Origin of the sequence: Nonomuraea coxensis DSM 45129, from assembly GCF_019397265.1 — a bacterium.
Classification (GTDB): Bacteria; Actinomycetota; Actinomycetes; order Streptosporangiales; family Streptosporangiaceae; genus Nonomuraea; species Nonomuraea coxensis.
This window is the reverse complement of the sequence record NZ_CP068985.1, coordinates 7,531,773-7,589,443: the sequence shown is the minus strand read 5'-3', so window position 1 is coordinate 7,589,443 and position 57,671 is coordinate 7,531,773. Positions and strand designations below refer to the sequence as shown.

Below are 57,671 nucleotides of genomic sequence, written 5' to 3'. Positions count from 1 at the left end.
CGTTGGCCCGCATGCGGGGGTCCTTGGCGTACTCGGAGTACATGTAGTCGCGTTCCTCGTCCGTGACCATCTCGAGCGTCAGCTCGTCGTGGTTGCGGAGGAAGATGCCCCACTGGCAGTGCTCGGGGATCTTCGGCGTCTGGGCCAGGATCTCCGAGATGGGGTAGCGGCTCTCCCTGCGTACGGCCATGAAGATGCGCGGCATCAGCGGGAAGTGGAAGGCCATGTGGCACTCGTCGCCGCCGCCCACCGGGTCGCCGAAGTACTCGACCACGTCCGACGGCCACTGGTTGGCCTCGGCCAGCAGGACCCGGTCGGGGTAGAGCCGGTCCACCTCGGTCCTGATCCGCTTGAGGTATTCGTGCGTCCGCGGCAGGTTCTCGCAGTTGGTGCCCTCCTCCTCGAACAGGTAGGGCACCGCGTCCAGCCGGAAGCCGTCGATGCCGAGGTCCAGCCAGAAGCGCAGCACCTCCAGCATCGCGTCCTGCACGTCCGGGTTCTCGTAGTTGAGGTCCGGCTGGTGGTGGAAGAAGCGGTGCCAGTAGTACTGGCCGCGGACCGGGTCGTAGGTCCAGTTGGAGGTCTCGGTGTCGATGAAGATGATCCGGGCGTCCTGGTACGTCTCGTCGGTGTCGGACCACACGTAGAAGTCGCCGAACGGCCCCTCGGGGTCGTGCCGGGACGCCTGGAACCAGGGATGGGCGTCGCTGGTGTGGTTCATGACGAGGTCGGCGATGACGCGCATGCCGCGCCGGTGCGCCTCCTCGACGAGTTTCACGAAGTCGCCCAGATCCCCGAACTCGGGGAGGATCTTCATGAAGTCGGCGATGTCATAGCCGCCGTCACGCAGCGGCGACTCGTACAGCGGGAGCAGCCACAGACAGTCGACGCCCAGCCACTGGAGGTAGTCGAGCTTGCTGATCAGTCCCTTGATGTCGCCGGTGCCGTCGCCGTTGGAGTCGGCGAAGCCCCGGATGAGGACCTCGTAGAAGACGGCGCGCTTGTACCAGTAGGGATCGCGCGGCTTTTCCTCGTCGAAGGTGTTGGGAATGGGTGTGGAGCTCATGAGCGCCCTCGCCGGGGGCTCATGAGGGAGGCGCTGACACACACGTTGAAGACTCCCCGCTGAATTCAGTTCTACCGTGGCGCGGCTCGTACGGTGAGAATGTGGGCAGGCTGGATGTGAGGGTCGAGGCGCACGTAGTTGCTCTGACGCCAGCGGTAGGACTCGCCGGAGAGTTCGTCGTCCACGACGAACTCGGCGTTCCAGTCGAGCCCGAGCGCGGGCAGGTCAAGATCAACGGTTGCCTCATGGGTGTGGTGCGGATCCAGGTTGACGACCGCGATGACGACGTCGCCCAGCCCGTGCCGTCTGGTGGCCGGGTCATGGCCGCCCGGCAGACGCTTCGAGAAGCAGACGATGTCCGGCTGGTCGACCCGGTGAAATCGTAGGTTACGCAATTCCTGCAGCGCCGGATGCGCTCTTCGAAACAAATTCAGATGAGTGATGAAGGGGGCCAGGCTGAGCCCTTCGCGTTCGGCGGTCATCCAATCGCGGGGCTTGTACTGATATTTCTCGCTGTCGAGATATTCTTCACTTCCTGGACGGACCGGGACATTTTCCCCGAGTTCATATCCGGAATACACGCCCCACGTCGGCGAGGCGAGCGCGGCCAGCACCGCCCGGATCTTGAACGCCGGCATCCCGCCGTGCTGCAGGTACTCGTGCAGGATGTCCGGCGTGTTGACGAACAGGTTGGGCCGCAGGTAGGCCGAGGTCTCCCTGGCCAGCTCCGACAGGTAGCTCTCCACGTCGTACTTGGAGTTCTTCCAGGTGTAGTACGTGTACGACTGGTGGAAGCCGACCTTGGCCAGCGCCCGCATCATGGCCGGCCGGGTGAACGCCTCCGACAGGAACAGCACGTCCGGGTCGGTGGTGTGGATGTCGGCCAGCAGCCGCTCCCAGAAGTTCACCGGCTTGGTGTGCGGGTTGTCCACCCGGAAGATGCGCACCCCGTGGTCCATCCAGTGCCGCACCACCCGGCGGACCTCGGCGTAGATGCCCTCCGGGTCCCGGTCGAAGTTGAGCGGGTAGATGTCCTGGTATTTCTTCGGCGGGTTCTCGGCGTAGGCGATCGAGCCGTCGGCCCTGATCGTGAACCACTCGGGGTGCTCCTTGACCCACGGGTGGTCCGGCGAGCACTGGAGCGCGAGGTCGATCGCGACCTCCATGCCCAGCTCGCGGGCGCGCGCCACGAACTCGTCGAAGTCGTCGATCGTGCCGAGGTCGGGGTGGATCGCGTCGTGGCCGCCGTCCTCGGAGCCGATCGCCCACGGCGAGCCGGGATCGTCGGGCTCGGGGCTCAGCGTGTTGTTGCGGCCCTTGCGGAAGGTCGTGCCGATGGGGTGGACCGGCGGCAGGTAGACGACGTCGAAGCCCATCTTGGCGATCGCGGGCAGCCGCTTGGCGGCGGTCTGGAAGGTGCCGGACCGCGACGTCCCGCCGGTGCCGACGACCGCGCCCTCGGAGCGGGGGAAGAACTCGTACCAGGAGCCGTAGAGCGCCCGGCGCCGGTCCACCCGGACCTTGAACGACTTCGACCTGGTCACCAGCTCGCGGAACGGATGGGCCTCCAGCAGCGCGGCGGTGTCGGGGAGCTGGGCTATCGACAGCCGGGCCCGCGGGTCGAGGTTGTCGTCACGCAGCGTGGCCGCGACCGACAGCAGCGCCGCCCGGTGCCCGCACGAGGGCTCGCCGTTGCCGCCGGTCCTGGCGGGAGCCCCGGGCGTGACGGGCGCCGAGGGGCACTCGGCCGGGCGCACGGCCTTGGCCGCCCGCTCGAACAGCCGGGCCCCCTCCTCGCACATGAGATCGACGTCCATGCCACGCGGGATCTTGATCTCGGCGTCGTGCAGCCACGTGCTGATCGGGTCGCTCCACGCCTCCACGCGGTAGAGCCAGTCGCCCTCGGCGGGCAGGCAGACCTCGGCGGCCCAGCGGTCGGTGCCGGGAGCGAGCTCGCGCATCGGTCTCAACCGGCCACGCTGCCCATCGGGCGCGGTGAACACCACGCCCGCGGCCACGGCGTCATGGCCCTCTCGGAAGACGGTCGCCGAGACCTCGAAGGTCTCACCGGCGACCGCCTTGGCGGGCCGTTGCCCGCAGTCGACGACGGGGGAGATGTCCGTGATGGGAATTCGTCCGATCATCGCAATCAAGGGTTTGCGACGGCACACTCGGTGCCGCCGGAGGTTTTCCGTGGCAGGAACGATCCTCGCACGTTATTTCTGGACAGCAGCGGATAGACCTCCCGCAGAAGTTCGCGGGAGAGCTCAACATTAGGGAAAGTTGCCCCAATGCGCCCTCTTCATGCTTGTCTCCGCGAGTGGTTTGAAGGGCGCTCATGGGGGTGAAGGAACGAGAGGTCCCTCCTAGCCCGTAGGGTGCACAACGTGAGAGCTATCCGTCGGTTTACCGTCCGCACCGTCCTGCCCACGGAGCTGGCCGCCCTCGGCGAGCTCGTCCACAATCTCCGCTGGTCCTGGCACCCGGAGACGCTGGACCTCTTCGCCGAGGTCGACGCCGGTCTCTGGGAGCAGGTCGGGCACGATCCCGTGGCCCTGCTGGGGGCCGTCACGCCCGCCCGGCTCGCCGAGCTGGCCGCCGACCGCCGCTTCCTGCGGCGGCTCGCCGACGCCGCCGACGACCTGCGCGAGTACATGACCTCGCCGCGCTGGTACCAGACGCTGCCCGACGGCGCCCGGGCCGTCGCCTACTTCTCGCCCGAGTTCGGCATCGCCGCCGCCCTGCCGCAGTACTCCGGCGGGCTCGGCATCCTGGCCGGCGACCACCTGAAGGCGGCCAGCGACCTCGGCGTGCCGATCCTCGCCGTCGGCCTCCTCTACCGGCACGGCTACTTCACGCAGTCGCTGTCGCCCGAGGGCTGGCAGCTTGAGCACTACCCCTCCCTCGATCCCGGCGGCCTGCCGCTGTCCCTGCTGAAGGAGGCCGACGGCACCCCGGTCAAGATCCGCCTGGGGCTGCCCGACGAGCGCGTGCTGCACGCCCAGGTCTGGGTGGCGCAGGTCGGCCGGGTGCCGCTGCTGCTGCTCGACTCCGACGTCGCCGACAACGACAATGCCGCCCGCGACATCACCGACCGCCTCTACGGCGGCGGCACCGACCACCGGCTCATGCAGGAGCTGCTGCTCGGCGTCGGCGGCGTACGCGCGATCCGGGCCTACTGCCGGGTCACCGGGCATCCCGAGCCCGAGGTCTTCCACACCAACGAGGGCCACGCCGGCTTCCTCGGCCTGGAGCGCATCCGCGAGCTGACCGAGGCCAGGCTCACCTTCGACGAGGCGCTGGAGGCCGTACGCGCCGGCACCGTGTTCACCACGCACACGCCGGTGCCCGCGGGCATCGACCGCTTCCCCGTCGAGCTGATCGAGCGGCACTTCGGCGGCTCGGCCTCCTGGCCGACCGTGCCCGTCGAGCGCATCCTCGCGCTGGGCGCCGAGGCCGACCCCGGGCGGTTCAACATGGCCGTCATGGGCATGCGCCTGGCCCAGCGGGTCAACGGCGTCTCGCAGCTGCACGGCGAGGTCAGCCGCGAGATGTTCAAGGATCTTTGGCCGGGTTTCGACCTCGACGAGGTGCCGATCGGCTCCATCACCAACGGCGTGCACGCCCCCACGTGGGTGGGCCGCGAGTTCATGGAGCTGGCCGGCCGCGAGCTGCCCACGCTGCTGGAGCGCGCCCGCGGCTGGGAGGGCATCCAGAAGCTCTCCGACGCCGACCTGTGGGAGATCCGCGGCGTGCTGCGCCGCCGCCTGGTCGAGGGCGCCCGGGCGCGTCTTCGCAGGTCGTGGCGCGAGCGCGGGGCCTCCGACGCCGAGCTGGGGTGGATCGACGACGCGCTCGACCCCGACGTGCTGACCATCGGCTTCGCCCGGCGGGTGCCGTCGTACAAGCGGCTCACGCTCATGCTGCGCGACCAGCGGCGGCTCACCGAGCTGCTGCTCGACCTGGACAAGCCGGTGCAGATCGTCATCGCCGGCAAGGCGCACCCCGCCGACGAGGGCGGCAAGAAGCTCATCCAGCAGATCGTCAAGTTCGCCGACCAGGCCGACGTCCGGCACCGGATCGTGTTCCTGCCCGACTACGACATGGAGCTCGGCCGGCTCATGACGCAGGGCTGCGACGTGTGGCTCAACAACCCGCTGCGCCCCCTGGAGGCGTCCGGCACCTCGGGCATGAAGTCCGCGCTCAACGGCGGGCTCAACCTGTCGATCCGCGACGGCTGGTGGGACGAGTGGTACGACGGCACCAACGGCTGGGCCATCCCCACCGCCGACGGCGTCACCGACCCCGAGCGGCGCGACGAGCTGGAGGCCGCCGCCCTCTACGACCTCATCGAGCACGAGGTGTCCGACCGCTTCTACGACCGGGCCTTCGACGGGCTGCCCCGCCGCTGGCTGGAGATGGTCAAGCACACCCTCGCCTCGCTCGGGCCCAAGGTCCTGGCCGGGCGCATGCTGCGCGACTACGTCGTGGGCCTCTACACCCCGGCCGCGAAGTCCGCGCGGGCGCTGTCGGCCGACGCCTACGCGCCGGCCAAGGCGTTCGCCGCCTGGCGGGTCCGGGTCACCCGGGCCTGGCCCGGGGTGCGGGTGGAGCACGTGGAGGCGTCCGGCGTCGGCGACGCCCCCGAGGTGGGGGCCGCGATCGAGGTGAACGCCACCGTCGCGCTCGGCGACCTGGAGCCTGACGACGTGCTGGTGCAGGCCGCGTACGGGAAGGTCGGGCCGCACGACGAGCTGGTCCACCCGTCGTACGGGAAGATGACCTGCCAGTCGGTGGACGACGACGGCCGCGCCCACTACACGGGCGTCGTGCCGCTCGACCGCACCGGCGCTTTCGGGTACACCGTCCGGGTCGTCCCGGATCATCCGCTCGTCGCGACGACGGCCGAGCTCGGCCTCATCGCGGTCCCCGAGGAACCCGCAGGCATGACGAACGGCACATTGCGTTAAAGCCCAGGCATAATCGGGGGGTGGACGACAGCGCCAACGGCCTGCGGGCCGACACTCTGGTGGCCACGGTCCGCGGTGTGCTGCCGTCCCTGACGCCGGCCGCCCAGACCGTGGCCCGCCTCATCCTGGAGGACCCCGCGACGGTGGCGCGGAGCACCATCACCGAGCTCTCCGCCGCCTCGGGCACCAGCGAGGCCACGATCGTGCGGACCGCGCGGCTGCTGGGATTCGCCGGCTACCCGCAGCTCAGGCTGGCGCTGGCGGCCGCGGCCGCGCAGCCCGACCGGCTCGTGCCCGGCGACCTCGCCCCCGACGACCCGCTGTCGGCGGTGATCCAGAAGGTCGCGCGGGCCGAGTCCGAGGCGATCAACGACACCGTCGCCCAGCTCACCAGCGAGCGGCTGGGCCTGGTCGTGGACGCCATCGCCGGTGCCCGCAGGATCGACGCCTACGGCGTCAGCGCCTCCGGCCTCGTCGCCGGCGACGTCGCCCAGAAGCTGCTGCGCATCGGCCTGTCCAGCCACGCCTTCCAGGACGCCCACCTCGCGCTGACCAGCGCCGTGCTGCTGCGGCCCGGCGACGTGGCGATCGGCATCAGCACCTCCGGCGAGACCCCCGACGTGATCGAGCCGCTGACGCGGGCCAAGGAGGCGGGCGCCACCACCGTGGCGATCACCAACAACCCGCGCTCGTCGATCGCGGAGCTGGCCGAGCACGTGCTCATCTCGGCCGGGCGCGAGACGGAGTTCCGTCCCGGCGCCCTGGCCAGCAGGATCAGCCAGCTCCTCGTCGTCGACTGCCTGTTCGTCGCGGTGGCGCAGCGCACCTACGACTCGTCGCAGGAGGCGCTGGCCAGCACGCGCAGGGCCGTCAGCGAGTTCACCCGGAGAACGACACCTGCACGTCGTCAGCCTTGACGAACATCACCCGGTGACCGAACTGGATCTGCAGATACTTGGTCTTCCCCCGCACCACCTTGTGGTCCTCCAGGTCGAAGGTGACCGCCCGGTAGTACTCGGTGGCCGCAGGGCCGGCGAGGGTGTACTTCTCGCCCGCCGAGAACGTGTACTGCAGCGGCGTCACCGCCTGGTAGGGGATGTCCGCCGGGTACGCCTCCTGCTCCGGGTACGCCCGCCCGTACACCGGGACCGTGGCCTTGCCCGGCTTCGGCGTCACCACGAGGCCCGCTGAAGGCACGGCGGTCGGCGCGGCGGCCGGGTTGTGGAACCACGCCTTCTGGCCGAGATACCAGATGGCCGTCCAGTCGCCCTGGCGCTCGGCGACCGCGAAGCGCTGGCCGGTGCTGGCGCGGGCGCTGTGGTCGTAGACGCTGTAGAGCGACTCGCCCGTGGGGTGCTTGCCGATGTCCTTGACCAGCGGGGCGTCGGCGCGCGGCTCGGTGCGCAGCCACACCGTGTGGGCGGGCAGCGGCGGGCAGGCGGCCTCCGGGTTCTTGCGGTCGCAGCCGTAGAAGTAGGGCTTGTTCGTGGCGAAGTCGGGCTTGATCATGACGCTGCCCGAGTGCGGCCCGCCGAACTGGTGCAGCGGCGCGCCCATGAGCTGGAAGTAGTGCGCCCAGTCCCAGAACGGGCCCGTGTCCTCGTGCATGCCGCGCACGGTCGTCGGCAGCGTGCCGGGGACGTTGTCGTGGCCCAGGATGTGCGCGCGGTCGAGCGGCACGCCGTGCCGCAGCGCCAGGTAGCGGACCAGGCGGGCGGACGAGCGGTACATCGCCTCGGTGAACCAGGTGCTGCCCTCGGCCAGGAAGCCCTCATGCTCGATGCCGATGGACTTGGCGTTGATGTACCAGTTGCCGGCCTGCCAGCCGACGTCCTTGGTCTTGATGTGCTGGGCGATGTGGCCGTCGGCGGCGCGGACGGAGTAGTGCCAGCTCGCCCCGTACGCGGGGTCCTGGTTCAGCCGGATGGACGGCAGGAAGTAGCCCTCCATGTCGTGGATGATGATGTAGTCCACCTTCTGGCTGAACGGGCGGTTCGCCAGGTCGTAGTGGCCGTAGTCGTCCGGCGGCAGCTCCTGGTAGGCCGCCGGGATCCACTCGCAGGAGATCGAGGCCGGGCACTCGACGCCGTCGGGGCGGACCGGGGGCCGCAGGCCCAGCTTCTCCAGCCACTTCTCGACCGTGCGCAGGCCGGGCACGGCGGGCAGCCGGACCTGCTCGCCGTCGTCGGTGGTGCGCTCGGCGCCCTCCGCGATCACCGAGAAGACCTCATCGGCGAAGAACTTGGCGGCCCCGGCCTCCTCGGCGCCGGAGTACTTGGCGACGGCGCCGTACCACTCGCCGGGGTCGTCGCTCAGCGGCGCGCCGAGGGACTTCTGGTAGTCGGCCAGCAGGGCCGCGCCGCCGCGGATGTTGGCGGCGTCGTCGGCGCGCAGGCGCTCATGGCTCTCGCCGGTGAGCTCCGCGGCGCGTTCCATGGTGCGCAGCCGGGCCGGGATCTCCGCGGGCGCGGGCCGCTCGTCGGGCGCGGGCAGCGGCCGGGCGTCGTCGCCGCGGGCGTCCTCCTCGCCCGCGTCGTGGTGGTTGGAGCCGGTGTACGCGGCGGCGTCCGTGAGGTGCATGGGGCCGAAGCCGGCGTCGCTGGAGGGCCTGCCCGCGTGGGCGTCCCACCGCGACTCGAGGTAGGAGACGCCGAGCAGCACGCTCTCGGGCACCTGGTATTCGGCGGCGGCGGCGGCGAAGGCACGCTGCCGGTCGGCCGGGTCCTGGGCCTGGGCGGACTGGACGTTGGTCAAGGGCAGCAGGACGGCCACGCCGAGCGCCAGAAGTCTGCGCATGAACACTCCTCGGGGGCTGGGGGTGCGGTGCGCGTTCAGCGTCTCAACGATTTCCTTCGTAGGCGAGATCTTTGCGAAGACATTTTTCACTCATGGGGGCGCGTCCCCGGCGGACCTAGAGGACGAGCTTCAGCGAAGGCCGCTGGTCCGGCAGGCCGATGAGCTCGCGGACGCGGCCGATCGGCCAGGCCAGCTCCTGGGCCAGCGCCGCCGCCGTGAGCCCCGCCTCCCTGGTCGCCAGGTCGAAGGCGTGCGCCAGCAGGACCGGCTGCTCGCCCGGATAGCCGGAGACCGGCTCGTTGGTGAAGCCCGGCTGGTCGCGCAGCGCGGCCAGCCGCTGGTAGGCGCGGCCGGCGGCGGAGTCGGAGATCAGGCCCGTCTCCCGGCACCGGTAGAGCAGCGAGTCGACCGACACCCCCCACGTGCGGCGCAGCTCGGCGAGCCGCCGCAGGTCGGCGCGGAGCGGCAGGTGCGGCAGGATGCTCTCGCGCGGCGTCAGGAACTCGGCGGCGAACGCGTCGGCCTCGCGCTCCTGGTGGGCGTCGCCCGCGGCGGTGTCGCCGTGCAGCACGAGATGGCCCAGCTCGTGGGCGGCGGTGAAGCGGTGCCGGTAGATGTCGTCGAACCGGTTGGGGGTCAGCACGACGATCGGCCGGGGCAGGCTGGAGGTGGAGAAGGCGTCGACGGTGACCGCGTCGGGATCGTGCCGGGGGAAGGCCACCACGATGCCGTGGGCCTCCATGCGGCGGACGAGGTGGCTCACCGGGCCGGTGCCGAGCCCCCAGTGCTCGCGCAGCGCCCGCGCCGCGCCCGCCGGGTCGCGCGGCAGGTCGGAGTGCATCTCGCCGCCCGCGAAACCCGGCAGATCGACGGCCGGGAGCTGGATGCGCCGCTCCAGCGCGTAGGTCAGCTCCCACACCTGCTCGACGAAGGCCACGGCCTTGGCCCGCTGGTAGGCCCGCGTCGAGCGCAGGCTGCGGAAGTGGGCCATCGAGCCGTCGAGCTTGCCGTGCGGCCGGCCGGACAGGAAGAACGCCGCCGGCACGCCCAGCACCTCGGCGAGGCGCGGGACGAGGTCGGGGCGGGGGCGGGTGACGCCGGACTCGTACTGGCCGACCGCGGCGGGGGAGACGCCGAGGTGCTCGGCCACCTCCTTCTTCGTCAGCGCGGCCAGCTGACGGGCCTGGGTGAGACGGGTCGGGTCGAAAGCGTCGGCGACGGCCTGCGGAGTGGGCGCGCCCGGTCGGGGACTACTCACCGCTCGCGGCTTCTGCCCTGGTGATCGGCGTGACCGGGGCGGGCTCGCCGGCGGACGGCGGCACGAGCCGCGCCGCGCCGGTGCGCGGATTGAGCGCGGGCGCCGGCACCGCGCCCTGGTCGAACGCGGCCGCGGGCAGCGGCGTGAGCCCCGCCGCGCCGGCCGCGGGCAGCGGGATCGCCTCGCAGTGGTGCCAGCGCAGGCTGCCGGCGCGGTCGAGCAGCTCGGCCTCGCCCCACCAGGCGTCCAGCAGCCCGGCGTGGGCGTTGCAGGCGTAGGCGATCAGCACGAGACCCGTCTCAGGGGGCAGCTCGGCCAGCGCCTCCGCCTCCGGCGCCGCCTGCGGAGCCACGTCGTGCAGCGTGAGCTGCCGCATGACCGGCTCCGGGCCGAACCGCTGGAACAGCGCCCGCACCAGCGCCGACGGCCGCCCCTCGCCGATGCGCGCGCTCATCACGCTCACCGAGCGGTCACGCGCGTAGCGGAACGGGAACAGCAGCTTGCCGCCGAGCACCACCAGCTCGTGCGGCGACCCGGCGGGCTTCACCACCCGCACGTCGCCCATGTCCTCGAACGTCTCGGCCAGCGCCTCGAACTTCCTGGACATCAGCGTGAACCCGAACGGGTGCGTGTGGTCGGTCCGCGCCGCCGCCTGGGCGTCGCGGGCGTTGTCGAGCGCGACGGAGAGCGCGTCGGCCACGCCCTGCCGGATCAGCGGGGCACGCTGCCCGAACGTCTCCAGGGCCCATCGCGACACCAGCACGCGCACCTCCGCACCGCTTCGGCCGGCGGCGCCCGCATACCGGGGCCGCTTCACTTTCCGACATCATAGACCCGCTGGGGCTTCACCGGGCCGCCGCGAGGGGCCGCGCGTGTCGCCCGCGTCGTCCCCCGCCGGAAACTGTCGGTGGCGTGCGGTTGGATCGGACGCCATGGACGACGACACGCGATCGCGCCGGGGGCCGTTCTGGGACGTGCTCGCCGGGCGGGCGGCCCCGCCGCCGGCGGCCGAGACGCTCGGCTGGGAGCTCCTGCACGTCGATCCCGAGCAGGGCGTCATCGAGGTGGCCTTCCTGGCCGGCGAGCGGTTCACCAACCCGATGGGCGTCGTCCAGGGCGGGTTCCTGGCCGCGATGCTCGACGACACCCTCGGCCCTGCGCTGGTCGCGACGCTGCCCGACGGGCACTTCGCGCCGACGCTCGACCTGCACGTGCAGTTCCTGCGCCCCGCCCGGCCGGGCCGGCTCGTCGGGCGGGGGCGGGTGGTGCGGCGCGGCCGGCAGATCTGCTTCATGTCCGGCGAGCTGCTCGGCCCCGACGGCGAGCCCGTCGCCGTCGCCACGGCCACCGCCCAGATCCAGACGGTGGCCGCCCCGCCCGCCCGCCAGGCACGCGAACCGGCCCGTCCCGCCCGCTAGGCACGCGGGCAGGCAGCGCGCAGTAGCCGGGCGTGCGAGTCCGGATGGCCGCTGGTCCTCCGGCCGCCGGTGGTCAGGCGGGCAACCGGCCTCGGTAGACCGCTCTGGCACGGTCGTACAGGTGCAGGTGGTCGGCCAGTTGCTCCTCGGTCTCGAAGGTGCCGTGCTCGCGCAGGATCTCCGTCAGCCGCTCCAGCCAGGCGAGGCACCAGCGCACGTCCGCCTCCCTGGCCACGTGCTCGCCGGCCACGTCCAGGTAGACGGGGCTGGTGTGGGCGTACGCGCCGGACGGGTGGAAGGCGCGCGGGTGCGGCCCGCCCGTGGCCACGGCCACCACATACGTCGGCTCGCCGACCACTAGCGACGCGGCGAGCCGCCCCGGCGGCCCCTGCGCCAGCACGCCGTCCGCGGTCCGGATCTCCAGCGACTCGACCTCGGGCCCCACCGAGCTGACGGTGATCTCCACCCGCGCCCCGGCCGTCAGGTCCAGGGTGTCGCCGGGCCCGTGGCCGTCCACCGTCAGCTCCAGCCACGGCCCCGAGGTCGCGAACGTGCGCCCCAGCAGGAGCGCCTCCGCGTACGACTCGGCGGTCAGCGGCCCGCCGACGTACGCGTACACCCGCTCCCACCCCGGCGGCGAGGACGCGGTGCCGCGCCGGCAGAACGACAGCACCGCGTCGGTGCCCGCGGTGACGGCGAGCCGGTTGCCCGCGCCGACCAGCCGCCGGTAGACGGCGGCGGTGGCGGCGACGGAGGAGTGGTTGAGCACGTCCAGGCAGTCCACCAGGCCGAGGGCGGCGTCGGCGACGATCTCCCTGGCCGAGCAGTTCCGCCCGCGGCTCAGCACCACGCCGGGCGGGTCGTCGTCGCCGAAGGGCGTGTGGAACGGGTGCCCGTAGCCGGTCACGCCGCCGAGCGCCCGCAGCTCCTCCAGCGCGACCGCGTTCGGCGGCCAGTCGGCGGTGCCGAGGAAGCCCGAGTGCCGCCGCTCCGGCGCGGCGCGCAGGCCGAACGCGGTCGCGTGCCCGACGAGGTCGTTGCGGTACTCGACGCCCCACCTGGCGAGGTGGCGATCGTCCGACCACGGCAGGTCGCGGCCCGCCCAGTGCGCCAGCGCCTCGGCGTCGTAGACCCGCTCGGCCGCCACGTTGCCGGCGACCAGGTTGAGCACGTGCAGGTCCTCGCCGTGCTGCGCGGCGGCGGCCAGATCGGGCGCGGCCGGCTCCTCGCCCATCCAGTTGAGGTGGACGTGCAGGTCGCCGCCGTACCAGCCGCGGCTCGCGGCGTCGTAGAGGCGTTCGGGGGTCAGCTCGACCAGCGTCTCGCCGCCCTGGGCGGGGGTCACCTCGGTCTCGGCGGAGGTGTACTCCATGCCCCTGGTCACGGTCACGGTCAGCGGCTCGGCCGGCACGGCCACCACCAGGTCGTCGCCGTGGAAGTACGGCCTGCCGTGCGCGTCCACCTTGGGCGGGGCGCCCTCGGGATACCAGCCCTGGCCGTTCGCGCCGGTCACGCTCCACCGGCACGGGAACCCGGCCCGCAGCCGGAGCGCCGCCGCGCCGGCCCGCCGGGCCAGCGGCGACAGGTCCACGGGCCGGCCGTCGACGGTCACCTCGCCCGTCACCTCGACGATCTCGGCCCCGCGCGGCGGCACCTCGTGCCTGACGCCGTCCACGACGACCTCGACCGGCTCGTCCGTACGCGAGTCCAGCAGCAGCGCGGTGCGGAACGGCACGCCGTCGAGCAGCACCCGCCCGGCCGCCTCCAGTGCCGCCCCTGACGGGGTCAGGCGCAGCGCGGGCAGGTTGTCGGCGACCTCGTCGCCGAGCGCGTCGCGCACCACGAGGTCGACGTCCACCTCGCCGAGGCGGTCCTCCAGCTCCCCGGCGGACAGCCCGGGGTGGCGGGCGGCGAGCAGGCGCAGGGCCGGATCCCAGAAGCGGTGCCTGAGGTCGAGGAAGACCGTGGCGCGGGCCTGCGTGACGTAGGAGAGGGGCGGCTCGCCCCACGTGACGCCGTGCGCGTCGCGGAGCGAACGGTAGTCGGCCACGGCGCGGGCGACGGCTTCCGGTAACAACGGATCGTGACACATCGGGCACTCCTTGAGGTCGGATGCGCCGTCATCGTGACACGGGATCTGCCGCCGTGCGACCGATATCAGTCGGTACGTGGCGACATTCCCGCGACATTCCCGCGTGACTGCCCGCCGGGCTACGACCGCCGGTCCAGGCGGAACGCGGGGTGCCCCGGGCTCCCCGGCCGCGCGTCGAGCGACTTGTTGTCCAGGACCGCCACGGTGTCCTCGGCCACGAAGACCCGCACGTCCCCCTTCTCGATCACCTGGTCCCCGGCCTCCGGCGTGCTCGTCAGGGACAGCTCCAGCGTGCCCGCCTCGTCCGGTTTGGCGGCGATGCGCAGACCCGCCTGGGGCGGCACGTCCTCGCCGACCAGCAGGTCGCGGATGGCGTCCACGGCGTTGTCGGTAACTGTCAGCACGGCTGTGCTCCTTCACCTGTGGAAATACCCCTGTTCGTCGTCCTCCGCCTAACCGCGGGGGGCGGGACCAAACGCCGCTCGGCGGAGCCCTGCCGGGCGGCGGGGGAGCGGCCTGTTAGGTTCGGAGCATGGGTGAGTTTGTGAGCGTCGAAGTGGCCGACCAGATCGCCACGATCCGTCTCGACCGTCCCAAGATGAACGCGCTCAACGGCCAGGTCCAACAGGAGATCGCCGAAGCGGCCCGCATCGTGGACGAGGACCCGCAGGTGCAGGCGGTCATCCTCTACGGCGGCGAGCGGGTCTTCGCGGCCGGAGCCGACATCAAGGAGATGGCCGACATGTCCTACGCGGACATGTCCGCTCACTCCAGCACGTTGCAGGCGTGCTTCACCACGGTGGCCCGCATCGGCAAGCCGGTCATCGCCGCCATCACCGGCTACGCGCTCGGCGGCGGCTGCGAGCTCGCCCTGTGCGCCGACTTCCGGGTGGCGGGCGAGTCGGCCAAGCTGGGCCAGCCGGAGATCCTGCTCGGCATCATCCCGGGCGCGGGCGGCACCCAGCGCCTGCCGCGCCTGGTCGGGCCGGCCCGCGCCAAGGACCTGATCTTCACCGGCCGGCACGTGCCGGCCGCCGAGGCGCTGGAGATCGGCCTGGTCGACCGGGTGGTGCCGGACGAGCAGGTCTACACGGCGGCGCTGGAGTGGGCCGCGACGTTCGTGGGCGGCCCCTCGATCGCGGTGCGCGCCGCCAAGCAGGCCGTCGACCAGGGCCTTGAGGTCGATCTGGCCACGGGGCTGGAGATCGAGCGGCTGCAGTTCTCGGGCCTGTTCGCGACCGACGACGCCAAGATCGGCATGCGCGCGTTCGCGGAGAAGGCCAAGCCCAGGTTCACCGGCCGGTAGGCGGCCGATCAGCCGGACCGCTCCCCGTGGTGGGAGCGGTCCCGTACAGAGCCGTACCTGTTATATCTAGCGCTCTTTTGGCCCGTCCTTTGCCAGTATCGTGACGTCTCATGATGCGCGCCCTGGTCCCCGCGCGGCTCCGGAAGGCCGTGCGTACATGGTTCGACTCCCGCTACATCTCCATCGCCGACCACCGGCAGGACATCAGGGACGCGCTCTGGGAGGTCCAGACGCTCCGGCGGGAGATGACCGGGCTCCAGGCCGAGGTCGAGCGGCTGCGCAAGGCCGTGGCCAAGCCCGCGCCGCGCCCCACCATGGCGGCGGCGGACAGGGCACGGCTGGACGACACCCACCGGCTCGCCCAGGAGACGGCCAAGGCGCTGGACGGCGTGCTGCAGAACGAGGTCCTGGTCTGGCAGGCCATCGACGACCTCCGCGCCCGTCAGGCCTCGCCCGTGGCGGGCCACGCCGCCGGTGAGGAGCGCCCGTGCGCGTGACCTGGACCGGCGGCGACCTGAGCTTCCGGCTCGACGCCGAGGACGAGATCACCGGCAGGGCCTCCGACGAGCACCCCGTCAAGCTCGCCACCAACTCGTGCACGATCGGCGGCGTTCCCGGCGACGCGCACCCCGACCTGTTCGCCGTCGCGGCCTGGACGGTCGTCGCCCCGTGGACGCGCAGGCGGGTGCTGTTCGACCGGGCGATCTCGGCCGAGGTCGCCGCGGCGCTGCACGACGGCTGGGGCGTCGAGGCCGGACCGGTCGGCGCCGAGCCGCGCAGGCCGGGGCCCGTGCTCGGGATCTCCTACAGCGGCGGCGCCGACTCCGTGGCCGCGGCCGCGGTCTTCCCCGAATCGCCCTTCCTGCACTTCCGCCGGGTGCCGCACCGGCGCATCCCCAACCGGTGGCCGCACTACCGCTCCGACGTGCTGGCCAAGCTCGCCGCGCGGACCGGGCGCGAGGTCACCACCGTCACCTCCGACCTGGAGTACACCCTCGCCGAGCCCCGCCCCGGCTACCCCGAGCACCACGCAGTGGCCGCCGGGGCGCTGCTCCACGCCGACCGGCTCGGCCTCGGCGGGCTCGGCTTCGGCTACGAGATGGGCTCGCGCTGGCTCGGCGGCGGCCGCTACCTGCACCGTTACACCCCCGACAACCCCATGTGGTCGGCGCACGGCAAGTGGGGCCGGCTGTTCGCCGCCGCCGGCGTGCACCTGGTGCTGCCGGTCGGCGGCGTCAGCGAGGCGACCACGATGCGCCTCGCCCTGAGCTCCGACCTGCGCGAGCAGGTCCGCTGGTGCCTGCGCGGCACCGACGACCCGTGCCGCGACTGCGGCAAGTGCCTGTACAAGGAGCTCATCCAGGCCGCCGTCGAGCGCCGCCCGCTGGACACGCCCGTCACCGCCGAGCGCTCCTTCGCCCAGAAGTGGCTGCGCAAGCCGCCCTACGGCGGCCAGGAGATGATCGAGTACGGCCTGGCCCGCGTCCCGGGCATCGAGAACACGCTCTTCGGGCCCGCGCTCGACTTCTTCGAGGCCACCGAGGAGTCCACGAGCTGGCTCGACCACTGCTACCCGCCGGCGGTCGAGGAGATCCCGGAGGCGTGGCGGGCGCAGGTGGCCGCGTTCATGACGGAGAACGTCGGCATGATGACCGAGGACGAGGCTCGGCGCGTGGAGAACTGGGGGAACTGATCGTGAAGGTGTACCTGTCGGTGGACATGGAGGGCGTGACCGGGCTCACCGACCCGGAGGAGATGCACGCCGACCGGCGCGGCTACGAGCGCGGCTGCGAGCTGATGACCGCCGACGCCAACGCCGCGATCTCCGGCGCGTTCGACGCGGGCGCGGAGACCGTGCTGGTCAACGACGCCCACGGCTCCACCAAGAACCTCCGCATCGACCTGCTGGACCCGCGGGCCAGCCTGATCCGCGGGCCGGGCAAGGCGCAGCGGATGGCGCAGGGGCTCGACGGGTCGTTCGCGGCGGCGTGCTTCGTGGGCTACCACGCGCGGGCGGGCGTCCAGAACGGCGTGCTCAACCACACGTGGATGGGCAAGGAGATCCAGAACGTCGAGCTCAACGGCGAGCCGTGCGGCGAGACCCGGCTGGTGGCGGCCTGCGCCGGCTACCACGGGGTGCCCGTCGTGCTGGTCACCGGCGACGAGGCCGTCGGCGAGGAGGCCCGCGAGGTCCTCGGCGACGTCGAGACGGTGGCGGTCAAGAAGGGCATCGACAAGTTCTCGGCCGAGCTGCTGCCGCCGAGCGTCGCCCAGGCCCGCATCCGCGAGGCGGCGGCCCGCGCGCTGGGACGGATCGGTGATTTCACTCCGTATCGGGTGGAAGCGCCGTACACCTTGGGGGTGGAGTGGAACTCGACGGCCATCGCGGCCGCTGTGGCGCTGGTGCCTGGTGTGAAGCAGGTGGGCTCGCGGCACACCGAGTTCACCACGGATGACTTCTCCCAGATCATGGCTCTGTTCGGCATCTTCGCCACGATCGGCGGCCAGGTAGCGTGCGGCAGCGGCCCTTACGGATGAGGAGCGGGATGTGGAACGGGCGGCGCTGACGCGGCGAGGGCTGCTCATCGGAATCGGCGCGGCGGGCGGCGCGGGCGCCATGTACGCGGCCATGGGCGCCCTCGGCCTGGCCCCGTCGGAGCAGGACAAGGCGTTCACCCCGCCACGGCAGGGTGACTTCACGCTGAGCGGCAGGGGCACGGCCAAGGTCGTGATCCTGGGGGCCGGGGTGGCGGGGCTGACGGCGGCGTACGAGCTGGGCAAGGCCGGCTACGACTGCACCGTCCTGGAGGCCAGGGAGAAGGCGGGCGGCCGGAACCTCACGCTGCGCGGCGGCGACCGCCTGCCGGAGCTGAACGGCCCGGCGCAGCAGGCCGCGTTCGGCGAGGGCCAGTACTTCAACGCCGGCCCCGGCCGCATCGCGCCCTGGATGCTGACCCTCGACTACTGCCGCGAGCTGGGCGTCCCCGTCGAGGTGTTCGTCAACCACAACGCCTCGGCCTACGTCCACACCGGCGGGCGGACCGTGCGGGTCCGCGCCGCCCGCGCCGACCTGTACGGCTACGTCGCCGAGCTGCTGGCCAAGGCGACCGACCGCGGCGCCCTCGACCGGACCGTCTCCGCGCAGGACCGGGAGCGGTTGCTCGACTTCCTGCGGCGCTTCGGCGACCTCGGCCCGAAGCTGGACTACGTCGGCTCCGCGCGCCGCGGTTTCGCGACCAACCCGGGGATCGCGCCGGGCACGCTCGACGCCCCCCTCTCCCTCACCGACGTGCTCGCCGCCGGCACCGGCCGGCTGGTGCTGAACGACTTCGGCCACGACATGGCCACCCCCATGTTCCAGCCGGTCGGCGGCATGGACGCGATCGTCGTCAAGCTCGTCGAGGCCGTCGGCGCCGACCGGGTCAGGACCGGGGCCAAGGTGACCGGGATCACGACGCTGGCCGACGGCGTCGAAATCGTCTGGGACGGCGGCTCGATCAAGGCCGACTACTGCGTCGCCACCCTCCCGCCGCACGTCATGGCCAAGATCCCGCACAACCTCGGCGCGGAGGTCACCGCCGCGCTGAGAACCCCGGTCCCGGTGGCCGCCGGCAAGATCGGCCTGGAGTACGACCGGCGCTGGTGGGAGACCGAGGACCGCATCTACGGCGGCGTCACCGAGACCGACCTCGACATCACCCACATCTGGTACCCCTCGCACGGCTACCACTCCGGGCGCGGCGTGCTCGTCGGCTACTACAACACCGAACGCGACGCCGAGCTGTACGGCGCGCTCTCCCCCGAGGACCGCCGGCGCCGCGCGCTCACCCAGGGCAAGAAGATCCACGGCGAGAAGTACCGCCAGGGCGTGCTGGCCGACGTCTCGATCGCCTGGCACCGCCAGCCGCACATCGAGGGGGCGTGGGTGCGCTGGCCCTCCTTTGATTCGTCCTTCACTCTTCTGCAACGCCCCGCCGGAAGGGTTTACTTCGCGGGCGACTGGCTCACCCAGCTGGTCGCCTGGCAGGCGGGGGCCATGGAGTCCGCCCGCGCCGCCGTCACCCAGCTGCACCAGCGCGCGGTGCGGTCGGGCTGACGGCCCCGGCCGTCCCCTGAACCCCGCCACTCCCGGATCGCCGTAGGGTTTCCGGGAGAGGCGAACGAGGAGATGGCATGAGCTTGCACTGGGTGCCCGCCACCGAACGCGCCGACCTGCTGGCCGGCCCGGTGGCACGGGCCGTGACGGCGGTCGGCGGCGTCGAGGTGGCCGAGATCGACCCCGATCTGGCCGACACCGCGGCGTTCTGCGAGCGTTACGGCGTGCGCCTCGACGAGTCCGCCAACTGCGTGATCGTGGCCGCCAAGCGGGGCGGCGAGACCCGCTACGCCGCCTGCATGGTGCTCGCGACCATGCGGGCCGACGTCAACGGCGTGGTGCGCAGGCACCTCGACGCCCGCAAGGCGAGCTTCGCGCCGATGGCCGAGGCCGTCGAGCTGACCGGCATGGAATACGGCGGCATCACCCCGATCGGCCTGCCCGAGGACTGGCCGGTCCTGGTGGACGCGCACGTCGCCGAGCACGCCAGGGTGGTGATCGGCAGCGGGCTGCGCCGCTCGAAACTGGCGCTTCCCGGCCCGGCGCTCGCCGGGCTGAAGCGCGCCGAGGTCCTGCCGCTGGCGGTCTGAAGGGAAATCGAGGCCGATTCGAGACCCGCGTCCGGGAAACCGGAGAGGCCCTTCCGGACGTTGTACGAGGTGGGAATGTGGCCTCATGGTTCATCTCGTGGGCGGGGATTAAGCCGGTATGGTGCTTCATGCCATGAACGATGACCGACTAGGCCCTTACCGGCTGCTCAGGCGGCTCGGTGAAGGCGGGATGGGCGTTGTCCACCTCGCTGTCGACCCGCAGGGGCGGCAGGTGGCGGTCAAGGTCCTGCGTGGCGAGGTCGCCGGCGACGAGGTCGCCAGGCGGCGGCTTTCGCGCGAGGTCGAGACCATGCGCCGGGTGCGCAGCACGTACATCGCCGAAGTGGTCGACGCCGATGTGACCGGTCATCGCCCCTACATCGTCACCCGTTACGTGCCCGGCCGTCCGCTCGACGAGATCGTCAAGGACGACGGGCCGCTCGACCTGCCCGCGCTGATCCGGGTCGCGCACGGCGTGGCCTCGGCGCTGGCCTCGGTGCACTCGGTGGGCGTGATCCACCGCGACCTCAAGCCGGGCAACGTGCTGATCCTGGACGGCGAGCCCGTCCTCATCGACTTCGGCATCGCGCAGGCGGTCGACGCGACCCGGCTGACGCAGACCGGCATGTTCATCGGCACGCCCGGCTACCTCGCGCCCGAGATCATCGAGGGCCAGGAGGCCGGGCCCGAGGTCGACGTGCACGCCTGGGCGGGCACGCTGCTCTACGCCGCGACAGGCCAGCCGCCCTTCGGCAAGGGCACGCTGGAGATGATCTTCTACAACATCACCGCGGGCAAGGCCGACATCAGCGCGGCCCCGGCGACGCTGCAGCCGCTGCTCAAGGCGGCCTTCCAGCGCAACCCGGCCAAGCGGCCCAAGGCGGCCGAGCTGGCCGAGCAGACGGCCCGGATGCTGCCGCAGCCGCCGCCGGGCAGCGTTCCCGACGAGATCTCGACCGTGCCGCGCCCGCCGGAGACCCCGCCGCCGCACCTCGCCGACCGGCCGTCGTACGACGTCTCCACGCCGGCGGTCACGCCGCGGCGGCTGCTCGACGGGCAGGAGCGGCAGCCCACGGTCCCGCCGCGGGACCAGCCGTACGTGTCGCTGCTGCCCGGCCAGGACGGTCCCAACCCGACCGGCCCCAACCCGGGCGGGGCGCACCCAGGCGTGCCCGTGGAGAGCCTGCTCGGTGACGGCGGCGACCCCTGGCCCACCCGCCGGGTGACGCCCGAGGAGCTGCGCCGCATCCAGCGCGAGAACGCCGCGACGCCGCCTCAGCAGTCACCGGGGCAGCAGTCCGGCCAGTCGCCCCTGCAGCAGTCCGGGCAGCAGTCCGGGCAGCCCTGGGCCGGCTGGCAGGGCGGCGGTCCTCCCGTGCCGCCCGGCGAGGCCGACGTGCCCACCCGCCGGGTCCGTCCCGGCTCGCCCGACTACGGCAGGCTCAACGCCGGCCCGGAGCTGGGCCGCCCGGCGTCCGGCCCTTCGGGGCCCAACTTTCCTGGCGCTCACCTCCCCGGGCAGGGGGCGGGGCTCGACGCGGCGAGGCTCACCCCGGGGGCGGCGGGGCCCGTCCCCGACGCCGGCCGGATGGCCCCGGGCCACGACCCGGCGGCCCGCGTGGGCCAGGGCCCCGACGCCTCCGAGTACGGCCGCCCCGGCCCCACGCCGATGCAGCCGCCGCCCTACATCCCGGCGCAGCCGCACTACCATCCCGACCCGACGCAGCGGGAGCCTTACCTGCCGGGCGTGGTCCCCGGCAACCCGCTCCAGCGGTCACGGGCGTACGGCGTGGCCGGCGGGATGCTGCTGGTCATCATGGTCGTGGCGGCGGCCCTGGCGCCCCTGCTGGTGGCGATCGTGGCCGTCCCGATCGCGGTGCTGCTGCGCGCGGCCGACCTCGCGCAGCCCCAGCTCGCCGGCCGTCGCCCGGCCGGCGCGGCGGCGCTCGACGTGCTGCGGGTCTTCGCCCACCCGGCCGCGCTGGTCAAGTCGGCGGGCATCACGCTCGCCCTCACGCTCTACGCGCTCATTCTGGGGCTGCCGGTGACGCTGCTGCTCACGGTGGCCACCGACACCGACCCGTCCAACGCCCTGGCCTGGGGCGCGGCGGTCGCGTTGTGGACGGTCTGCGCGGGGCCCGGGGTCGAGGGCCCCGGCAAGCAGATGCGCAGAACGCTCGCATCGCTCGTACCCTCGAGAACAGCGGCGATGGTGATGGCGGGAGTTCTGGCGGCGGTCGCCGCGCTCTCGCTGATCCTCGCTTTCAGCACGTTCGGGGCCGAGCCAAGGGGGGCTGGATGGACTCCGCTGAACGTCGACCCAGTGACGCAGCAACTGACGGACCTGAGGGGGAACACCGGGGGATGACGACGCGGGGAGGGTGGCGATGAGCATCCAAGCACCGGAACGCCTGGGCCCGTACCGGCTCGTCAGGAAGATCGGCGAGGGCGGCATGGGCGTCGTCCACCTCGGCCTCGACGGCGAGGGCCGCGAGGTCGCCATCAAGGTGCTGCACCCGCACGTGGCCGCCGACCTCAAGGCGCGCGACCGGCTCACCCGTGAGGTGGAGACCATGCGGCGGGTGCGCAGCCCGTTCGTGGCCGAGGTCATCGACGCCGAGCTGGTGGGCGGGCAGCCCTATGTGGTGACGCGCTTCGCGCCGGGCCGCACGCTGGAGGACACCGTCCTGACCGACGGGCCGCTCTCCGCGCGCGAGGTGATCAAGCTGGCGCAGGGGCTGTGCCAGGCGCTGGTCGCCATCCACGCGGCCGACGTGATCCACCGGGACTTCAAGCCGTCCAACGTCATGCTGGTGGACGGGGAGCCGCTGGTCATCGACTTCGGCATCGCCCACCTGGTCAACGCGACCCGGCTGACGCAGACCGGGATGTTCGTCGGCACGCCCGGCTATCTCGCGCCCGAGATCATCCGCGACTCCGAGATCACCCAGGCGGCCGACGTGCACGCGCTGGCCTCGACGGTGTTCTTCGCCGCCACCGGGGCGCCGCCGTTCGGCACGGGGACGTTCGAGTCGGTCTGCTTCAACATCATGGAGGGGCGGGCGCAGCTCGACAAGGCGCCCGCCTGGCTGCGCGCGTGGCTGAGCCGCGCGCTGAACGTCGACGCCGCCTCCCGGCCGGGCGCGCAGGAGCTGCTGCGCATGGCGAGGGCGCTGGACCCGGCGGTGACGACGTTCAACGAGACCGCGTCGTTCGACGGGCCGACCGGCACCAAGCGCCTGGGCGGCGGCACCCGCGTGATGGACCAGAGCGACTACTCCGACCTGCTGCCGCCGGTCGAGTACGCCAAACCGCAGCCGCCTCCGCCCCCGCCGCCCCGGCAGCGGCGCGAGCAGGCCCCGCCGCGCCCGCGCCACGAGGAGCGGCCCCGGCAGGACGAGCGTCCGCCGCCCTACGTGCCGGCCCGCCCGCCGTACGCCGACCAGCGGGTGGCCGGCTATCCCGCGCCGCCTCCGCAGCAGCAGGTGCGGCCCTACACGCCGCCGCCCGCGCCCGCGCCGCGCCCGCAGGCCCAGCCGCCCGCCGAGCGCAAGCGCTACCTGTTCGGCGCGCAGCTCACGGGGCTGCTGCTGCTGGTCACGCTGGTGGCGGTGACCGTGATGCTGCCCGTGATGGCGGGCGCGATCGCGGTCGCGCTGGCGCTGGTGCTGCGCCTCGGCGAATACCTGTTCGGCGACATGGTCAAGCGGCGGCAGGTCCGCGGCAGCAGCGCGGCCGACCCGCTGCTCGCGCTGGTCGGCACGCCGTGGGCGCTGATCAAGTCGGCGCTGGTGACGGCGGTGCACGTGCCGCTGGCGCTGCTGTTCGGCGTGTGCGTGTGGGGCGCGCTCCACTGGGCCGGCGGCATGCACCTCAACGAGGCGGCGGCGTACGGCGCCGGGGCGCTGGCGGCCGGCCTGTTCGTGCTGCCCGGCGGCGGAGCGCCGCGCAAGGCGGTCACCCGCTCGCTCACCAGTGTGCTGCGCACCCCGGGGGCCGCGCTGGTCGCGGTCGTGGTGGTGGGCACGGCGGCGCTGTTCGCGGTGATGTTCGCGATGGGGCAGGACCCGGTGTGGTCGCCGTGGCGCGCGCCCAGCAGGATCATCGACGAGCTGAGCACGCAGGCCAGCCAGACCGTGACCGGGCTGATCACCGGGCTGATCGGCAGCCTGCTGGACGATCTCGGCCTGGGCTTCCTGACCAACTGGTTCTGAGCCGCGACGGGCGCCGGCCCGCCCCGTCGCGCTCCGGCGTGTCCCCGGCCGCTTCCCTGGGGAGAAGTAGAGGTATGAGCGAGCGCCTCGGCCCTTACGAACTCCTCTCGCGGCTGGGGTCGGGCGGCTTCGGCGAGGTGCACCTGGCGCTCGACGCGGAGGGCCGCACGGTGGCCGTCAAGGTGCTGCACCCGCACGTCGCCGCCGACGCCGCCGCGCTGGCCCGGCTGGCGCGCGAGGTGGAGACCATGCGCCGGGTCGGCGGCCCCAACGTCGCCGAGGTGCTGGACGCCTCCCTGGAGGGCGGACGTCCCTATCTGGTGACCCGCTACGTCCAGGGCCGCCCGCTGAGCGCCGTGCCCGCGCCGGTCGGGGACCTGCGCCGGCTGGCCGCCGGGCTGGCCGACGCGCTGCTGGCCATGCACGAGGCCGGGGTCGTGCACCGCGACCTCAAACCGGCGAACGTCATCCTGGCCGAGGGCGACCCGGTCGTCATCGACTTCGGCATCGCCAGCGCGCTGGACTCGCTGTCGGTGACCGCCTCGGGCGCGGTGGTGGGCACGCCCGGCTACCTGGCCCCCGAGGTGCTGGAGGGGCGTCAGGCGGGCATGGAGGCCGACGTGTTCTCCTTCGGCGCGACCCTCGCGTACGCGGCCACCGGGCGGCAGCCGTACGGGCAGGGCCCGGCCGCCGCGGTCGCCTACCGGGTCGTGCACCATCCGCCCGACCTGGAGGGCGCGCCCGAGTGGCTGGCGCCGCTGTTACGCGAGTGCCTGGCCACCGATCCGGCCAAGCGGCCGACCGCGGCCGAGATCTGCGCCCGGCTGGGCGTCGAGCACGTGCCCGCCGCCTCCCTCGCGGCCCGTCCCGTCCCTTCGCGGCCGGGTGACGAGACCGCGACCATGGAGTGGCGGCCGGGCGTCGACCGGCGGCGCCGCACGGTCGAGGAGTCGCGGGCGCGCCACCGGGAGAAGGTGCGCAGGCGGTGGGTGATCGGGTCGGGGCTGTTCGTGGCGTTGCTGTCGGCGGCGGCCTGGGAGCTGCTGCCGGAGGTGGGGCTGTTCCTGCTGGCGGCGTACGCGCTGGGCGTGGTCACGGACGCCGGGGTCGCGCTGTTCACGCGCGGGCCGTACCGGCGTTCGCGGGTGATCGTCGATATCGTCGGTGCGGCAGGGGTCGCGGGCCTCTGCTTCGGGCTGGCGGCGGTGCTCAGCACCTTCACCCTGGCGCTGTTCGCCGGCACGGCGCTGGTCGTGGGGATCGTGTTCCTGCTGTCGGCCTGAGACCCGTTCCACAGGGGGCGGTCGGCATGAACAGAATGAAATTCGGTATGGTGAAGGGGCAAGAGCTGGCGCGCCGGCCGTGGCTCCTCACGGTTTGCGCGTAAGCTACCCATGGGTAACATGACCGCGACAAGCCACCCTCTGCCGGAGGCCGAACAGGCACCTGGCAGTCTGGACAGCATTGCATCCGGCGCCCACCGCAGCGACGCGGTGGCGCACGCGAAACGGGAGGTCGGCCACCGGCCATGAACATCGTCGTCTGCGTGAAGCAGGTCCCCGACACGGCGACCGAGCGCAAGCTGCGGTCCGATGACAAGACGCTCGACCGCGACGCCGCCGACGGCGTGGTCAACGAGCTTGACGAGTACGCGGTCGAGGAGGCGCTGAAGCTCAAGGAAGCGCACGGTGGCGAGGTCACCGTGCTGACCATGGGCCCCGGCAAGGCCACCGAGACCATCCGCAAGGCCCTCGCCATGGGCGCCGACAAGGCCGTGCACCTGAGCGATGACGCGCTCCACGGCTCCGACGCGCTCTCCACCTCGTACGCGATGGCGCAGGTGCTCAAGAAGATCGGCTTCGACCTGGTGATCCTCGGCTCGGAGTCCACCGACGCCCGCACCGGCGTGCTGGCCGCCATGCTGGCCGAGCGCCTCGGCGCCTCGCAGCTCACGCTGGCCAACAAGGTCGAGGTCGAGGGCACCTCGATCCGCGTCCAGCGCATCACTGACTACGGCTTCGACAAGGTCGAGGCCGCGCTGCCCGCCGTCGTGTCCGTGGTCGAGAAGATCAACGAGCCGCGCTACCCGTCGTTCAAGGGCATCATGGCGGCCAAGAAGAAGCCGGTCGAGACGATCGCCATCGGCGACGCCTCCATCGACGCCGGGCAGGTCGGCCTGGACGCCGCCTGGTCCGAGGTCGTCGACTTCGCCGCGGCCCCGCCGCGCGCGGCCGGCACGATCGTCAAGGACGAGGGCGACGGTGGCGCGAACGCCGCCGACTTCCTCGCGTCCAAGAAGTTCATCTGAGAACGGGGGTTTACTGAAATGTCGGAAATTCTCGTTCTGGTCGAGCAGGTCGAAGGCGAGGTCAAGAAGGTCACGCTGGAGCTGCTCACGCTGGCCCGCTCGCTCGGCACGCCCGCCGCCGTCTGGCTCGGCCCCGGCATCACCGCCGACGCCAAGGCCAAGCTGGCCGAGTACGGCGCTGAGAAGATCTACGTCGGCGGCTCCGAGGAGCTCGTCCAGTACGTGGTCGCGCCCAAGGCCGAGGCCCTGGCCCAGCTCGTGGCCGACAAGGCGCCCGCCGCCGTGCTCGTGGCCGCCACGGCCGAGGGCAAGGAGATTGCCGGCCGCCTGGCCGTCAAGACCGACTCCGGCGTCATCACCGACGCCGTGGGCCTCGGCGAGGGCTTCGTGGCCGACCAGTCGATCTTCGGCGGCGGCGTCAACGTCCGCGCCAAGGTCCGCAGGGGCACGCCCATCGTGGCCGTGCGCCCCAACTCCACCGCTCCCGCCCCGTCCGCCGGCGCCGGCGCCGAGGAGGAGATCTCGGTCACGCTCTCCGAGGCCGCCAAGGCCGCGCGCGTGGTCGAGCGGGTCAAGCAGGAGAAGGGCGCCCGCCCCGAGCTGACCGAGGCCGCGATCGTGGTCTCCGGCGGCCGTGGCGTCGGCTCGGCCGAGAACTTCAGCGTCATCGAAGGGCTCGCCGACGCGCTCGGCGCGGCCGTGGGCGCCTCCCGCGCCGCGACGGACGCGGGCTGGTACCCGCACCAGTTCCAGGTCGGCCAGACCGGCAAGACGGTCTCGCCGCAGCTCTACATCGCGGCCGGCATCTCCGGCGCCATCCAGCACCGGGCGGGCATGCAGACCGCGAAGACGATCGTCGCGATCAACAAGGACCCGGAGGCGCCGATCTTCGAGCTGGCCGACTACGGCGTGGTGGGCGACCTGCACCAGGTCGTGCCCCAGCTCACCGAGGAGATCAAGAAGCGCAAGTAGCGCCGGACGCCGGGGAGCATGGGGCCGCCCGCCCCGCGCTCCCCGGCGTTCGCCGTCAAAGGGCCTCCCCCAGGGCACGACGCGCGGCTGCGGGGCGACGCCGAGTATGGAGCGTTCAGCGTCCTTTACGTGTGCAGGCGTGGAGCGACAGCGGGACGAAGACCACCAGGAGCGCGGCCGACCAGAGCAGGACGGCGGCCACCGGATGGGCGAGCGGCCAGGCGACGTCTCCGGACGGGGCACCCGGGTTGCCGAAGAGCTGCCGTGCGGCGGCGGTGAGCGCGCTCACCGGGTTCCAGTCGGCCAGGAGGCGCAGCCAGCCCGGCATGCCGCCGGTCGGGACGAACGCGTTCGACAGCATCGTGAACGGCAGGCCGAGCGGCACCATCGCGTCGGCGACCTGCTCGTTCCTCACGGCCAGGCCCACGTAGACGCCCACCCAGCTCAGGGCGTACCGCAGGACGATCACCAGCAGGAACGCCTGCGCCGTGGGAAGCAGGCCGCGGTGCGGTTGCCAGCCCACCAGCAGGCCCGTGGCCACCATGACGGCCAGCATCGGCAGGCCGGTCAGCACGTCGGCGCCGGTCTGCCCGAACGGCACCGCCAGGCGCGCCATCGGCATGGAGCGGAACCGGTCCATGACGCCGCGGGAGGCGTCCGCGGCCGTCCGCGTCATGACCCCCAGCCAGGCGGAGAAGGTCACCATCGCGAACAGGCCGGGCATGAGGTACTCGCGGTAGTCGCCGCCGCCCGGCACCTGGATCGCGCTGCCGAAGACGTACCCGAAGAGCACCACCATGACGGCCGGGAAGATCAGCGCGGCGACGAGCTGGCCGGGCTCCTGCCGCAGCCGGCCCAGCTCGCGGCCGACCAGGGTCAGCCCGTCGGTGAGCGTCCAGCGCAGGCGGCCCAGTGGCGAGGCCGGGGTGAGGGCGGTCATAGCGCGGTCTCCTGGCGGTCGGTGAGGCGCAGGAACACCTCGTCGAGGGTGGGGCGGCGCAGGCTCACGTCGGCGGCGGCGACCCCGGCGTGGTCGAGCTCGCGCACGACGTCGGCGAGCCGGAGGCGGCCACCGGGGAGGGCGACGCTGAGCCGGCCGGCGCCCGTCGTCGTGGGCTCGGTGCCGGTGAGGGCGTTCAGCGCGGCCGTCGCCGCGGGCAGCGCGGCGGGGTCTTCGAGGGTGACGTCGAGGCGGTCGCCGATCGTGGCCTTCAGCTCGTCGGGAGTGCCGGTGGCGACGACCCGCCCGTGGTCGACGACGGCGATGTCGTCGGCCAGCCGGTCGGCCTCGTCCAGGTACTGGGTGGTGAGGAGCACGGTGGTGCCGTCGGCCACCAGCTCGCGGATGCTGTCCCAGATCTCGCCGCGGCTGCGCGGGTCGAGGCCGGTGGTCGGCTCGTCCAGGAAGAGCACCTCGGGGCGCAGGATGAGACAGGTGATCAGGTCGAGGCGGCGGCGCATGCCGCCGGAGTAGCCGGCGACCTGGCGATCGGCGGCGTCCGTCAGGCCGAAGCGGTCGAGCAGTTCGCCGGCCCGCCGGTGCGCCTCGCGCCGGGACAGGTGGGAGAGGCGGCCGAACATGCGCAGGTTGCCCCGGCCGGTGAGCTTGTCGTCCACGGCGGCGTACTGGCCCGCGAGCCCGATCCGCTCGCGCACCTTGCCGGCCTCGCGGACGACGTCGTAACCGGCGACGCGGGCGTGCCCGGCGTCGGGGTCGGACAGGGTGGCCAGGATGCGCACGGCGGTCGTCTTCCCGGCGCCGTTCGGCCCCAGCAGGCCGCAGACCGTCCCTGCCGGGACGGTCAGGTCCAGACCCCGCAGCGCATGGGCGCCGCCGAAGGACTTGTGCAGCCCTTCGGCGACCACGATCGGATCGGACATGGCGCCTCCATTGAGTACGTTGTACGCGGTTTCAGTGGTCACGCTAATCCACTGGGTACTATGTACGCAACAAGGAGGTGGAGCGGTGACGGACGCCCCGTACGTCAACATCTGGATGCGGCCCGAGCGCCCCGCCCGCGGCCCCAGACCGGCCTACAGCCGCGCCCAGATCACGGAGGCGGCCGTCAGGATCGCCGACGCCGAGGGGCTGGAGGCCGCCACCATGCGGCGGATCGCCGCCGAGATCGGCGCCGGCGCGATGTCCCTCTACCGGTACGTCCCGAGCCGCGACGACCTGGTCGAGCTGATGGCCGACCGGGTGATGGGCGAGATCGACGTCACGGGCATGCCCTCGGGCGACTGGCGCGCCGACCTGACCCGCTACGCCGAGGGCCTGCGGGCCATGTGGCTGAGGCACCCGTGGATCGCCGCCGTGCGGCGGTCGCTCCCGAGCTTCGGCCCCAACCAGTTGCTCCTGGTCGAACGGCTGATGGGGGTGCTCGACGCCTTCGTCCCCATCGACCAGAACCTCACCCTCGTGGCCATGCTGAACGGCTACGTCGAGGGCACCGTCCGCGAGGAGATCAGCGTGGCGGGGGAGTTCGGCCGCAGCGGGCTCAGCGAGTCGGAGTGGATGGCGCGGAGCGGCCCCTACGTCGAGCGGCTGGTGAAGAGCGGTGATTACCCGATCTTCGCCAAGATCGTGATGGAGGCGCGCCGGCCGCACCTGAGCCGCGACGACCAGTTCAGGCACGGGCTCCGGCACGTCCTCGACTGCATGGCCGCGGCCCTCCCTGCGACGGTGCGCGACGGGAGGGCGGCGAGCGGAGCGTCGTGACGCCCGGCGCGGGTCAGGCGGCGGCGGGCTCCCGCTCCCTGGTGACGGGGAGCGTGCTGACCACGGCCGGTTCGCGGCGCGGGAGCATGCGGCCGGCCAGGGCGATCAGCAGGCCGAGGACGACGCCGATGCCGAGCGCGGTACGCAGCGTGGTGGCGTCCGACAGGAAGCCGATCACCACCGGGCCCAGCAGCAGGCCCGCGTACCCCATCGCGCCCGCCTGGGCGATCGCGGGGCCGGGGGTCGCGGTCGCCGTGCCGGCCAGGGACAGCGTCAGCGGCGAGATCGTCGCCACGCCGAGGCCGACGAAGAACATCGCGCCCACCGCCACCAGGGCCGCGGGGGCGAGCAGCACGAGCGCGAAGAAGCCGGCCGTGGCCAGGCCGGAGACGGTCAGCATGCCGCGCACGCCGTACCTGACGCGCAGGCGGTCGCCGGTGAGCCGGGCGATCAGCATGCCCGCCTCGAAGACGGGGTAGCCGAGCGCGGCCAGGGCCTCGGGGGCGCCGAGTTCGTCGCGCAGGTAGAGGCCGTTCCAGTCGGCGACCGTGCCCTCCACCATGAAGGCGAAGAACATGATCGCGCCGAGCAGGTAGACGATCGGCGGCAGGCGCCGGCGGCCGGCGGCGGCGGAGCGCCCGGCGGCGGGGGCCTCGGGCAGGTACGTCCGGCCGACCGCGACCATGAGCGGCAGCGAGACCAGGCCGACCAGCGCCACGTTGGCGGTGAACGACAGGCCGGCGGCGATGGACAGGCTGCCGGCGGCGCCCGCCGTGATCGCGCCGACGCACCAGCCGGCGTGCATGCCGTTCATCAGCGGCCGGCCGTACGCCTGCTCGACCGTGGAGCCCTGGGCGTTCATGGCCACGTCCACCATGCCGAACGCCATGCCGAAGAACGCGACGGCCACCATGAGCAGCGGCAGGTCGGGGGCGAGGGCCACGGCGACCAGGGAGAGCGCGGTCAGGGGGCCGCCGACCCGCAGGACCGTCCCGCTGCCCAGCCGGGCCATGACGCGGCGCATGCTCTGCATGGTGACCAGGGCGCCGAGGCCCCAGACCAGCAGGACGGCGCCGACCGTGGACTCGGAAAGCCCGAGTTTGTCGGTCAGCGCCGGGATGCGCACGGTCATCGTGCCCACCATCAGGCCGGCAAGGACGAAAGTGAGGACCGCCCCGTAACGGGCACTCCTCAGGGCGCGGGTCATACGGCAACACCTTCCACAGAAAGCTACTTATGGGGATATTTCGGGCACGCCAACGAGAACGTTCGCGCGGGGGGACACGCCGAGCCCCCGACGCCGGACGAGCACTGGCGACGGGACGGGTGGGACGGGTGGGACGGAGAGGACGGGCAGGACGGTGGAACGGGATGAGGGGGGAGGAAATTCCAGGGACCGGCCGGCCTGGAGAGGGAGGGCCGCGGGCGGGGCGGCGAGGGGTCGCGGGGCCGGGGCGTCAGGCGGGCGCGAGCAGCGCCCGCAGGCGCGACTCCAGGGTCCGCAGGTCGGACTCGGTGTTCAGCTCCGGGTCGTGGCTGGCGAGATCCCACAGCCCTTCACAGGCGAGCCGGACGATCTGCGACGTCACCGGGTCGGGCTCCGCCTCCAGGCCCTCGCGATGCCAGCGGGCCATCGCCTCGCGCAGCGGCGCGAGCAGGAACAGGTTTCCCGACGCGCTGGTGACCACGGCCCAGCGTCGCAGCCGGCCCGTGCGCACCGCGGCCAGGGTCGCCCCCAGGTAGCGCTCGGTGTAGGTGCCGTCGGGCTGGTCCGCCATGAGCTGGTCGAAATCCTCGATCAGCCGCTCGACCATGCCCTTGATCAGGGCTTCCTTCGAGCTGAAGTGGTAGAGCAGCCCGCCCTTGCTGACGCCGGCCCGGTCGGCCACCGCGGAGAGGGTGAGCGCGGCCGAGCCCTGGTCGCAGAGGATCTCCTCCGCCGCGTCCAAAAGCTCGTCCCTTCGCATGCCTCCTACTGTACCGGCCGGACGGTACAGTCGCAAACAAGATACCCTGGGCGGGTGACCAGACCGTCGGCCTATCTTGATCATGCGGCGACCACGCCCATGCTGCCCGAGGCGATCGAGGCCATGACGGAGCAACTCCGGCGGGTCGGAAACCCTTCCTCGCTGCACGCGGCCGGCCGCCGGACGCGCCGGGTGGTCGAGGAGTCACGCGAGAGCATCGCCGGCGCGCTCGGCGCCCGGCCCAGCGAGGTCGTGTTCACCTCCGGCGGCACCGAGGCCGACAACCTGGCGATCAAGGGCCTCTACTGGGCGCGCCGCCCCCGCCGGCGGGTGCTGCTCAGCGCCATCGAGCACCACGCCGCGCTCGACCCCGCCCACTGGCTCGCCGAGAGCCAGGGCGCCGAGGTCGAGCTGCTGGAGGTCGACGAGCACGGCATGGTGCACCCCGACACGCTGCGGGCCGCCGTCGAGCGCGACCCCGACGACGTCGCCGTGATCAGCGTCATGTGGGCCAACAACGAGGTCGGCACCGTCCAGCCGCTCCACGTGCTCGCGGCCGTCGCCCACGACCACGGCATCCCGTTCCACACCGACGCGGTGCAGGCCGTGGGGCAACTGCCGGTGTCGTTCGCCACCTCCGGGGCCGACGCGCTCACGCTCACCGGGCACAAGGTCGGCGGCCCGATGGGGGCAGGCGCGCTGCTGCTGGCCCGCGGCCTGACGCCGGTGCCGGTCCAGCACGGCGGCGGCCAGGAGCGCGACGTACGCTCCGGCACCCTCGACGCGCCCGCCATCGCGGGGCTCGCGGCGGCCGTCCACACCGCCGTCGCCCGCCAGGAGGAGCAGAGCCGCCGCCTGACCGCGCTCCGCGACGAGCTGATCGAACGGGTCCGCCGGGCCGTCCCCGGCGTCGTGCTCAACGGCCATCCCACCGAACGCCTGCCGGGCAACGCCCACTTCTCCTTCCCCGGCTGCGAGGGCGACGCGCTGCTCATGCTGCTCGACGCCAAGGGCGTGGAGTGCTCGACCGGCTCGGCCTGCTCGGCGGGCGTGGCCCAGCCCTCGCACGTGCTGCTCGCCATGGGGGCCGAGGCCGCCGCGGCCAGGGGCTCGCTGCGCTTCTCGCTCGGCCACACCTCGACCAGGGAGGACATCGACCGCCTGATCGAGGTGCTGCCCGCCGCCGTCGAACGCGCCCGCAGGGCCGGCCTGAGCTGAGGGCGGGCCGAGGGCTAGCTGAGGAACGGCGAGACGGCCGTCCAGGCGGGGTCGGTGGCGACGTCCACCCGGGGCTCGCCCTCCTCCCAGCTCACGATCAGCTCCTTCGCGTGGATCGCGGCGTCGCCGGTCGCGTCGGCGTAGACGTGGATGGTCCGCTGCCCCTCGGCGCTCAGATGCGCGGCCAGCACCGCGTCGTCGCGCAGCTTGAGCAGGCGGGCGGCCAGCCGCTCCTCGAAGTCGCGCAATGCGGTCAGCGACTCGCCGATCGGCAGCCCGGCCTCGTCGCGGTGCGCGTACGGGAGCGTGATCGCGATGTGCTGGTCGAACAGCGGATGGTCGACCGGCCGCAGCGGGTAGCGGGCGGTGGCCACCAGCGGCGCGCCGCCGGCCGTCCGGCCCTCCAGCAGCACCCACTCCTCCTCGTCGTAGCCGGAGGCGAGGTCGGCGACCACGGCGGGCAGGTGCGCGGCGGCCACGGCGTCGATCGGCTCGAACGTCACCGCCGTGATCTCGCCCACCCACCGCGCCACCTCGTCCTCGCCGAGGAGCCAGTCGAGGGCGAGCAGCGCGGCGTCCAGCCGGACGTCCTCGTCGAGCTCGGCGAAGATCGGATGGTAGGCGGCGACGTCCACGCGCGGCTGGTTGCGCGGCACCCGCAGACCGAGCAGGAGCTTGTCCAGCGCGAACTCGAACCCGCCCACGTCGAGCGTCAGCTCGGCCGCCTGCGGGTTGGCCTGCCGCGACGGATGGAACTCCCACAGCAGGTCGGCCGGCGGGGCGGCCTTGGCCCAGCGGTGCGCGAGCGGGCGCAGCTCGGCGTCGCCCGCCGACGTGACCACCAGGGCGTGCATGGCGTTGCGGCCGGGCGCGATCTCCCACACCAGGTCGGGGTGCACGGCCGCCACGGCGGGCGCCATCAGGTCCTCCAGCCCGGCGGTGTCGCCCGCGGCCACCAGCGCGTCGACGGCCGGTCTGGTCTCCTGCCACCACGTCCAGAATCCGGCGAGCCCGTCCTCGGATGACCCGCCGCCGTCGTCCTCGGCGTCCTTGCGCCCGAATAGTCGCATGGGCTGAATCCTCGCAGACCGAGGGCGCGCTCGCGCACCCCGCGCCGGACAGTACGCTGGGGAGGTCATGGGACTGCGTGTGCTTGCCGCCATGTCGGGCGGCGTCGACTCAGCCGTGGCCGCCGCGCGCATCGCCGAGGCAGGTCACGACGTCACCGGTGTTCACCTCGCCCTGTCGGCCAACCCCCAATCCCATCGCACGGGCGCCCGGGGCTGCTGCACGGTCGAGGACTCCCGCGACGCCCGCCGGGCGGCCGACGTGATCGGCATCCCCTTCTACATCTGGGACATGGCCGAGCGTTTCCAGCGCGACGTGATCGAGGACTTCGTCGCCGAATACGCCGCCGGCCGCACGCCCAACCCGTGCCTGCGCTGCAACGAGAAGATCAAGTTCGCGGCGGTGCTCGACCGCGCGCTGGCGCTCGGCTTCGACGCCGTGGCGACCGGCCACCACGCCCGGCTGGCCGGCGGCGTGCTGTCCAGGAGCCCCGACCAGGGCAAGGACCAGTCGTACGTGCTGGGCGTGCTCACCCGTGAGCAGCTCGCCCACGCGATCTTCCCGCTCGGCGACTCGACCAAGGCCGAGGTGCGCGCCGAGGCGGCCCGGCGCGGCCTGACCGTCGCCGACAAGCCCGACAGCCACGACATCTGCTTCATCGCCGACGGCGACACGCGCGGCTTCCTCGCCGAGCGGCTGGGCTCGGCCGAGGGCCCCATCCTCGACGAGGAGGGCGCGGTCGTGGGCAGCCACCAGGGCGCCCACGGGTTCACCGTGGGGCAGCGCAAGGGCCTGCGCATCGACCGGCCCGCGCCCGACGGCCGGCCGCGCTACGTGCTGTCCATCGAGCCGGTGAGCAACACCGTCACGGTCGGGCCGCGTTCGGCGCTGGAGGTCACCACGATCCACTGCGGCGCCCCCGTCTGGAACGGCCCCGACCGGCGCGACGACCTCACCGTCCAGCTCAGGGCCCACGGCGAGGTCTACGGCTGCCGGTTCGCGGAGGTCGCCGGCGGCCTGCGCATCGACCTCGACCGCCCGGCCACCGGAGTGGCGGCGGGCCAGGCGGCCGTGCTCTACTCCGGCGACGCGGTCATCGGCTCGGCCACGATCAGGTCCGCGAGCAGGGACTGACCGGTCAGAGGGTCACCGACTCGCCGACCGCGAGGCGGCGGATGTCGGCGCCCTGCTTGTCGGCCTCCAGCTTCAGCCAGTTGTCGACCAGCGCGAGCCCGATGTCGCTGTAGAGCGCGTCGTGCGTCGAGTAGGCACGCGCCGGCCGCACCGTACGCAGATATTCCACCGTCTCCGCCAGCTTCAGCCACGGCGCGCCGGTCGGCACCAGCAGCGTGGGCACCTCGGCGGGGGGCACGGTCAGGGCGTCGCCGGGGTAGAAGACCTCGTCGTCCACCAGAAAACCGACGTTCTGCACGATCGCCATGTCGGGGTGGTTGAACGCGTGCCGCTCCCCGAACACCCGCACCCGGAAACCGGCCGTCTCGAAGGCGTCGCCGTCGCGCACCACCTGCACCTTGGCCGGCACCTCGGACAGCTGGGCAGCCACGCCCTCACAGGTGTGGATCTCCAGACCGGGCGAGGCGGCCCGCAACTTGGCCACGTCCACGTGGTCGAAGTGCTCGTGCGTGATCAGCACGGCGTCGGCGCCGTCGAGCACCGGGTCCTGGGTGAAAGCGCCCGGGTCGATGACGAGGACCTTGCCGTCCTTCTCCAGCCGGACGCAGGCGTGACCGTATTTCGTGAGCTCCATGACGGAGAGCCTACGCTTGTGCCATGTCAACGTGGGAAGCCACCGGGATCGGCTCGCACCCGGGCGACGATCATCTTGAGGCCATCAGGGTCGTGTTCGGTGAGGTGCCCGGCCTGCCCTACCTGCCCGAGCTGCCCGCGCGCGGCGTCGGCGCCGACCTGGTCGGCCGGACCGCCTCGCTGCTGGTCGACCTGCCGGTCGAGGTGCAGCCGTCGGGGTGGCGGATCGCCGACCGGCCCGGCCGGGACCACCAGCGGGCCGTCGACCACCTGCGGCGCGACCTCGACGGGCTGGAGGAGATCGGCCACGGCTACGAGGGGCCGCTCAAGCTGCAGGTGTGCGGGCCGTGGACGCTGGCCGGGGCGATCGAGCTGCGGTACGGCGACAAGATGCTCGCCGACGCGGGGGCCGTGCGCGACCTCACGGCCTCGCTGGCGCAGGGCGTGGCCGACCACTGCGCCGAGGTGCGGCGGCGGCTGCCCGGCGTGACGGAGATCGTGCTGCAGCTCGACGAGCCGGGCCTCCCGGGGGCGCTGACCGGCACGGTGCCGACGGCGTCCGGGTTCGGGCGGCTGGCCGCCGTGGAGGAGTGGCGGGTGGAGGAGTCGCTGCGGCTGTTCGGCGAGCCGGTGGTGCACTGCTGCGCGCCCGCGGTCCCGTTCGCGCTGCTGCGGCGGGCCAAGGCGCGCGGGGTCTCCGTGGACGCCTCCCTGCTGCGGCGGCGCGACGAGGACGAGCTGGGCGAGCTGGTCGAGGCCGGGATGACGCTGTTCCTGGGGGTCGTGCCCGGCGTGGGCAACCGGCTGCCCGGCCTGGGGGCGGTCGCCAGGCCGGCGGTCGAGCTGTGGCGGCGGCTCGGGTTCGCGCCTGACGAGCTGGCCGGGCGGGTCGTGCTCACGCCCGCGTGCGGGCTGGCCGGGGCCTCGCCGGCGTACGCGCGGGCGGCGCTGGCCGCCTGCCGCAGGGCCGCCCGCGTGCTCAAGGACGATCCGGCGGGCGGCGAGAGCTGACGAACGGAACGGTCGGCGGCGCACACCTCCGGGAGAGTGGCATTGTCGGTGCCCGGCGGTAGCGTTTGCTCAGGTTGCCGTACGGAAGGAGAGCCCGCGTGAGCGAGTCCAGCACCGAGGTCGGGGGCGTGCCCGTGGCCGCGCTCAAGCGGCACGCCGAGCTGAGCGATCTGGTCGAGGACGCGCGCTGGCGCTACTACGTGCTCAGCCAGCCGACGGTCAGTGACGCGCAGTTCGACGAGTGGTTCAAGGAGCTGCTGGCCCTGGAGGAGGCGCACCCGTCGTTGCAGACGCCCGACTCGCCGACCCAGAAGGTGGGCGCGGCGCCGTCGGGAGACTTCGCCAAGGTCCAGCACCTGGCCAGGATGGAGAGCCTCGACAACGCCTTCACCGCCGAGGACATGGCGGCCTGGCAGGCCCGCGCCGAGCGGCTGGCCGAGGGCGACCCCGGGCCCTACCTGTGCGAGCTGAAGATCGACGGCCTGGCCATCGCGCTGGTCTACCGCGACGGCAGGCTGGAGCGGGGCGCCACCCGCGGCGACGGGCGCACCGGCGACGACGTGACGGAGAACGTGCGCACGATCCAGGGTGTGCCCCACCGGCTCACCGGCGACGACGTGCCGAGCCTGGTCGAGGTGCGCGGCGAGGTCTACATCCCGGTCGAGGGCTTCAAGCGGCTCAACGAGCAGCTCGTCGAGCAGGGCAAGGCGCCCTTCGCCAACCCGCGCAACTCCGCCGCGGGCACGCTGCGGCAGAAGGATCCGCGCGTCACCGCGCAGCGGCCGCTGCGGATGCTGGTGCACGGCGTCGGCGTCTGGGAGGGGGCGGCCGAGCCGCGCACCCAGTCGGAGACCTACGCGCGGCTGCGCGAGTTCGGGCTGCCGGTCAGCGACCTCTACAAGGTGGTGCCGACGCTCACCGACGTCAACGCGTTCATCGAGCACTACCGGGTGCACCGGCACGACCCGGCGTACGAGATCGACGGCGTGGTCGTCAAGATCGACGACTTCCGCACGCAGCGCGAGCTGGGCTCGACCTCGCGCGCGCCGCGGTGGGCGATGGCCTTCAAATACCCGCCGGAGGAGGTCAACACCAAGCTGCTCGACATCCAGGTGGGGGTGGGGCGCACCGGGCGGGTGACGCCGTTCGCGGTGATGGAGCCCGTGGTGGTGTCCGGGTCCACGGTCGAGCGGGCGACGCTGCACAACGCCGCGATCGTGCAGAAGAAGGGCGTGCTCATCGGCGACACGGTGGTGCTGCGGAAGGCGGGCGACGTCATCCCCGAGGTGGTGGGCCCGGTGACGGCGCTGCGCGACGGGTCCGAGCGGGAGTTCGTCATGCCGACGCACTGCCCTGAGTGCGGCACGCGGCTCGCGTACGAGAAGGAGGGCGACGCCGACCTGCGCTGCCCCAACGCCCGGAGCTGCCCGGCGCAGATCCGCGAGCGCGTCTACTTCGCGGCTGGGCGGCGGGCGCTCGACATCGACGGGCTCGGCTACGTCGCGGCCACCGCGCTCTCCCAGCCGCTGCCGCCGCAGCAGCCCGCGGTGCGCACCGAGGCCGACCTGTTCGACCTCACGCTGGAGCAGTTGCTGCCCATCAAGTCGGTGGTCCGCGACCCCGACTCGGGCCTGCCCAAGATCGACCCGAAGACCGGCGAGCAGAAGGTCGTCACCCTCTTCTCCAACCAGAACGGCGAGCCCAGCGCCGGGGCGCGGCTGCTCATCGAGGAGCTGGAGCGGGCCAAGCAGGTGCCGCTCGCGCAGCTCCTGGTGGCGCTGTCGATCCGGCACGTCGGGCCGCCCACGGCGCGCGACCTCGCGGGCGCCCTGCGCTCGATCGACGCGATCATGAACGCCTCGGAGGAGGAGCTGGCCGCGATCGAGGGCATCGGGCCGCGCGTGGCGGCGACGATCAAGGAGTGGTTCGAGGTCGACTGGCACCGGGAGATCATCGAGCGGTGGCGGGCCGCCGGGGTGCGGATGGAGGACGAGCCCGCGCCGGAGAAGGGGCCGCAGACGCTCGACGGGCTGACGTTCGTGGTGACGGGCACCCTGGAGGGCTACACCCGCGACTCGGCCTCCGACGCGATCGCCGCCCTGGGCGGGAAGGTGGCCTCGTCGGTGTCGAAGAAGACGTCGTTCCTGATCGCGGGGGACAACGCGGGGTCGAAATACGACAAGGCGGTCACGCTCGGGGTGCCGATCCTGGATGGGGCCGGGTTCGAGGTGCTGCTGAAGGAGGGGCCGGAGGCGGCCGCCGAGGCGGCGGTCAAGCCGGAGGCGTGAGCGCGGCGCGGGGCCCCCGCCCTTGAGCGCGATGCGGGGTCCCCGCCCTTGAGCGCGATGCGGGGTCCCCGCCCTTGAGCGCGGGCGGCCCTCGCCAGAGCGCGGGCGGTGGGTGCCGGGCGGGCGGGGGCGGGTCCGGTACGGACCGGGCATGGTTTGCTACCCAGGGTGCTTTTTGGGTATATGTCGGAAAGGAGAACTACGGACCGTACGCGCTTGGTTTCGCGAAGTGGGCTGAAGGTCGTACCCTCCCATAGTGACCTAATGGGGGTTCTGTTATCGATGACTGACCCAACCGACACCCGCGACATCGGACCACGCGCCGGCACGCCGCTCTGGGCGTTCCTCGCCGGCATCACGGTGATCGGCTTCACCGCCCTGCTGGTGGCCATGCTCAGGCTCGACGCCACAGGGCTCATGGCGCTGGCCCGCACCGCACTGTTCTGGGTGCTGGTGGTCCTCGTGATCCTCGGCGAGCTGCGGCCCGTGATGGTGTCCTCCGCCGCCTCGGTGGGCGGCACCTACCCGTCCACCATGTTCACCTTCGCCGTGCTGCTGCACTACGGGCTGCCGGTCGCGGTGCTGCTGCAGGCCGTCGCGGTCGCGCTCAACGGCGTGCTGACGCGCAAGGCGTGGCACCGGGTCATGTTCAACATCGCGCAGTCGACCCTCGCGCTCACCGCCGCGGCCGTGGTCCTGGGAGCGTTCGGCATCGCGCCGAGCCCGGCCATGCCCTGGGAGCCCGACGTGCCCGGCCTGGTGCCGATCGCGCTGGCCGGGATCGCCTACTTCGCCACCCGCGCCACCCTCGTCTGCGGCGCGGTCGCGCTGCACGAGCGGCGCTCCATCGTGCGCGTGCTGCGGGTCACCGTGGGGCCGCAGAGCCTCGTCTACGTCGCGCTGCTCGGCACGGCGCCGCTGGTCGTCGTGGTCATGAACCACACGCCCGGCCTCGTGCCGCTGTTCGTCGCGCCGCTCGCGGCCGTCTACTTCACCGCCACGCTGTCCATGCGCCGCGACCACCAGGCGCTGCACGACGAGCTGACCGGCCTGCCCAACCGCAAGATGCTCATCGTGAGCACCGAGGAGGCGCTGGCCGAGGCCCGCCAGGACGAACGGGTCGGCCTGTTCCTGCTCGACCTCGACCGGTTCAAGGAGGTCAACGACACGATGGGCCACCCGGTGGGCGACCGGCTGCTGCAGATGGTCGCGCACCGCCTGACCCACTCCGTGCGGCCAGGCGACGTGGTGGCGAGGCTGGGCGGCGACGAGTTCGCCGTGCTGCTGCCCTCGATCCGCGACACCCACGCGGCCCGCGAGGTCGCCGCCCGGCTGCGCGCGGCGCTGACCGAGCCGGTGCGGCTGGAGGGCATGACGTTCGACGTGGACGCCTCGGTCGGCATCGCGCTCTACCCGGACCACGCCCCCGACTTCGAGCTGCTGCTCCAGCGCGCCGACGTGGCGATGTACCTCGCCAAGGAGGGGCGCACCGGCGTCGAGCTCTACCAGCCGGACAAGGACCGCAACTCGCCCGAGCGGCTGACGTTACTCGGTGACCTGCGCCGCGCCATCGACGGCGGCGAGCTGCGGCTGCACTACCAGCCCGAGGTCGGGCTGGACAGCGGTGCGGTGCGAGGCGTGGAGGCGCTGCTGCGCTGGCGGCATCCGGTGCACGGGATGATCCCGCCGTCGGAGTTCGTGCCGCTGGCGGAGCAGTCCTACCTGATGCGGCAGCTCACGGCGTACGTGATCGAGGAGGCGCTGGCGCAGGCCGCGAGCTGGTGGCACGGCGGGCTGCGGGTGCCGGTCTCGGTCAACATCTCGGCCCGCGACCTGCTCGACTCGGCGCTGCCCGAGCAACTGGAGGTGGGCCTGGCCCGCTACGGGCTGCCGCCCGCCGCCATCCAGCTGGAGGTGACCGAGCGCATCCTGACCGGCGACCAGGCCTACACGCAGGAGACGATCAAGGCGCTGGCCACGCTGGGCGTGCCGCTGTCGCTGGACGACTTCGGCACCGGCTACTCCTCCCTCATCCGGCTGCAGCGGCTGGCGGTGTCCGAGGTCAAGATCGACGCCTCGTTCGTCCGCAGGATCGCCGAGTCCGAGGACGACGACCGGATCGTCCGCTCGATCGTCGACCTCGTGCGCTCGCTCGGGCTGCGCTCGGTCGCGGAGGGCGTCGAGTCGGACGACGTCGCCATGCGGCTCGCCGAGATGGGCTGCGACGTGGGGCAGGGGTGGCTGTTCGGCGAGCCGATGCCGGCCGCGGAGATCACGGCCTGGCTGCGCGAGCGCGCGGGAGCCCCCGAGTACGGCTACCAGCCCGAGGTGACGCACACCGCCTGACCATGGTGCCGCCGCACGTCGTGGGAGCGCTTCCACCGATCGCCGCGCGGATGTTGCCAGGGGGTTAATCGTTCGGGTGCGCTGCGTCAAGCCCCCTAGGATGGCAGTGTCCAAAGACTCCATCCACGAAACGGGTTAAACGACTCATGTCCGCCATAACCCGCGACGAGGTCGCACACCTGGCCCGGTTGTCCAGGCTGGCGCTCACGGACGACGAGCTCGACCACTACGCCACCCAGCTCGATGCCATCATCGAGTCGGTCGCGAAGGTGGCCGAGGTCGCCGCCGAGGACGTTCCGCCTTCGTCGCACGCGCTTCCGCTCACCAATGTCTTCCGTGCCGACGAGGCGCGGCCGTCCCTGACCCCCGAGCAGGCGCTCTCCGGCGCGCCCGCCGTCGAGGACGACCGCTTCCAGGTGCCGCGCATCCTCGGGGAGGAGGCATGAGTCTCATCCGCAAGACCGCCGCCGAGCTCGGATCGATGATCGCCGCGGGCGAGGTGTCGGCCGTCGAGGTGGCCGAGGCGCACCTCGACCGCATGGCCGAGGTGGAGCCCAAGGTCCAGGCGTTCCTGCACGTCGACCGCGAGGTGACGCTGGAGCAGGCGCGGGCGGTAGACGCCCGGCTGCGCGCGGGCGAGAAGCTGGGCCCGCTGGCCGGCGTGCCGATCGCGCACAAGGACATCTTCACCACCCGCGACATGCCGACCACGGCCGCGTCCAGGATCCTGGAGGGCTGGCGACCGCCCTACGACGCGACCGTCACCGCCCGCCTGCGCGAGGCCGGGCTGGTCATCCTCGGCAAGACCAACCTCGACGAGTTCGCCATGGGCTCCTCGACGGAGAACTCCGCCTACCACGTCACCCGCAACCCGTGGGACCTGACGCGGGTGCCCGGCGGCTCCTCCGGCGGCTCCAGCGCCGCGGTGGCGGCCTACGAGGCGCCGCTGTCCACCGGCACCGACACCGGCGGCTCGATCCGGCAGCCGGCCTCGGTCACCGGCATCGTGGGCATGAAGCCGACCTACGGCGGCTCGTCCCGCTACGGCCTCATCGCCTTCGCCAGCTCGCTCGACACGCCGGGCCCCTTCGCCCGCAACGTGCTCGACGCGGCGCTGCTGCACGAGGCGTTCTCCGGCCACGACCCGATGGACTCCACCTCCATCGACGCGCCCGTCCCGAGCGTGGTCGAGGCGGCCCGCAACCCCGACATCGCCGGCCTGCGCGTCGGCGTCGTCAAGGAGTTCTCCGGCGAGGGCTACCAGACCGGCGTGCTGGCCCGCTACCACGAGGCCGTCAAACTGCTGGAGTCGCTGGGCGCCACCGTGGTCGAGGTGTCCTGCCCGTCGTTCACCACGGCGCTGCCGGCCTACTACCTGATCGCGCCGTCGGAGTGCTCGTCCAACCTGGCCCGCTTCGACGCCATGCGCTACGGCCTGCGCGTCGGCGACGACGGCAGCCGCAGCGCCGAGGAGGTCATGGCGCTGACCCGCGCCGCCGGCTTCGGCCCCGAGGTCAAGCGGCGCATCATGCTGGGCACGTACGCGCTGTCCAGCGGCTACTACGACGCCTACTACGGGCAGGCTCAGAAGGTCCGCACCGTCATCGCGCGCGAGTTCGAGGCCGCCTACCAGCAGGTCGACGTCCTGGTCTCGCCGACCACGCCGACCACGGCGTTCCCGATCGGCGAGCGCGCCGACGACCCGATGGCGATGTACCTCGCCGACCTGTGCACCATCCCGTCCAACCTCGCGGGCAACGCCGCCATGTCGGTGCCGGTCGGCCTCGCCGACGAGGACGGCATGCCGGTCGGCCTCCAGATCATGGCCCCGGTGCTCGCCGACGACCGCTGCTACCGCGTCGGCGCCGCCGTCGAGCGCGCCCTGGAGAGCCACTGGGGCGGCAGCCTGCTGTCCCAGGCCCCGGAGCTGTAGGACCGCGGGCTTTCAGGACGAGCGACGAGCGGACGAGCGACGAGAAAGGAGACGGCGGCATGCTCACGCGCATCGAGATCGACGGGTTCAAGTCCTTCCTGGACTTCGCCCTCGACGTGCCGCCGTTCCTCGCCCTCGTGGGCCCGAACTCCAGCGGCAAGTCCAACCTGCTGGACGCGCTGGCGTTCGCCCGCTCGGCCCTGATGTCCCACGCGAGCATGGCGTTCGCCGACGAGGACCCGCTGCTCACTCCGAGAAGAGGCAAACCGCAGGAGTTGTTCCACCGGCCGATGGGACAGGGTCCGTCGCCGCGGTTCACGATGAACGTCGTCGCGGAGCCGGGACCGCACGCCTCCTGGGAGAGGATCGGCGCTCGGATCGAGGCCGTCAGGTCCGGGAGCTGGTCGGTGGAGACCTCGCCCCGTGCGGCTGGGCAGAAGGTGTGGCCCGAGGAAGCCCGGCGCTGGCACTTCCACGTGCCGGACCCTGCTGCGATGCGGCGCCCGGCCTCGGCGCACGACCGCCGGCCACTGACGGAGAACGCCGCCAATCTGGCAGCGGTGCTGGGCAGGATGAAGGACACGGGTGAGCTGGACGACCTCATGGTGGACGTCTCCGCATTGATACCCGACGTCACGGGCGTCTGTCCGGTTCTGGACGAGCGGCAGGAGGAGTGGTCGTTCGACATTCTCGTCGACCATGAGCCGATGCCGGGCAGGCTCGCGTCCGACGGCACGTTGCGGGTGCTGGCGTTGCTGGCCGCCCTCTACGACCCGTCGTCCTCGGGCCTGCTCATGGTGGAGGAAGTGGAGAACGGTCTGCACCCGAGCAGGCTCGGGCAACTGCTGGAGAGGGCCGCGCAGCGCGTGGGGGCCACGGAGCGATCCTGGCGGCAGGTGATCCTCACCACCCACTCACCCGTCGCGGTGTCGACGCTCTACCAGGCGGCGCCGGACGCCTTGGTCTTCCTCGAGTCGGTCTGGCGGACCGGCGGAGGGAGCCCTCGATCCCGGGTGACCGTCGCCAAGCCGGTGCGCAGGTCGGGAGAGCCGGGCACTTTCGTGTCCCCACGTCAGGTGCGCAGCTACCTGAGCACGGTCGGACAGGTGCCATGAGCCGGCCGCTCGTGCCAGGACTGGTCACGGAGGGCGACACGGACGAGCTCTTCCTCGGCAGGGTCATCGGGCGCCAGCTCCGAGCCTTGACGGATCACGCGCCACGTCCGGTGGACGTGCAGGCGGTGCAGTACGGCGTGTGCCGCATGATCAAGGATGACGACCGCGTCCGGCAGGCCATCCAGGAGCTGGCGGACGATTGCCATCTGATCTTCCTGCACAGCGACCACCGGGAACGGGACAAGGCTTCCCGGCACGCCGGCGAGAGTGTCATTCCTCTGGTGCCCGTGAAGGAGACCGAGGCATGGCTCCTGGTGGACGCCCAGGTGTGGGCCCGGGTTCCCGGCGTCGACCTCAGCCGCCTGCCGGGCAAGCCGCGCGAGGCCGAGAGACTTCCCGATCCGAAGTCCGTGCTGAGAGCCGTGCTGGCAGGAGTGCGTCACCGGAAGGTGGACGAGCATTTCGCCTTCGCCGGTGATCACGTCGATCTCGCCGTGCTGGCCCAGTTGCCCGCCTACGCGGGCTGGGTGGAGGCCACCTCGAAGGCGCTGAGGAGCCATGGCTTCCTCTGACCGTCCACGCGATAGCTTGAAAAGCAACGATCTGAACTAAGGACCTCATCATGACTGCCGGTACGCTCATGCCGTACGACGAAGCGCTGGAGCGGTTCGAGCCGGTGCTCGGGCTGGAGACGCACGTCGAGCTGGGCACCAGGTCGAAGATGTTCTGCGGCTGCAAGACCACCTTCGGCGCTCCGCCCAACACGCAGGTCTGCCCGACCTGCCTGGCGCTGCCCGGCGCGCTGCCGGTGGCCAACGCCATGGCGATCGAGTCGACGATCCGCATCGGCCTGGCGCTCAACTGCTCGATCGCCGAGTGGTGCCGCTTCGCCCGGAAGAACTACTTCTATCCGGACATGCCGAAGAACTACCAGATCTCCCAGTACGACGAGCCGCTCTGCTTCGACGGCTACCTCGACGTCGAGGTGAACGGCGAGACCGTGCGCATCGGCATCGAGCGGGTGCACCTGGAGGAGGACACCGGCAAGTCCACCCACGTGGGCGGCGCGACCGGGCGCATCCACGGGGCCGACCACTCGATCGTCGACTACAACCGGGCGGGCATCCCGCTGGTCGAGATCGTCACCAAGCCCATCCCCGGCACCGACCGGCTCGCGCCCGACGTCGCCCGCGCGTACGTCACCGAGCTGCGTGAGATCATGCGCTCGCTCGGCGTCTCCGACGTGCGCATGGAGGAGGGCTCGCTGCGCTGCGACGTCAACGTCTCGCTGATGCCGCGCGGCGCGTCGGAGTGGGGCACCCGCACCGAGACCAAGAACGTCAACTCGCTGCGCAGCGTCGAGCGGGCCGTGCGGAGCGAGATCGAGCGGCAGGCCGCCGTCCTCGCCGACGGCGGCACGATCGTCCAGGAGACCCGGCACTTCCACGAGGACACCGGCACCACCACGTCCGGGCGTTCCAAGGAGGAGGCGCAGGACTACCGCTACTTCCCCGAGCCCGACCTGGTGCCGATCGCGCCCGACCCGGCGTGGGTGGCCGAGCTGAAGGCGGCGCTGCCCGAGCTGCCGTCGGTGCGGCGCAGGCGGCTGCAGGCCGAGTGGGGGCTGTCCGACCTCGACATGCAGGCCATGCACAACGCCGACGCGTTCGACCTGGTCGAGGCGACGGTCGCGGCCGGCGCGCCGGCGGCCGACGCGCGCAAGTGGTGGATGGGCGAGCTGGCCCGCCGCGCCAACGAGACCGGCGTGCCGCTGGCCGAGCTGGCCATCACGCCGGCGCAGGTCGCGCGGGTGACCGAGCTGGTCGCCTCCGGCGCGCTCAACGACAAGCTGGCGCGCGAGGTGCTGGAGGGCGTGCTCGGCGGCGAGGGCAGCCCTGACGAGGTCGTCGAGGCGCGCGGGCTGAAGATCGTCAACGACGAGGGCGAGCTGTCGGCGATCATCGACCAGGTGCTGGCCGACAACGCCGACGCGGCCGACAAGGTGCGCGCAGGGAAGATCGCCGCCGCCGGCGCGCTGGTCGGCGGGGTCATGCGGGCCAGCAAGGGCAAGGCGGACGCCGCCCGCGCCCGGCAGCTCATCCTGGAGAAGCTGGGCGTGTCCGAGTAACCGTCCGGACGCGCGGTCAGGGGCCTCGTCGCCGCGGCGGCGGGGCCCTCGTGCGTGGTGAGGCAGGTCCTAGGCCCGATTGCCGAGGCGGAGCGGCACCCCCGCCGGAGGTGCGGCGCGCGGCCAGGCCGTAGGTTCGGCGGCATGACGAGGAAAGCGTTGACGGCCGGCCTGGTGGCGCTGATGTCGCTGGTGGCCTTCGAGTACATGGCGGTCGCGATCGCGATGCCGGTCGTGGCCGAGGAGCTGGGCGGGCTGGAGCTGTACGGGCTGGCCTTCAGCGGCGCGATGGCGGCGAGCGTGGTCGGCACGGTGCTCGGCGGCCGGTGGGCCGACCTGCGCGGGCCGCGGGCGCCGCTGTGGACGGGCGTGGCCGGGTTCGCGGCCGGGCTGGCCGTGGCGGGGCTCGCGCCGAGCATGGAGGTGCTGATCGCCGGCCGCTTCGTGCAGGGGTTCGGCGGGGCGCTGGTCAGCGTGGCGCTGTACGTGCTGGTGGCCCGGGTCTATCCCGAGGAGCTGCATCCGCGGATCTTCTCGTTGTTCGCGACGGCGTGGGTGGTGCCGTCGATGGTGGGACCGGCGATCGTGGGCGTGCTGACCGACGCGCTGGGCTGGCGGTCGGTGTTCCTGCTGGTGCCGTTCCTGACCGGGGCCGCCGGGTTGCTGCTGGTGCGCGGGCTGGCGGGGCAGCCGGTGAGCGGCGGGCAGCGCGCGCCCGCCCCCGGCCTGTCGGCGAAGATCACGTGGGCGGCGGTGACGGCCGTCGGGGCCGTGCTCATGCAGTACGGCAGCACCGACGGGCGGCTGCCCCTGCTGATCGCCGGGCTCGTGGTGCTGGCCGTGGCGCTGCCCCGGCTGCTGCCGCCCGGGACGCTGCGGGCGGCCCGCGGGCTGCCGTCCGTCGTGGGGCTGCGCGGGCTGGCCGCCGGGGCGTTCTTCGCGGCCGAGGTGATGGTGCCGCTCATGCTGCGCGAGGAGCGCGAGCTGTCCACGACGGCGGCCGGGCTGGTGCTCACCGGTGGCGCGCTGAGCTGGTCGTTCGCGTCGTGGCTGCAGGGGCGGGAGGTCTTCGGGCAGCGGACCAACCTGCGGCTCGGCTCGGCGATGATCGCGGCCGGCATCGTGGCCATGGGGGCGGTGACGATCCCGTCGGTGCCGTTGGCGGTGGCGTATCCGGCGTGGATCGTCACCGGGTTCGGGATCGGGCTGATCTATCCGACGCTGTCGGTGCTCACGCTGGAGCTGTCGGCGCCGGGCGAGCAGGGGGAGAACAGTTCGGCGCTGCAGGTGGGGGAGTCGGTGTTCTCGGTGGTGTCGGTGGCGGTCACGGGGGCGCTGTTCCTGTCGGCGGGGCGGGAGTACTGGGTGGTGTTCGCGGCGACGCTGGTGATGGCGCTGGCGGGGCTGGCCATCGCCCCCAGGGCGTTCGGCCGGCCCCGCCAGGTCAGCGAGGCCGGGGCGCCGGCCGGTCAGCCCTCGGGGGCCGGCCCCGCGTAGGACCGGTCAGTCCTCGGGGGCGGGCCTTCCGTAGGAGGGTGCGCCAGGTCGGGCCGTCAGGCGCCTCGCGAGGGGCGTCAGCAGGGCCAGCGCCGCCAGCGCCAGCAGCACCGCCGCGACCGGGCTGCGCACCAGCACGCTCGCGTCGCCCGCGCCGATCGCGAGCGCCCGGCGGAGCTGGATCTCCGCCATCGGCCCCAGGATCATGCCGATCACCGCGGGGGCGATGGGCAGGCCGAAGCGGCGCATGGCGTAGCCGAGCAGGCCGAGGACGTACAGCACGAACAGGTCCACGACGGTGCCGTTCAGCGCGTACACGCCGAGGGCGGCGAACAGCACGATCCCGGCGTACAGGTACGGCCTCGGCACCCGCAGCACCCGCGCCCACACCGGGGCCAGCGGCAGGTTGAGCACCAGCAGCATCGCGTTGCCGATGAACAGCGAGGCGATCATGGCCCAGACCAGCGCCGGGTTGTGGTCGAAGAGCTGGGGGCCGGGCTGCAGGCCGTACTGCTGAAAGGCGGCCAGCATGATCGCGGCGGTCGCGGAGGTGGGCAGGCCCAGCGTGAGCAGCGGCACGAGGGTGCCGGCGGCGGAGGCGTTGTTGGCCGCCTCGGGACCGGCGACGCCCTCGATGGCGCCCTTGCCGTACTCCTCGCGGGCCACCCCGCGGGCCAGGCGGCGCTCGGCCGCGTACGACAGGAACGTCGGGATCTCGGCCCCGCCGCCCGGCAGCGCCCCGAACGGGAACCCCAGCGCGGTGCCGCGCAGCCACGGCAGCCAGGAGCGCCGCCAGTCCGCCCGCCCCATCCACGCCCGCCCGACGGGCACCACGGAGGGAGGCGAGTGGCGCAGCCGCGAGGCCACGTACAGGGCCTCGCCCAGCGCGAACAGGCCGACCGCGACGATCACCACGTCGATGCCGTCGAGGAGTTGCGGGACGCCGAGCGTGAGCCGCGCCTGCCCGGTCTGCTGGTCGATGCCGACGAGCCCGATCACGAGGCCGAGGCCGAGCGAGGCGAGGCCGCGCACGACCGAGCGCGACAGCACCGACGACACCGCGGTGAACGCGAGGACGGCGAGCGCGAAGTAGTCCTCGGGCCCGAACGAGATCGCGAACGCCACCACCGCCGGGGCCGCCACGACCAGCAGCGCGGTGGCGACGGTCCCGGCCACGAACGAGCCGATGGCCGCCGTGGCGAGGGCCTGCGCCGCCCGCCCGCGCCGGGCCATCTTGTTGCCCTCCAGCGCGGTGATCATGGAGGAGGACTCGCCGGGCGTGTTGAGCAGGATGGACGTGGTCGAGCCGCCGTACATGCCGCCGTAGTAGATGCCGGCGAACATGATGAACGCGGCGGTCGGCGGCACCGTGAACGTGACCGGCAGCAGCAGCGCCACCGTCATCGCCGGCCCGATGCCGGGCAGCACGCCGACCAGGGTGCCGAGGGTGACGCCGACCAGCGCGTACATGAGGTTGACGGGGGTGAGCGCGGCCGCGAAGCCGTCCAGCAGCAGCTCCAGGGAGGTCATCTCACATCACCCCCGCGAGCGGCCCGTCCGGCAGCCGCACGCCGAGCCCCTTCACGAACAGCACGTACGTGAGCACGCCCATGACCACGGCGACCACGGCCGCCCGCACCTTGTGCTCGGCCCCGAGCGCCACCGACAGCCCGAAGAACAGCAGGCTCGCGCCGATGATCCAGCCGAGCAGGTCGAGCAGCGCGGCGAAGGCCAGGAAGATGCCGCTCACCAGCAGCACGCCGCGCCGGTCGGCGGGGGCGGCGGCGTCGACGTCCTCGCTCTCCTCGGGGTCGCCGTGCCCGCCGCGCAGCACGTCGAGGACGTAGAACAGGCCGATGACCACCATGGCCCCGCCGACCAGCACGGGGAAGAACCGGGGCCCGGGGCCGAGCCGGGAGGCCGCCGCCGAGACGTCGAGCGTCCCGGCGATCACGAAGACTCCCAGCCCGAGCACCACGAGCGCGAGCCCGAGCTCGGGCCGCCACCAGGAACGCAGGCGCGTCATCAGGACACGAGCCCCATCTCGGCGATGATGCCCTTGACCCGGGTCTGCTCGGCGTTCAGGAAGTCGGCGAAGGGCTGACCGGTCTGGAAGGAGTCGATCCAGCCGTTCTTGGCGACGGCGTCCTTCCACGGCTGGGCGTCGTGCATCTTGGTGACCAGGTCGGTCAGCGCGGTCCTGTCGGCCTCGGACAGGCCGGCGGGGGCGACGAAGCCGCGCCAGTTGGCCAGCTCCACGTCCAGGCCGCCCTCCTTGAGGGTGGGCGCGTCCAGGCCGGGCAGGCGCTCGCCGGAGGTGACGCCGAGGGCGCGCAGCTTGCCCGACCTGACGTGCTCGGCGAACTCGGAGACGCCCGAGACGCCGGCGGTGACCTTGCCGCCGAGGAGTTCGTTCAGCGCCTCGCCGCCGCCGGAGTGGGCGATGTAGTTGACCTGCTTGGGGTCCACGCCCGCGGCCTTGGCCATGAGCCCGGCCACGATGTGGTCGGTGCCGCCCGCCGAGCCGCCGGAGATCGACACCTTCGCCGGATCGGCCTTCCACGCCGCCACCAGGTCGGCCAGCGTCTTGTGGGGCGAGGCGGCCGGGACCACGACGATCTCGTACTCCTCGGTCAGCTTCGCGATCGGGGTGGTCTCCGCCAGCGTGACCTTCGACTTGTTCTGCTCGATGGCGCCCACCATGACCAGGCCCATCGTCATGAGCAGGTTGCCGTTGCCCTTCTCGCCGGCGAGCTGGGCCAGGCCGATGGTGCCGCCCGCGCCGGGCACGTTGAACACCTCGACCTTGCGGTCCGGCGCGGCGCTCTTGAACGCCTGCTCGGCGGTGCGGGAGGTCTGGTCCCAGCCGCCGCCGGGCGCGGCCGGGGCCATGATGCGCAGCGAACCCGAGGCGGTGGTCCCCCCGCCCTGCCCGCCGCAGCCGGTCAGGGCGGCCAGGGAGAACGCCGCGAGCGTGACGATGACGCGCAGACGCATGATCGACTCCAGGAAAGAGAAATTCACGGTTATGAAAATGGGATGGTGAATCCCCTTCCGGTCGGCGTCGAGGCTTTGCATGCTTGCCGTCATAGTGGTCGTATTGGTCGTGACCTGGGTGCAGACAGATGTGGCTCGCGAGACGGGTGCGTGAGGCGCCGCTGGGCACTCAGCTCTTCGTACTTCAGATGGTGATCGTGCTGATGGCCGCCGGCGGCACGGCCGCGGTGTGGGCGGGCCACACCCGCGAGCAGCTCGATGCGCTGCACCAGCAGCGGGCTCTCGCCATCGCCCAGTCGGTGGCCGCGCTCCCGCAGGTCCGGGCGGCGTTCAGGCTGCCCGATCCGGAGAGCGTGCTGCAGCCGCTCGCGCTGGGGGTCCAGCAGGAGACCGGCGCCGACTACGTCGTCATCGCCGACGCCCAGCAGCGCCGCTACGCCCACCCCAACGCCTCGCTCATCGGCAAGCGGCTGTCCACCGACGGCACCGTGGTGCTGCGTACCGGGCGGAGCTGGGTCGGCACCGAGACCGGCACGCTCGGCACCACGGTCCGCGGCAAGAGCCCGATCCGCGACGAGTACGGCGCCGTCATCGGCCTGGTGTCCGTCGGCGTCCTGGAGACCACGGTCATGAACCAGCTCGGCGGCGCGCTGCCGCCGCTGGTGTGGACCGCGCTCGCGGTCATGCTGGCCGGGCTGACGCTGGCCGCGCTCGTCACCGCCCGGGTGCGCAGGCAGACCTTCGGCCTGGAGCCGAGGGAGATCGCGGCGCTGCTGGAGCAGCGCGAGGGCGTGCTGCACGGCGTCAAGGAGGGCGTGCTCGCGCTCGATCTCGACGGCCGCGTGACGCTGGTCAACGACGCCGCCCGCGACCTGCTCGGCGCGGTGGACGAGGGTGAGGACCTGACCCGGCTGCCGGTCTCGGGGCGGCTGCGCGACGTGCTCGGCGGCGCCGACCCGGGCGAGGACCGCGTCGTGCTGCACGGCGAGCGGGTGCTGGTGCTCAACCGCACCCCCGTGTCGGTACGCGGCCGGCACCTCGGCTGGGTCGTCACCCTCAGGGACCGTACCGAGCTGATCCGCCTGGCCCGCGAGCTGGACGACGCCAGCAGCGCCACCGACGCGCTGCGGGCGCAGGCCCACGAGTTCGCCAACCGCATGCACACCGTCGTCGGGCTGCTTGAGCTGGGCGAGCACGAGGCCGCGATCGGGTTCATCACCCGCACCACGCGCGGCACGTACGCCAGCGACCTGGGCGAACGGGTCCAGGACCCCACGCTGGCCGCCCTGCTGCTGGCCAAGTCCGCCGAGGCCGCCGAGCGCGGCGCGACGCTCGTGCTGGCGGAGGACTCCCTGGTGCCGGGGGGCACGCTCGGCGATCCGCAGGATGCCGTCCTCGTCGTCGGCAACCTGGTGGCCAACGCGATCGACGCGCTCGACGGCGCGCCGGGCACGATCGAGGTGTCGGTGCGCTCGGACGCGGACGGCCTGCGCGTACGGGTCGGCGACTCCGGCCCCGGCATCGCCCCCGACCTGGTCGAGGAGGTGTTCAGGGAGGGCTTCACGACCAAGGCCGCCCACTCGGGGCCGCGCGGTCTCGGCCTGGCCCTGACCCGGCAGGCGTGCCTGCGCCGGGGCGGCTGGGTGCGCGTGGGCAACGCGGGCGGCGCGGTCTTCACCGCCTTCCTGCCCTCCCTCGCGGAGGCCGCACTGGGGACGCGAGCGCCATGAGCGACGTACGGGTGCTGGTCGTGGACGACGACTTCATGGTGGCCCGCATCCACGGCGGTTACGTGGCCCGCGTGCCCGGCTTCCAGGTGGTGTCCACGGCGCACACGGGGGCCGGCGCCCTGGCCGCGGCGGCGGAGCTGCGGCCCGATCTGGTGCTGCTCGACATCTACCTGCCCGACATGTCGGGGCTGGAGGTGCTGAAGGCGCTCCACGACGTGGACGTCCTCATGGTCAGCGCCGCCCGCGACGTGCCCACGGTCCAGGAGGCCATGCGCGGCGGCGCGGTGAACTACCTCATCAAGCCGTTCACCGCCGCGGCGCTCGCCGAACGCCTCCGGCACTACGCCGACACCCGCCGCCGCCTGACCGCCATCGGCGCCGAGGTCCGGCAGGACGACGTGGACCGCCTCTTCGGCGCGCCCGCCACCGCGGCCCCGCTGCCGAAGGGGTTGTCGGCGGCCACCTGCGCGCTGGTCGCGGACACGCTCAGGGAGGCGGGCCGCGACCTGTCCGCGGCCGAGACCGCCGAGCTCACGGGCCTGTCGCGGGTGAGCGCCCGCCGTTACCTCGATCACCTGAGCACGGTGGGCCGGGCGGAGTCGCGGCCACGGTACGGCACGGCCGGCCGGCCGGAGCACCGCTACCGGTGGCTAGGTTGACACACTTCCGTATCCATTTCCCGTGACATATGCGGATCGGCGTGCCTTACTGTTGCCTGAGACTTGGCTGCGGACCGGGAGGAGATTGAGGCGTGCGAAACGCCGGACCGATCGAATCACCGACGGACCCGTTCGCCTCGGTGCCTCTGCCCACGTCGAGCGTCTCCAGGAAGCCGCGCATCGAAGGACTGCCGCCGGGCGTCTCCCGGGACATCTTCGGCCCGCCGGACCGCCAGGACACCCGGCCGGCGCAGGGCCCGGGCGCGGCGGGCGGCCCCGCGTCCGGCGCGCTGCCGCCCGTGACGCCGCCGGCCCAGCCCTGGCCGATGAAGGAGAAGGAGCCCGCGCCGCCCGTGTTCGGGTCCGGGCCGGGCGAGCGGCCCTCCTTCGGCGGCGAACCCGAGCCGCCCCGGCGCCGCCGCCTGCTGCCCGGCCTCGCGCTGCTCGTGGTGGTGCTGGCCGCGCTGGCGTACGTGGTGCCCGCGGTCTTCATGTCCGGCTCGGTGTTACGCGGCACCCGCGTGGCCGGGGTGGACATCGGCGGCCTCACCGTGACTCAGGCGGCCGACAAGCTGCGCGACGAGCTGGGCGCCAAGCTCAGCAGGCCGGTCGCGGTCGAGATCGGCGACAAGAAGGACAGTGTCCAGGCCGACGAGGCCGGGCTGGAGCTCGACGTGGTCGGCACCATCGGCCAGGCGCCCAGCGGGTTCCCCAGCCCCGTGGAGGTCTGGCGGGGCCTGACCGGCACCACCGAGCTCCAGCCGAAGATCAGCATCGACTCCTCCCAGCTCGCCAGGACCGTGGACGGCCTGGCCGAGGCCGTGGACAAGCCCGCCGTCGAAGGGCGTGTCACGTTCGCGGGCCTGGTGCCCAAGGCCCGCCGGCCCGCCGACGGCGTGGTGCTCGACCGCGAGGACGCCGTACGCCGCATCGGCGAGGCGTTCCTGCGCGGCGGCGGCAACGTCGTCCTCACCCTGCGGCCCGCCAAGCCCGTCACCACCCCCGAGGCGGTGGAGGCGGCCCTGGCCAAGGCGCGCCAGGCCGTGTCCGCGCCGCTGACGCTGACCGCGGACGGCAGGCAGGCGCAGATCACGCCCGCGACGATCGCGGCCAACCTGGCGTACGTGCCGGACGGCGACGGCACGCTCGTGCCCCAGTTCGACGCCAAGGCGGCGCTCGCCGGGCTGGAGAGCACCCTGGTCGACGCCGCGCAGCAGCCGCGTGACGCGACGTACCAGATCGTGAACGGCGCCCCGGTCCTGGTGCCCTCGCGCACCGGCCGGGGCGTGAACGACAAGCTGCTCGCCAGGGACGCGGAGAAGGTCTTCGACACCGGCGGCGTCCGGAGCGTCCCGGTACGGCTCGGCACGGTCGAGCCGGCCGTCACCACCCAGCAGATCCGCGGCCTCGGCGTCAAGGAGCAGGTGGCCACCTTCACCACGTCCTTCGAGTGCTGCCAGACCCGCGTCACCAACATCAGGCGCATGGCGCAGCAGCTCGACGGCCATGTGGTGAAGCCCGGGGAGACGTTCTCGATCAACGAGGTGATCGGCGAGCGGACGGTCGAGGACGGCTACGTCGTGGCCGGGCAGATCGTCGGCGGGCGCATGGTCAGCCTCGTCGGCGGCGGCGTCTCGCAGTTCGCCACGACCATGTACAACGCGGCCTTCTTCGGCGGTTTCGAGGACGTCGAGCACCAGCCCATGGACTACTACGCGCCGCGCTACCCGGCCGGCCGCGACGTGGCGCTGCTCTACCCGCAGACCGACCTGAAGTGGCGCAACGACTCCGAGTACGGCGTGCTGATCAAGACCGCCTCCACGGACACCTCCGTGACGGTGACGCTCTGGAGCACCAAGCGTTACGACAAGGTCGAGGCGGTCACGTCGGAGCGCCGGGACGTCGTCCCGTTCCGCCGGGAGGTCAGCTCCGAGCCGGGCTGCCTGCCCACCCTCGGGCAGGAGGGCTTCACCGTCGACGTCACCCGGGTGTCCCACCAGGGCGGCAAGGTCGTCAAGCGGGACCCGAAGCTGACCATCGAGTACCGGCCGCAGGCGCAGATCACCTGCACCGGCAGCGGCCAGTAGCCGGTCAGGAGATCGGGACGGAGATCACGCGGTCGTCGCCCTCGCGCGGCGAGCCGCGGCCGTCCTCGTTGCTGGTGCCGACCCAGAGGGCGGAGCCGTCCGGCGTGGCCGTGACGGCGCGCAGGCGGCCGTAGCGGCCGGCGAAGTGCGCGACCGGCTTTCCTGCCGTTCCGCCGGCCGCCAGCGGGACCTGCCACAGCCGCTGGCCGCGCAGCGCGCCCACCCACAGGGAGCCGCCGGCGTAGGCCATGCCGGACGGCGAGGCGTCGGAGGTGGGCCAGGTGACGATCGGGTTCACGTAGCGGGGGTCGTCGCCGCGTCCCTCGACCTCGGGCCAGCCGTAGTTGCCGCCCGGCTTGATCAGGTTGACCTCGTCCCAGGTGTTCTGGCCGAACTCGCTGGCGTACAGGCGGCCCTCCGGGTCCCAGGCCAGTCCTTGGACGTTGCGGTGGCCGTAGCTGTAGACGAGCGTGCCGAACGGGTTGCCGGGGGCGGGCGCGCCGTCGGCGGTCATGCGCAGGATCTTGCCGGCCAGCGAGCCGCGATCCTGCGCCAGAGGACGGTCGCCGACCTCGCCGGTGGCCGCGTAGAGGTAGCCGTCGGGGCCGAAGGCGAGGCGGCCGCCGTTGTGGATGCCGCCCTTAGGGATGCCCTCCACGATGACCTTCCCCGCGCCCAGCCGCCGGCCGTCGAAGGCATACCGGACGACGCGGTTGTCCCGCTCGGCGGTGTAGTAGAGGAAGACCTGCCCGTCCTTGACGGCGACGCCCATCAGGCCGCCCTCGCCGTCCGGGCGCGCCTCGGCGATCCTCGCCACCTCGCTGACCTGCCCGGACGCGCTCACCTTGAGCAGCCGGGCGGCGTCCCGCTCGGTCACCAGCGCGCCGCCGTCCGGCAGGAACGCGATCGCCCACGGCACGGCGAGGCCCGTGGCGACGTCCTTGGGCGTGCCTGGGCGGACGGTGGCGGTGACGGAGTCCGCCGGGGTCGCCTCGTCCGCGGTGGTCCCGCCCGACGTGGTGGCGGCCTCGGAAGAGCCGGTCTCCGGCGAACCGGGGGAGCAGGCGGTCAGCGCGACCAGGAGCACGAGCGTCCAGAGCTTCCTCATGTGTTCCATACTTACCCGCGCGCCGTAAGGTTCTCCGCATGAAGACCTGGGTTCCGTCCGCATCGGTAGCCGAAGTCCTGTCCGACCTGCCGGGCGTGGAATGTGCCGTTTACAACTCCTCGACCCCCATGCCTGAGGGGATCGAGGAGGTGGAGGTCTGGGTCCCGCCGCTCATGCCGGTGCCCGACGTGCCCGGCACGCTGGCCAAGATGACCTCGTTGCGGCTGGTGCAGACCGTCACCGCGGGGGTGGAGCCGTACCGGCCGCACATGCCGGCGGGCGCCGTCCTCTGCAACGCGCGCGGCGTGCACGACGCCGGCACCGCCGAGTGGGCGGTCGGCGCGATGATCGCGGTGCTGCGCGAGTTCCCCGGGTTCGCCGACGCCCAGCGCCGCGGCGAGTGGACCTACCACCACACCGCCGTGCTGGCCGACTCCACCGTGCTGATCGTCGGCCACGGCTCCATCGGCGCGGCGCTCGAACGCCGCCTGGAGGGCTTCGAGGTCGAGGTCGTCCGGGTGGCGCGCACCGCCCGCGAGGGCGTGCACGGCCTCGCCGAGCTGCCCGCCCTGCTTCCGCAGGCGGACGTGGTGGTGCTGCTCGTCCCCTCCACACCCGAGACCGCCGGCATGGTGGACGCCGCCTTCCTCGGCCGGATGCGCGACGGCGCCGTGCTGGTCAACGCCGCCCGCGGCAGCGTCGTCGACACCGACGCGCTGGTCGCGGAGCTGCGCACGGGCCGGCTGCGCGCCGCGCTCGACGTGACCGCTCCCGAGCCGCTGCCCGAGGGCCACCCCCTGTGGAGCGCGCCGGGCGTGTTCATCACCCCGCACGTGGCGGGCAGCACCCCCGCCTCGGAACGGCGCACGCTGCGCCTGATCAAGGCCCAGCTCTCGCGCTACCGCGCGGGCGAGGACCTGGACAACGTCATCACCGCGTCCTACTGA

Annotated in this window: 47 protein-coding genes (1 of these 47 only partly in view); 30 read left to right on the top strand and 17 right to left on the bottom strand. The window is 72.7% G+C overall.

Annotated features, from left to right (window positions below; translation table 11 throughout):
- Positions 1-1,066 carry the 5' portion of a maltose alpha-D-glucosyltransferase gene (treS, locus tag Nocox_RS35510; RefSeq protein ID WP_020544055.1) on the bottom strand. It extends 635 nt beyond the left edge of the window, so 1,066 of the gene's 1,701 nt are visible here — the first part of the coding sequence; its start codon is at positions 1,064-1,066; its stop codon lies off the left edge, out of view.
- A 71-nt stretch (positions 1,067-1,137) separates the two neighbouring features.
- Positions 1,138-3,210, bottom strand: coding sequence for an alpha-1,4-glucan--maltose-1-phosphate maltosyltransferase (locus Nocox_RS35505; protein WP_020544054.1), 2,073 nt, complete (start codon positions 3,208-3,210; stop codon positions 1,138-1,140).
- A 243-nt stretch (positions 3,211-3,453) separates the two neighbouring features.
- Between Nocox_RS35505 and glgP the strand changes: the two genes are divergently transcribed.
- Both glgP and Nocox_RS35495 read left to right on the top strand, forming a co-directional pair.
- A complete protein-coding gene (gene glgP, locus Nocox_RS35500; protein WP_026214508.1) occupies positions 3,454-6,036 on the top strand; it encodes an alpha-glucan family phosphorylase in 2,583 nt (860 codons plus the stop codon).
- Between the two features lie 20 nt (positions 6,037-6,056).
- Complete coding sequence (locus Nocox_RS35495) at positions 6,057-6,953, top strand: MurR/RpiR family transcriptional regulator (RefSeq protein ID WP_020544052.1); 897 nt, start codon at positions 6,057-6,059, stop codon at positions 6,951-6,953.
- Here Nocox_RS35495 and Nocox_RS35490 read toward each other — a convergent pair.
- The 3 genes from Nocox_RS35490 to Nocox_RS35480 all read right to left on the bottom strand — a co-directional run bounded on the left by Nocox_RS35490 (position 6,916) and on the right by Nocox_RS35480 (position 10,853).
- Positions 6,916-8,832, bottom strand: a complete 1,917-nt coding sequence (locus tag Nocox_RS35490; RefSeq protein ID WP_020544051.1) for an N-acetylmuramoyl-L-alanine amidase — start codon at positions 8,830-8,832, stop codon at positions 6,916-6,918. The genes Nocox_RS35495 and Nocox_RS35490 overlap by 38 nt on opposite strands.
- A 115-nt stretch (positions 8,833-8,947) precedes the next feature.
- Positions 8,948-10,090, bottom strand: coding sequence for a helix-turn-helix domain-containing protein (locus Nocox_RS35485; protein ID WP_026214507.1), 1,143 nt, complete (start codon positions 10,088-10,090; stop codon positions 8,948-8,950).
- Positions 10,083-10,853, bottom strand: a complete 771-nt coding sequence (locus tag Nocox_RS35480) for a hypothetical protein (RefSeq protein WP_020544049.1) — start codon at positions 10,851-10,853, stop codon at positions 10,083-10,085. Before Nocox_RS35480 ends, Nocox_RS35485 begins: the two co-directional genes overlap by 8 nt.
- Positions 10,854-11,022: 169 nt before the next feature.
- Between Nocox_RS35480 and Nocox_RS35475 the strand changes: the two genes are divergently transcribed.
- Positions 11,023-11,508 carry a PaaI family thioesterase gene (locus Nocox_RS35475; protein WP_020544048.1) on the top strand — a complete coding sequence of 162 codons (486 nt, stop codon included), beginning with the start codon at positions 11,023-11,025 and terminating at the stop codon, positions 11,506-11,508.
- A 73-nt stretch (positions 11,509-11,581) separates the two neighbouring features.
- Here Nocox_RS35475 and Nocox_RS35470 read toward each other — a convergent pair whose 3' ends face one another.
- Positions 11,582-13,600, bottom strand: coding sequence for a CehA/McbA family metallohydrolase (locus Nocox_RS35470; protein ID WP_033409425.1), 2,019 nt, complete (start codon positions 13,598-13,600; stop codon positions 11,582-11,584).
- A 119-nt stretch (positions 13,601-13,719) separates the two neighbouring features.
- Positions 13,720-14,004, bottom strand: coding sequence for a HesB/IscA family protein (locus tag Nocox_RS35465; protein WP_063711639.1), 285 nt, complete (start codon positions 14,002-14,004; stop codon positions 13,720-13,722).
- A 128-nt stretch (positions 14,005-14,132) separates the two neighbouring features.
- On the opposite strand from Nocox_RS35465, the gene Nocox_RS35460 reads away from it, so the two are divergent.
- The 11 genes from Nocox_RS35460 to Nocox_RS35410 all read left to right on the top strand — a co-directional run bounded on the left by Nocox_RS35460 (position 14,133) and on the right by Nocox_RS35410 (position 27,086).
- Positions 14,133-14,906 carry an enoyl-CoA hydratase/isomerase family protein gene (locus tag Nocox_RS35460; RefSeq protein WP_026214506.1) on the top strand — a complete coding sequence of 258 codons (774 nt, stop codon included), beginning with the start codon at positions 14,133-14,135 and terminating at the stop codon, positions 14,904-14,906.
- A gap of 110 nt (positions 14,907-15,016) precedes the next feature.
- A complete protein-coding gene (locus Nocox_RS35455; protein WP_020544044.1) occupies positions 15,017-15,403 on the top strand; it encodes a hypothetical protein in 387 nt (128 codons plus the stop codon).
- Positions 15,394-16,599, top strand: coding sequence for a DUF6395 domain-containing protein (locus tag Nocox_RS35450; protein ID WP_020544043.1), 1,206 nt, complete (start codon positions 15,394-15,396; stop codon positions 16,597-16,599). Before Nocox_RS35455 ends, Nocox_RS35450 begins: the two co-directional genes overlap by 10 nt.
- A 2-nt stretch (positions 16,600-16,601) precedes the next feature.
- Positions 16,602-17,444, top strand: a complete 843-nt coding sequence (locus Nocox_RS35445) for a M55 family metallopeptidase (protein ID WP_020544042.1) — start codon at positions 16,602-16,604, stop codon at positions 17,442-17,444.
- Between the two features lie 10 nt (positions 17,445-17,454).
- The gene (locus Nocox_RS35440) at positions 17,455-19,002 is read left to right on the top strand and encodes a flavin monoamine oxidase family protein (protein WP_020544041.1); all 1,548 of its coding nucleotides are present in this window, start codon (positions 17,455-17,457) and stop codon (positions 19,000-19,002) included.
- Positions 19,003-19,079: 77 nt separating this feature from the next.
- On the top strand, positions 19,080-19,592 hold the full coding sequence (locus tag Nocox_RS35435) for a YbaK/EbsC family protein (protein ID WP_020544040.1): 513 nt from the start codon (positions 19,080-19,082) through the stop codon (positions 19,590-19,592).
- 190 nt (positions 19,593-19,782) lie between these two features.
- A complete protein-coding gene (locus tag Nocox_RS35430) occupies positions 19,783-21,960 on the top strand; it encodes a serine/threonine-protein kinase (RefSeq protein ID WP_020544039.1) in 2,178 nt (725 codons plus the stop codon).
- 19 nt (positions 21,961-21,979) lie between these two features.
- Positions 21,980-23,806, top strand: a complete 1,827-nt coding sequence (locus Nocox_RS35425) for a serine/threonine-protein kinase (RefSeq protein ID WP_020544038.1) — start codon at positions 21,980-21,982, stop codon at positions 23,804-23,806.
- A gap of 74 nt (positions 23,807-23,880) precedes the next feature.
- Positions 23,881-25,089, top strand: coding sequence for a serine/threonine-protein kinase (locus tag Nocox_RS35420; protein WP_033409422.1), 1,209 nt, complete (start codon positions 23,881-23,883; stop codon positions 25,087-25,089).
- A 245-nt stretch (positions 25,090-25,334) separates the two neighbouring features.
- Complete coding sequence (locus Nocox_RS35415) at positions 25,335-26,114, top strand: electron transfer flavoprotein subunit beta/FixA family protein (RefSeq protein ID WP_020544037.1); 780 nt, start codon at positions 25,335-25,337, stop codon at positions 26,112-26,114.
- Positions 26,115-26,132: 18 nt separating this feature from the next.
- Complete coding sequence (locus Nocox_RS35410; RefSeq protein WP_020544036.1) at positions 26,133-27,086, top strand: electron transfer flavoprotein subunit alpha/FixB family protein; 954 nt, start codon at positions 26,133-26,135, stop codon at positions 27,084-27,086.
- Positions 27,087-27,201: 115 nt separating this feature from the next.
- Here Nocox_RS35410 and Nocox_RS35405 read toward each other — a convergent pair whose 3' ends face one another.
- Together Nocox_RS35405 and Nocox_RS35400 are read right to left on the bottom strand one after the other, a co-directional pair.
- Positions 27,202-28,026, bottom strand: a complete 825-nt coding sequence (locus tag Nocox_RS35405; protein WP_020544035.1) for an ABC transporter permease — start codon at positions 28,024-28,026, stop codon at positions 27,202-27,204.
- Positions 28,023-28,967: a daunorubicin resistance protein DrrA family ABC transporter ATP-binding protein gene (locus Nocox_RS35400; RefSeq protein ID WP_020544034.1), complete on the bottom strand. Its 945-nt coding sequence runs from the start codon at positions 28,965-28,967 to the stop codon at positions 28,023-28,025. Before Nocox_RS35400 ends, Nocox_RS35405 begins: the two co-directional genes overlap by 4 nt.
- Positions 28,968-29,052: 85 nt before the next feature.
- Here Nocox_RS35400 and Nocox_RS35395 point away from each other — a divergent pair, with 85 nt between their 5' ends.
- Positions 29,053-29,805 carry a TetR/AcrR family transcriptional regulator gene (locus tag Nocox_RS35395; protein ID WP_020544033.1) on the top strand — a complete coding sequence of 251 codons (753 nt, stop codon included), beginning with the start codon at positions 29,053-29,055 and terminating at the stop codon, positions 29,803-29,805.
- A gap of 13 nt (positions 29,806-29,818) precedes the next feature.
- Here the strand turns inward: Nocox_RS35395 and Nocox_RS35390 are convergent, their stop codons facing one another.
- Entirely contained in the window at positions 29,819-31,012 is a 1,194-nt protein-coding gene (locus Nocox_RS35390; RefSeq protein ID WP_020544032.1) for an MFS transporter, read from the bottom strand.
- A gap of 250 nt (positions 31,013-31,262) precedes the next feature.
- Positions 31,263-31,772 (bottom strand): TetR/AcrR family transcriptional regulator, encoded by a 510-nt coding sequence (locus tag Nocox_RS35385; RefSeq protein ID WP_026214502.1) that lies wholly within the window; start codon positions 31,770-31,772, stop codon positions 31,263-31,265.
- A 99-nt stretch (positions 31,773-31,871) separates the two neighbouring features.
- On the opposite strand from Nocox_RS35385, the gene Nocox_RS35380 reads away from it, so the two are divergent.
- Positions 31,872-32,990 (top strand): cysteine desulfurase family protein, encoded by a 1,119-nt coding sequence (locus Nocox_RS35380; RefSeq protein WP_020544030.1) that lies wholly within the window; start codon positions 31,872-31,874, stop codon positions 32,988-32,990.
- 14 nt (positions 32,991-33,004) lie between these two features.
- Here the strand turns inward: Nocox_RS35380 and Nocox_RS35375 are convergent, their stop codons facing one another.
- Entirely contained in the window at positions 33,005-34,060 is a 1,056-nt protein-coding gene (locus tag Nocox_RS35375; protein ID WP_020544029.1) for a DUF695 domain-containing protein, read from the bottom strand.
- 67 nt (positions 34,061-34,127) lie between these two features.
- On the opposite strand from Nocox_RS35375, the gene mnmA reads away from it, so the two are divergent.
- Entirely contained in the window at positions 34,128-35,192 is a 1,065-nt protein-coding gene (gene mnmA, locus Nocox_RS35370; RefSeq protein ID WP_026214500.1) for a tRNA 2-thiouridine(34) synthase MnmA, read from the top strand.
- Between the two features lie 4 nt (positions 35,193-35,196).
- Here mnmA and Nocox_RS35365 read toward each other — a convergent pair whose 3' ends face one another.
- Positions 35,197-35,826, bottom strand: a complete 630-nt coding sequence (locus Nocox_RS35365) for an MBL fold metallo-hydrolase (protein ID WP_020544027.1) — start codon at positions 35,824-35,826, stop codon at positions 35,197-35,199.
- A 23-nt stretch (positions 35,827-35,849) separates the two neighbouring features.
- On the opposite strand from Nocox_RS35365, the gene Nocox_RS35360 reads away from it, so the two are divergent.
- From Nocox_RS35360 to Nocox_RS35320, 9 genes are all read left to right on the top strand, one after another.
- On the top strand, positions 35,850-36,836 hold the full coding sequence (locus tag Nocox_RS35360) for a methionine synthase (RefSeq protein ID WP_020544026.1): 987 nt from the start codon (positions 35,850-35,852) through the stop codon (positions 36,834-36,836).
- 98 nt (positions 36,837-36,934) lie between these two features.
- Entirely contained in the window at positions 36,935-39,124 is a 2,190-nt protein-coding gene (gene ligA, locus Nocox_RS35355; RefSeq protein WP_020544025.1) for an NAD-dependent DNA ligase LigA, read from the top strand.
- Positions 39,125-39,406: 282 nt separating this feature from the next.
- Complete coding sequence (locus tag Nocox_RS35350; RefSeq protein ID WP_020544024.1) at positions 39,407-41,470, top strand: putative bifunctional diguanylate cyclase/phosphodiesterase; 2,064 nt, start codon at positions 39,407-39,409, stop codon at positions 41,468-41,470.
- Between the two features lie 146 nt (positions 41,471-41,616).
- Positions 41,617-41,916, top strand: coding sequence for an Asp-tRNA(Asn)/Glu-tRNA(Gln) amidotransferase subunit GatC (gene gatC / locus Nocox_RS35345; protein WP_020544023.1), 300 nt, complete (start codon positions 41,617-41,619; stop codon positions 41,914-41,916).
- On the top strand, positions 41,913-43,403 hold the full coding sequence (gene gatA, locus Nocox_RS35340; protein WP_020544022.1) for an Asp-tRNA(Asn)/Glu-tRNA(Gln) amidotransferase subunit GatA: 1,491 nt from the start codon (positions 41,913-41,915) through the stop codon (positions 43,401-43,403). The genes gatC and gatA overlap by 4 nt, the downstream gene beginning before the upstream one ends.
- A 59-nt stretch (positions 43,404-43,462) precedes the next feature.
- The gene (locus tag Nocox_RS35335; protein ID WP_020544021.1) at positions 43,463-44,518 is read left to right on the top strand and encodes an AAA family ATPase; all 1,056 of its coding nucleotides are present in this window, start codon (positions 43,463-43,465) and stop codon (positions 44,516-44,518) included.
- Positions 44,519-44,628: 110 nt separating this feature from the next.
- A complete protein-coding gene (locus tag Nocox_RS35330) occupies positions 44,629-45,090 on the top strand; it encodes a hypothetical protein (protein WP_343224324.1) in 462 nt (153 codons plus the stop codon).
- Between the two features lie 50 nt (positions 45,091-45,140).
- The gene (gene gatB / locus Nocox_RS35325; protein ID WP_026214499.1) at positions 45,141-46,646 is read left to right on the top strand and encodes an Asp-tRNA(Asn)/Glu-tRNA(Gln) amidotransferase subunit GatB; all 1,506 of its coding nucleotides are present in this window, start codon (positions 45,141-45,143) and stop codon (positions 46,644-46,646) included.
- Positions 46,647-46,790: 144 nt separating this feature from the next.
- On the top strand, positions 46,791-48,143 hold the full coding sequence (locus tag Nocox_RS35320) for an MFS transporter (protein WP_051112593.1): 1,353 nt from the start codon (positions 46,791-46,793) through the stop codon (positions 48,141-48,143).
- 6 nt (positions 48,144-48,149) lie between these two features.
- On the opposite strand, the gene Nocox_RS35315 is transcribed toward Nocox_RS35320, so the two are convergent.
- From Nocox_RS35315 to Nocox_RS35305, 3 genes are read right to left on the bottom strand one after another with little or no spacing between them, the layout of a single operon-like run.
- Entirely contained in the window at positions 48,150-49,673 is a 1,524-nt protein-coding gene (locus tag Nocox_RS35315; RefSeq protein ID WP_020544017.1) for a tripartite tricarboxylate transporter permease, read from the bottom strand.
- Position 49,674: 1 nt separating this feature from the next.
- The gene (locus Nocox_RS35310) at positions 49,675-50,169 is read right to left on the bottom strand and encodes a tripartite tricarboxylate transporter TctB family protein (protein WP_020544016.1); all 495 of its coding nucleotides are present in this window, start codon (positions 50,167-50,169) and stop codon (positions 49,675-49,677) included.
- Positions 50,169-51,167, bottom strand: coding sequence for a tripartite tricarboxylate transporter substrate binding protein (locus tag Nocox_RS35305; protein WP_246649658.1), 999 nt, complete (start codon positions 51,165-51,167; stop codon positions 50,169-50,171). Before Nocox_RS35305 ends, Nocox_RS35310 begins: the two co-directional genes overlap by 1 nt.
- Before the next feature lie 161 nt (positions 51,168-51,328).
- Here Nocox_RS35305 and Nocox_RS35300 point away from each other — a divergent pair, with 161 nt between their 5' ends.
- From Nocox_RS35300 to Nocox_RS35290, 3 genes are all read left to right on the top strand, one after another.
- Positions 51,329-52,870, top strand: coding sequence for an ATP-binding protein (locus tag Nocox_RS35300; RefSeq protein WP_246649657.1), 1,542 nt, complete (start codon positions 51,329-51,331; stop codon positions 52,868-52,870).
- On the top strand, positions 52,867-53,529 hold the full coding sequence (locus tag Nocox_RS35295) for a response regulator (protein WP_020544013.1): 663 nt from the start codon (positions 52,867-52,869) through the stop codon (positions 53,527-53,529). Before Nocox_RS35300 ends, Nocox_RS35295 begins: the two co-directional genes overlap by 4 nt.
- A 92-nt stretch (positions 53,530-53,621) precedes the next feature.
- Positions 53,622-55,616 (top strand): VanW family protein, encoded by a 1,995-nt coding sequence (locus Nocox_RS35290; RefSeq protein WP_020544012.1) that lies wholly within the window; start codon positions 53,622-53,624, stop codon positions 55,614-55,616.
- Positions 55,617-55,620: 4 nt separating this feature from the next.
- On the opposite strand, the gene Nocox_RS35285 is transcribed toward Nocox_RS35290, so the two are convergent.
- A complete protein-coding gene (locus Nocox_RS35285; protein WP_020544011.1) occupies positions 55,621-56,724 on the bottom strand; it encodes a PQQ-dependent sugar dehydrogenase in 1,104 nt (367 codons plus the stop codon).
- Positions 56,725-56,852: 128 nt separating this feature from the next.
- Here Nocox_RS35285 and Nocox_RS35280 point away from each other — a divergent pair, with 128 nt between their 5' ends.
- Positions 56,853-57,671 (top strand): 2-hydroxyacid dehydrogenase, encoded by an 819-nt coding sequence (locus Nocox_RS35280; protein ID WP_020544010.1) that lies wholly within the window; start codon positions 56,853-56,855, stop codon positions 57,669-57,671.

Excerpts from the sequence above, each read along its gene's own strand:
- Nocox_RS35475 (WP_020544048.1), top strand. The coding sequence starts at position 11,023 with ATGGACGACGACACGCGATCGCGCCGGGGGCCGTTCTGGGACGTGCTC.
- Nocox_RS35390 (WP_020544032.1), bottom strand. The coding sequence starts at position 31,012 with ATGACCCGCGCCCTGAGGAGTGCCCGTTACGGGGCGGTCCTCACTTTC.
- Nocox_RS35360 (WP_020544026.1), top strand. The coding sequence starts at position 35,850 with ATGTCAACGTGGGAAGCCACCGGGATCGGCTCGCACCCGGGCGACGAT.
- Nocox_RS35320 (WP_051112593.1), top strand. The coding sequence starts at position 46,791 with ATGACGAGGAAAGCGTTGACGGCCGGCCTGGTGGCGCTGATGTCGCTG.
- Nocox_RS35415 (WP_020544037.1), top strand. The coding sequence starts at position 25,335 with ATGAACATCGTCGTCTGCGTGAAGCAGGTCCCCGACACGGCGACCGAG.
- mnmA (WP_026214500.1), top strand. The coding sequence starts at position 34,128 with ATGGGACTGCGTGTGCTTGCCGCCATGTCGGGCGGCGTCGACTCAGCC.
- Nocox_RS35310 (WP_020544016.1), bottom strand. The coding sequence starts at position 50,169 with ATGACGCGCCTGCGTTCCTGGTGGCGGCCCGAGCTCGGGCTCGCGCTC.
- Nocox_RS35280 (WP_020544010.1), top strand. The coding sequence starts at position 56,853 with ATGCCTGAGGGGATCGAGGAGGTGGAGGTCTGGGTCCCGCCGCTCATG.
- Nocox_RS35460 (WP_026214506.1), top strand. The coding sequence starts at position 14,133 with ATGGGTGAGTTTGTGAGCGTCGAAGTGGCCGACCAGATCGCCACGATC.
- Nocox_RS35380 (WP_020544030.1), top strand. The coding sequence starts at position 31,872 with ATGCTGCCCGAGGCGATCGAGGCCATGACGGAGCAACTCCGGCGGGTC.
- Nocox_RS35470 (WP_033409425.1), bottom strand. The coding sequence starts at position 13,600 with ATGTGTCACGATCCGTTGTTACCGGAAGCCGTCGCCCGCGCCGTGGCC.
- Nocox_RS35420 (WP_033409422.1), top strand. The coding sequence starts at position 23,881 with ATGAGCGAGCGCCTCGGCCCTTACGAACTCCTCTCGCGGCTGGGGTCG.
- Nocox_RS35385 (WP_026214502.1), bottom strand. The coding sequence starts at position 31,772 with ATGCGAAGGGACGAGCTTTTGGACGCGGCGGAGGAGATCCTCTGCGAC.
- Nocox_RS35455 (WP_020544044.1), top strand. The coding sequence starts at position 15,017 with ATGATGCGCGCCCTGGTCCCCGCGCGGCTCCGGAAGGCCGTGCGTACA.
- Nocox_RS35315 (WP_020544017.1), bottom strand. The coding sequence starts at position 49,673 with ATGACCTCCCTGGAGCTGCTGCTGGACGGCTTCGCGGCCGCGCTCACC.
- Nocox_RS35350 (WP_020544024.1), top strand. The coding sequence starts at position 39,407 with ATGACTGACCCAACCGACACCCGCGACATCGGACCACGCGCCGGCACG.
- gatA (WP_020544022.1), top strand. The coding sequence starts at position 41,913 with ATGAGTCTCATCCGCAAGACCGCCGCCGAGCTCGGATCGATGATCGCC.
- Nocox_RS35375 (WP_020544029.1), bottom strand. The coding sequence starts at position 34,060 with ATGCGACTATTCGGGCGCAAGGACGCCGAGGACGACGGCGGCGGGTCA.
- Nocox_RS35400 (WP_020544034.1), bottom strand. The coding sequence starts at position 28,967 with ATGTCCGATCCGATCGTGGTCGCCGAAGGGCTGCACAAGTCCTTCGGC.
- Nocox_RS35425 (WP_020544038.1), top strand. The coding sequence starts at position 21,980 with ATGAGCATCCAAGCACCGGAACGCCTGGGCCCGTACCGGCTCGTCAGG.
- Nocox_RS35410 (WP_020544036.1), top strand. The coding sequence starts at position 26,133 with ATGTCGGAAATTCTCGTTCTGGTCGAGCAGGTCGAAGGCGAGGTCAAG.
- Nocox_RS35335 (WP_020544021.1), top strand. The coding sequence starts at position 43,463 with ATGCTCACGCGCATCGAGATCGACGGGTTCAAGTCCTTCCTGGACTTC.
- Nocox_RS35365 (WP_020544027.1), bottom strand. The coding sequence starts at position 35,826 with ATGGAGCTCACGAAATACGGTCACGCCTGCGTCCGGCTGGAGAAGGAC.
- Nocox_RS35505 (WP_020544054.1), bottom strand. The coding sequence starts at position 3,210 with ATGATCGGACGAATTCCCATCACGGACATCTCCCCCGTCGTCGACTGC.
- Nocox_RS35490 (WP_020544051.1), bottom strand. The coding sequence starts at position 8,832 with ATGCGCAGACTTCTGGCGCTCGGCGTGGCCGTCCTGCTGCCCTTGACC.
- gatC (WP_020544023.1), top strand. The coding sequence starts at position 41,617 with ATGTCCGCCATAACCCGCGACGAGGTCGCACACCTGGCCCGGTTGTCC.
- gatB (WP_026214499.1), top strand. The coding sequence starts at position 45,141 with ATGACTGCCGGTACGCTCATGCCGTACGACGAAGCGCTGGAGCGGTTC.
- Nocox_RS35285 (WP_020544011.1), bottom strand. The coding sequence starts at position 56,724 with ATGAGGAAGCTCTGGACGCTCGTGCTCCTGGTCGCGCTGACCGCCTGC.
- Nocox_RS35300 (WP_246649657.1), top strand. The coding sequence starts at position 51,329 with ATGGTGATCGTGCTGATGGCCGCCGGCGGCACGGCCGCGGTGTGGGCG.
- Nocox_RS35295 (WP_020544013.1), top strand. The coding sequence starts at position 52,867 with ATGAGCGACGTACGGGTGCTGGTCGTGGACGACGACTTCATGGTGGCC.
- Nocox_RS35405 (WP_020544035.1), bottom strand. The coding sequence starts at position 28,026 with ATGACCGCCCTCACCCCGGCCTCGCCACTGGGCCGCCTGCGCTGGACG.
- Nocox_RS35430 (WP_020544039.1), top strand. The coding sequence starts at position 19,783 with ATGGGCGTTGTCCACCTCGCTGTCGACCCGCAGGGGCGGCAGGTGGCG.
- Nocox_RS35435 (WP_020544040.1), top strand. The coding sequence starts at position 19,080 with ATGAGCTTGCACTGGGTGCCCGCCACCGAACGCGCCGACCTGCTGGCC.